Source organism: Stenotrophomonas sp. A3_2 (assembly GCF_036624925.1).
GTDB lineage: Bacteria > Pseudomonadota > Gammaproteobacteria > Xanthomonadales > Xanthomonadaceae > Stenotrophomonas > Stenotrophomonas hibiscicola.
In genome coordinates this window covers 1-45,897 of record NZ_JAZKVY010000204.1, presented here as the reverse complement: position 1 = coordinate 45,897, position 45,897 = coordinate 1, and the positions used below count along the sequence as shown (strand labels likewise).

Genomic DNA, 45,897 nt, shown 5'->3' with positions numbered 1-45,897 from the left:
CCCCTGCGCGGGCCCCCCCCCCCGAACGCGCTTCTCGCCCCGCCCCCCCCCCCCCCCCCCCCCACCCCGCCATCCCACGGAATGCCGCTGTTGCTTTGGCTTTGGCTGTTGCTGTTGCTGTTGCCCTGGCTTCGGCGGGTGCAGGGCGCAGCCCTGCCGAATCCCATTACACTCCAGAGAGATTTCCCTGCTGGAGAGAGCAATGAAGCGAGTAGCACTGGGCGTGCTGGCCCTGTCAGTGTCGAGCGCACTGATGGCGGCCACCCCGAAATTCGACGGCGCGCGGATCTCGGCCGACGTCAAGGAACTGGCCTCCGACGCCTACGAAGGCCGCTCCCCGGCCACCGCCGGCGAAGAAAAGACCATCGCCTTCCTCAGCAAGCAGTTCGCCGATGCCGGCCTGCAGCCGGGCGGTGACCTCAAGGATGGCAAGCGCCTGTGGACCCAGGCCGTTCCGCTGCGCAAGGGCGACATCGTCGGCGCACCGCAGCTGGCGCTGCACCAGGGCGGCAAGACCGTTGCGCTGGAGCAGGGCAAGCAGATCGCCGTGCGCGCCGCCATGAACGGCGCCAGCAACGTCGATATCAGCAAGGCGCCGCTGGTGTTCCTCGGCTACGGCGTGAAGGCCCCGGAGCGCAACTGGGACGACTTCAAGGGCGTGGACCTGAAGGGCAAGATCGCCGTCGTGCTGATCAACGATCCGGACTTCGAGATCGGCCAGGGCGACTTCGACGGCAAGGGCATGACCTACTACGGCCGTTGGACCTACAAGTACGAAGAAGGTGCCCGCCAGGGCGCGCTGGGCGTGCTGATCGTGCACGAGACCGCACCGGCGTCGTACGGCTGGGCCACCGTGGCCGGCTCCAACACCAACACTATGTTCGATGTGGTGCGCGACAACCCGGCGGAAAGCCACCCGCTGCTGGAAGGCTGGATCCAGCGCGACCTTGCCGTGGAGCTGTTCCGCTCGGCCGGGCAGGACTTCGAAGCGCTGAAGAAGAAGGCGCAGCAGCGCGACTTCACCCCGGTGCCGCTGACCGGCGCCAGTCTGGACGCGAAGTACGCGGTGAAGACCGAAGTGATCACCTCGCACAACGTGGCCGCACGCCTGGAAGGCAGCCGCCACCCGGACGAGACCATCGTCTACAGCGCGCACTGGGACCACATCGGCGTGGGTGAGCCGGACGCGCGTGGCGACCGCATCTTCAACGGTGCGCTGGACAACGCCAGCGGTACTGCCTCGCTGATCGAGCTGGCCCGTGGTTTCGCCAAGGCCAAGCGCCCGGAGAGGTCAGTGCTGTTCCTGGCAGTCACCGCCGAGGAAAAGGGCCTGCTGGGTTCGGAGTACTACGCCACCCATCCGCTGTACCCGCTGGAAAAGACCGTGGCGGTGATCAATATGGATGGCATGGCGCCGTTCGGTCCGTCGCGCGATTTCGGCATCTACGGCGCCGCGCGCTTCGAGCTGCTGGACCAGCTGAAGGACGTGGCCAAGGGCTGGGATATCCGCTACACGCCGGACCCGAAGCCGGAAGCGGGCCTGTTCTTCCGCTCCGATCACTTCCCGTTCGCCAAGCGTGGCGTGCCGGCACTGTCGTGGTCGGCCGGCCAGGACTGGGTGGACGGTGGCGTGGCTGCGGGCAAGAAGGCCTCGGAAGACTACACCGCCAAGCGCTACCACCAGCAGGGCGACGAATGGCAGCCGGACTGGGTGTTCGCCGGTGCCGCCCGCGACCTGGAAGTGCTGTACACGCTGGGCAACCAGCTGGCCAACTCCCGTGCCTGGCCGAACTGGAGCAAGGACGAGTCGTTCCGCGCCGTACGCGACGCCAGCGCCGACCAGCGCCAATAAGAAGCACCGGTGGTGCCGGCCGCTGGCCGGCATTGCTGCGAGGCTTGCGGCGATGACGGGGTGCCGGCCAGCGGCCGGCACTGCCAGAGCCGCTTCCATCCCCGCTTTCCCGCCCTTCGTCGCAGCCCGCTTGCTTGCCCGGCGGGCCGCCCTATGCTCGGCTCACCCCCTTCCTCCAAGGCGCCGCCGTGTTCGCCAGCCTTTCTCTCCTGTTACGTCATCTGCTGGCCTGGGCTGCGGCGCTGTTCGTCGCAGGCATGGTCTGGAGCGGCATCTTCAGTGGCATGAACGATGGCCCGGGCTGGATTTTCGGCCTGCTGGCGATGTTCCTGATCATTTCCGCGCTGGGCAGTGCCATCACCCATATCCGCCGAGTCTGGCTGGTGGCCGGTCGCCTGGATGCCACCACCTTGTCCGGGCGCCAGCGCCGCCAGATCGAACTGCCGATGGACGCCGGCCACGCGTTCTCGGTAGTGGAAGCGGCGATCGCCGAACTTCCCCGCGTGGAGGATGTGGAAAGCTCGGCCGGCAGCCTGCAGGTGCGCGCCTATGTTCGCCGCGTGGATCTCTGGAATGGGCGTCAGCCCTCGCGCTGGAACCTGCCGGCGCGGCTGGCGATCAAGCGCAACAGCGTGCTGGCCACGGTCACGCCGGGGCAGGGCACCAGCACCGTCACCCTACTGTTTGAACCGGATGCGGGCTGGTGGGCCGACCTGCTGGCGCTGGACGAGGGCAGCAACTTCGAGAACGCCGAAGCGGTCACCCGTGCGATCAGCCGCCGCGTGGCCGACCAGCGTCGCGATGAGCAGGCCGCCGCCGAACAGACCCAGGTGGAAAAGGAACTGTCGGTGGCGCGCTTGAATCTGCTGCACGCGCAGGTGGAACCGCACTTCCTGTACAACACGCTGGCCAACGCGCAGGTGCTGACCCGCACCGACCCGGCGCGTGCCGAACAGATGCTCGGCCACCTGATCCAGTACCTGCGCAGCTCGTTGCCGCAGGTGGACGAATCGGTGTCCACGCTGGGCGTGGAGCTGGAGCGCACCCGCGCCTACCTGGAGATTCTGCGTATCCGCATGGGCGCGCGGCTGGCGGTGGAAGTGCAGGTACCCAACGAACTGCATGGCGTGCACCTGCCGGCGATGGCGTTGCAGACACTGGTGGAAAACGCGATCAAGCACGGCCTGGAACCCAAGCCCGGCGGTGGCACGATCTGGATCCTCGCGCGTGGTTTCGATGACCACGTGACCGTGACCGTCGCCGACGACGGGCTCGGCTTCGGGCAGGGCACCAGCGGTACCGGCATCGGCCTGAAGAACCTGCGCGAGCGCCTGCGCCTGACCTGCGGTGAGCAGGCCGGTGTGGCGATCGTGGCCAATTTCCCCAGCGGCGTGGCCGCGACCATGACCCTGCCGCAGTCGCACAAGGAGCGCAGCCATGCCGCTTGAGGCACTGATCGCTGAAGACGAAGAACTGCTGCGGCAGTCGCTGGTGGAGCAACTTCGCCGGCTGTGGCCGGACCTGAAGCTGGTGGCCGAGTGCGAGGACGGCGCCAGCGCGCTGGAGCAGCTGGCCGAGAAGCAGCCGGACATCGCTTTCCTCGATATCCGCATGCCCGGTATCAGCGGCATCGAGGTCGCGCGCTCGCTGTCCGAGCTGAGTCCGCGCACCCAGGTGGTGTTCGTTACTGCCTACGACCAGTACGCCATCGATGCATTCGAGCAGGGCGCGATGGATTACCTGCTCAAGCCGGTAAGCGACGAGCGCCTGCTTGCCACCCGCGAACGCATCCTGTCGCGGCTGCCATCGACGCGGCAGGACGATGCCGTGCTGGAGCGCCTGCTGCAGCGGTTGGGCCCATCGCAGGGCACTGCAGAGCGACCGCCGCTGGCCTGGATCACCGCCAGCAACGGCCGCGAGACGCAGCTGATCATGCTGGAGGAGGTGGCCTACTTCCGCGCCGACAACAAGTACACCACCGTGGTCACTGCCGCCGGCGAGAGCCTGCTGCGCACGCCGTTGCGCGAACTGCTGGAAGTGCTCGACCCGCAGCATTTCCGCCAGATCCACCGCTCGACCATCGTCAACATGAAGGCCGTGGCGGCGGTCAGCCGCGACGATACCGGGCGGGGCGTGCTGCGCCTGCGTGGCCGAACGGAAACGCTGGTGGTCAGCCAACCGTTCATGAGCCTGTTCCGCGGCATGTAGCCGCAGCCGCATCCCCCCTGCACCGAGGAATGAACATGTCCCGTCTGCTGATTGCGTGCGTTGCCGTGCTGGCACTGGCCGGCTGCGAAAAATCCCGCAACACCTCGATCACCCGCACCCATGCCAACGGCGTGGACACGCTGTACAGCAAGAGTACGGTGGTCGACGGCGAGGCGCGCTTTCAGTGCATTGCCAGCAGCAGTGGCCACTGCCATTACCTGGTGCTGGACCCAGCATGCAGCACCGATGCCGCGTGCACCACGCCGCCGCTGCGCCGGTTTGCGGTTGCGGCAGGCAAGACCGAGGCCATGCGTGGCCTGCCCGACGGCTTCCGCCAGTGCGTCAGCCAGGACCCGATAGAACACTGCCACCGCGAGTGATCACGGTGGCAGTGTGGATCCCCCCGCTTCGCTGAAGGGTCAGTAGGCAGGCTGCAGCGTCAGCTCGTGATGGTGTTCGGTTTCGCCGACGTGGTTCAGGCGTCCGACCAGCTCCGAGTGCTGCTTCATCCGCCCGATCTCGGTCATGATGCGGATGTCCTCGTGGCGCAGTTCGCGCTTGGTGGTGACCGCCTGCTTGTAGTCCAGCACTTCCGGGTAGTGCTCGGCCAGGTCCAGTGCCTCGGCCACGTGCTCCACGCTGTCGGCCTTGGAACTGATGCGGGCGCGGCTGTTGAAGGCCTTCATCCAGCGCTCGAAGCCGGCCTGCTGATCGAACATGTTGGCCATGAACCAGATCACGAACAGGATCGAGACCCATGAGCCGAACACGATCACCACGCGGGTGAAGGTGATATGGAAGTCATCGCGCCACAGGTAGTTGGCGATCAGGCCCAGGATCAGCAGAGAGGCTGCCTGCCAGCCGATGATCGATGCGATCAGCCACTGGCACTTGGCCTGGGCCAGCACCGCCACTTCATCGCGGATCTGCTGCTCGCTGAGGTTGCGCCAGTGCGCCACCTGTTTGTCGAACGGGCTGCTGTAGAGCTCGTTGTCGCGAAGCAGAATTCCCAAACCCTTGAACAAGGCAATCATGGCTGGCTCCTTGTGGAACGTGCGTCGATCAGCATTGGACGGTGTGGCGGGTCCAGTTCTAGCACTTCCAGCGGGCGGTGCAACGGGGGCAATGCCAAGCGGCGCAAGGGTTTGCCCGGCGGGAGTGAAAATTGATGCATTGCATCATCGCGGTCACAGCCTGCGACAGGATGTCGCAGGGTGAAACGTGCTGCGGCCGCACATGAAACGGTCGCTGAGCGTGGAGGCTCGCCGCCTGCGCCGTGATCGCCGAGAATCGGGGCCGACCGCGCAAGATGCGACCGTTCTTCCGACTTTCCTGGGCCCGTGATGCCGGCTTTGCTGCAGCGACTCTACCGCCCCGTCACCGCGCCGATCCGGCGCTGGGTACTGGACGCCTTCCCGCGCGGCCAGAGTGGCATCGACTACGACCATCCGCAGGGCGACCCGGGCTGGTTCGGCCCGGACAGCGTCACCTGGCGGCTGCACGCCGAATTTCCCTCGATGCTCGCCGGTGGCCTGTGCGCGCTGATGCTGCAGACACTGCACCCACGCGCGCTGGCCGGGGTCTACGACCACTCCAATTTCCGCCAGGACCTGGTGGGACGCCTGCGCCGCACCACCGCCTTCGTTGCCGGCACCAGCTACGCGCCCACTGGCGAAGTGGAGGCGCTGGTGGCCAAGGTGCGCCGTATTCATGCACGGATCCGCGGCCAGACCGCGCAGGGCGAGCCCTACGCCGCCGACGATCCGCAGTTGCTGACCTGGGTGCACGTGACCGAAGCCTTCGGGTTCCTGCAGGGTTTCCGCCGCTATGGGCGCGAGGTGCCGGGGAACATCGCCGACCGCTACTACGATGAGTACCGCCGTGTGGCCGAGGCGCTGGGTGCAGTGGATGTGCCGTGCAGCGAAGCCGAGGTGGCGGCGTACTTCTGCGCGCGGCAACCGGAGCTGCGTGTGGACGAGCGCTCGCGTGAAGTGCTGGAGGTGCTGTCCGGCGTGCGCCTGCCGGTACCGGTGCCGGGGCTGTCGCGCGAGGTGTTCCTGGGTGCAGGCGTGGCGCTGCTGCCGGACTGGGCCGAGGGCATGCTCGAGCGCAGTGGACGCCAGCGTGCGCAGGCGGCAGCTTCAGCGAAGTTGATGCAGGGCATGGCGCCGCTGTTCCGCCGCGCGCTGCCCGATGGCCTGGCCAGCCGCGCCTGCGCGCGCATGGGCGTGCCGGTGGAGATCCTGCGCGAGTGGCCTGCGGTTGCCTGGTAGGTGCCAACCTTGGTTGGCATGCCTTTCACGCGGTGCCGCGGGAGCGCCAACCAAGGTTGGCATCTACCCGAGCGGATTCCGCATTAGATCCACGCCATGCGTGGATGGGCCTTACCCCGCCGACTTCAACCCACGCAACAACACGTCCAGCGCCGCCGTCGCCTGACGCAGTCGCGCATCACCATCCTCTCCTTCGGCGATCCAGAACGCGGCCTCGGCCAGGCTGCCGTAGATCAGCGACGCCAGCGCCTGCGCGTCCACCGGTGCTACCACGCTCTGCGTGATCAGCTGTTCGATCAACCGCTGCATCGAGTGCACGCAGTGGCGCTGCGATTCCGGTGAGGCGCCACCGAGCACCGCACGTGCATCGCGCAGCACGATGCGCTGGATCTCCGGCTCCAGCGCCATCTCCAGATAGGCGCGGCATCGCTGCACGAAGCCCTCCCAGGCATCGTCGGCGCTGTCACTGATCGCCTGCAGGCGCTGGTCGGTCTCGGCATCCAGCTGGGCGACCACCGCCGCCAGCAGGCCCTTCTTGTCGCCGAAGTGGTGATACAGCGCACCGCGGGTGAGCCCGGCCTGGGCAGTCAGGTCATCCATCGAGGTGGCGGCATAGCCATGCGCGCTGAAGACGCGACGGGCGGTGGCCAGCAGGGTGGCGCGGGTTTCTTCCATCTCGGCGCGGGTGCGACGGACCATGCGGAACTCCTTAGATACACAATGCATGATTGTTTACATACGAAGCGTATGAATGTAGCCTCTTATTCATACGCTCTGTATGTATTGTCGTGGCGCCGGGTGCGCCAGGCAAGCCGCTGCCCTGGAGATCCTGATGGCCACCCCCTACCGCGACCTGTTCGCTGCCCCTGGCACCGCCGCCCTCGCCCTGGCCGGCCTGCTGGCCCGCCTGCCGCTGCCGATGACCGGCATCGGCATCATCACCCTGCTGTCGCAGCTGCGCGGCAGCTATGCACTGGCTGGTGCGGTGTCGGCCACCTTCGTGCTGACCTACGCGCTGCTGTCACCGCAGGTGTCGCGCTGGGTTGACCGGCGCGGGCAGGGCAGGGTGCTGCCATGGGCTACTGCGGCCAGTGCGGCGGGGCTGCTGTTGCTGGTCGCGTGCACGCTGTTGGCTGCGCCGGACTGGACGCTGTTCATTGCGGCGATGCTGGCCGGTTGCATGCCCAGCGTGTCGGCGATGGTGCGCGCGCGCTGGACCGCGATCCATCGCGGACGCGCGCAGCTGCAGACCGCGTATTCGCTGGAGACTGTGTTCGACGAGGTGACCTTCATCGCCGGGCCACCGTTGTCGGTGGGATTGTCGGTTGCGGTGTGGCCGCAGGCGGGCGTGCTGGCGGCAGCGTTGCTGCTGGTGATTGGAGTGGCCGCACTGGTAATGCAGCGTGGCACCGAGCCGCCGCTGCAGCATCGCGAAGGTGCCGCACCCTCGCGTTCGTTGCTGCGGCAGCCGGAGATCCGCTTGCTGGCGTTGCTGATGCTGGCGATGGGCGTGATTGTGGGCACCGTCGACATCACCAGCGTGGCGTTCGCCGAAGAGCGGGGCCAGCCGCTTGCCGCCAGTGCAGTGCTGTCGGCCTATGCGCTGGGCAGCTGCACAGCGGGCCTGCTGTTCGGTGCACTGAAGCTGCAGGCGCCGTTGCCGCGCCTGTTGCTGGCCGGCGCAGCGGCCACCGCACTGACCACGTTGCCGTTGCTGTGGGTGGGCAACCTGCCTGCACTGGCCTTTGCCGTGCTGCTGGCCGGGGTGTTCTTCGCGCCGACGATGATCGTGGCGATGTCGCTGGTCGAACAGCACGTGCCCGAATCGCGCCTGACCGAGGGCATGACCTGGTTGCTGGCCGGTTTGAACATCGGCGTGGCACTGGGCGCGGCGCTGTCCGGCCAGAGCGTCGATGCGGGGGGCGTGCGCAGCGGCTTTGTCGTTGCGCTGTTGGCAGGCGGTGGCGTGCTGCTGTTCGCCCTGCTCGCGCAACGTGCACTGCGCCCGTCTGCTGCATCCACATCCCCTGAAGGAATCATCCCGTGAGCGGTTCATCGCCTGCGCACGCCGCGCCTGTGCCCCGCCATCCGTGGTGGGCAGTTTCCGCCGTCGGCCTCGCCACCTTCTCGGTGGTCACCACCGAAATGCTGCCGGTGGGCCTGCTGACCCCTATCGCCGAAGATCTCGGTGCGTCCACTGGTACCGCCGGTCTGATGATCTCGCTGCCGGCCCTGCTGGCGGCCCTGTTCGCACCGCTGGTGGTGATCGCAGCCGGTGGCATCGATCGTCGCCGCATCCTGTGCGCGCTGCTGGGGCTGCTGCTGGTCGCCAACCTTGCATCGGCGCTGGCACCGGGCATCGGCTGGCTGTTGGCCGCGCGCGTGCTGGTGGGGTTCTGCATGGGCGGCATCTGGGCCATCGCCGGTGGGCTGGCAGCGCGCCTGGTGCCTGCGCAGCGCATGGGCCTGGCCACCTCGATCATCTTTGGTGGCGTGGCCGCGGCATCGGTGCTGGGCGTGCCGCTGGGCGCGCTGATCGGGGATGCATTGGGCTGGCGCAGCGCGTTCGTGGCGCTGGCGTTGTTCAGTGCGGCGGTGATGCTGCTGCATCTGCGGGTCGTTCCTGCGTTGCCTGTCAGTACATCGGTGCGGCTGCGGCAGTTCGTGCAGCAGCTTGGCCAGCGCGACCTGCGGCGTGGCCTGTGGCTGACCGTGCTGCTGGTGTCCGGGCACTTCATCGCCTTCACCTATGTGCGGCCGCTGCTGACGTGCCTCTCCAGCATGGATGCGTCGTGGATCGGTGCACTGCTGTTTGCCTACGGCCTGGCTGGCATCGCCGGCAACTTCATCGCCGGGCCGCTGGCAGCACGCCATCCACGTGGCACGGTGCTGGCGATCGCATCGGGCCTGATGCTGACGCCGCTGTTGTTCCTGTGGGTGGGAAACACACCGTCCGCTGGCATCGCGGTGCTGCTGCTGTGGGGCCTGGCCTATGGCGGTGTATCGGTGGGCCTGATGAGCTGGATGATGAAAGCGGTGCCGCAGGCCGTGGAGATCGCCACCGCGCTGTATGTGGGTGTATTCAACATCGGCATCGCGCTCGGGGCGTGGGGCGGTGGACTGCTGCTGGATGGCATCGGGCTGCACGCCACGCTGTGGGCTGCGGCGGTGTTGGCGGGGAGTGCTTTGCTGATGGTTGCCACCACCGGCAGGTAGATCCGCGCCATGCCAACCAAGGTTGGCACCCACCGGAGCGGGGCATGTGCCAACCAAGGTTGGCAGCTACCCGCAAGTGAAACGGGCGCCTTGCGGCGCCCGTTCCGGTTACATCACCACACCTTGACCCGCTTGTCCGGGGCCAGGTACAGCTTCTGGCCTTCCTTCACGTCGAACGCCGGGTACCACGCGTCGATGTTGCGCACGGTGAGTGCGCGGAACTGGCCCGGTGCATGCACATCGGTCAGCAGCGAGTTGCGCAGCGCCTGCTCGCGGCTCTTGCTGCGCCAGGCCTGGGCAAAGCCGAGGAAGAAGCGCTGGTCCGGGGTGAAGCCTTCCAGGGTCTGGCCCGGCTTGCCCTGCAGCGACAGCTGGTAGGCGTCGTAGGCGGTACCCAGGCCGGCCACGTCGGCGATGTTCTCGCCCAGGGTCAGCTTGCCATTCACATGCACGCCCGGGAACGGCTCGTAGCTGCTGAACTGCGCGGCCAGCGCATCGCCGGCGGCGTTGAACTGCTTCAGGTCCTCGGCGGTCCACCAGTTGTGCAGCTTGCCGGTTTCATCGAACAGTGCGCCCGCGTTGTCGAAACCGTGGCTGATCTCGTGGCCGATCACGGCGCCGATCGCACCATAGTTCACGGCGTCGTCGGCGGCGCCGTCGAAGAACGGCGGCTGCAGGATCGCGGCCGGGAACACCAGGCGGTTTTCCAGCGGCACATTCATCGCGTTGATGGTCTGCGGCAGCATCGCCCACTCGCCGTGGTCGACCGGCTTGCCCAGCTTGGCGATGTTGCGCTGGTACTCTAACAGCTCGGCGCGCTGTGCATTGCCCAGCGGGTCATCACGGCGGATCTCAAGGCCGGTGTAGTCGCGCCACTTTTCCGGATAGCCCATGCCCACGGTCAGGCCGGCCACCTTCGCCTTGGCGCTCGCCTTGGTCTGCGGCGACATCCACGCCAGCGCGTCGATGCGCTTGGCGAAGGCGGCAATGATGTTCTTGGCCATCTCGTCCGCGCGTTCCTTGGTCTTCGCGTCGAAGTGCTTTTCGACGTAACGCTTGCCGATCGCTTCGCCCACTGCGTGGTTGGCGTCGTCCACCGCGCGCTTCCAGCGATCGCTCTGCTGCGGCGTGCCGCTCAGCGCGGTGCCGTGGAAGGCGAAGCGGGCATCGGCGAATTTCTTCGGCAGGTAGGCGGCGGCACGGTCCAGCGCGTGGAAGGCCAGGTAGTCCTTCCACACCTCCAGTGGCTCGGTGGCGACCAGCCTGGACAGGCCGGCCACGGCCTTGGGCTGCCAGACGATGAAGTCCTGCTGCTTGCCCAGCGCGGCCGCGTCGAGGAAGGCGTTCCAGTCCATGCCGGGCGCCTTGGCATTGAAGTCGGCCTGGGTCCAGGGATTGGCACCCTTGGTCACATCATTGGTTTCTTCCTGGGTGGCATGTGCCTGCGCGATCTTCGTCTCCAGCGCGAGAATGCGTTGTGCCTTGCCGGCCGGATCGGCGACGCCGGCCAGCTGCAGCATCTGTGCGATGTAGGCCTGGTACTGCTTGCGCAGTTCGGCCATGCGGCCGCCGCCCAGGTAGAAATCGCGGTCGGGCATGCCCAGGCCGCCCTGCACCAGGTACGGCGCATTGCGGTCGGGCTGCAGCAGGTCCACCGACACCCACAGGCCGAACAGGCGGTCGGTGTAGAAGTTGGTCGCATTGAGCAGGTCGACGTCGGCGCGCACATCGCCGCCCAGGGCGCGTGCCAGGCCGGCCTTGTCGGTGATGGCATCGATCGCCTTCAGCTGCGGCTCCACGGGTGCAACGCCGCGTTGCTCGATGCCGGCCTCGTCCATGTAAGCGGCGTAGTAATCGCCGATCAGCTTGTCGTCACCGCTGGCCTGGGTGTTGCCGGCGGCCCCTTCGAGAATGGCGCGGGTGTCGGCCAGGGTCTTCTCGGCAATGACGTTGAAGCTGCCGAAGCGCGACCGGTCGGCCGGAATCTCGGTGTTCTTGACCCAGGTGCCGTTGGCGAAGCCAAAGAAGTCATCGCCGGCGGCAATGCTGCGGTCCATGCCGCTGGCATCGAAGCCGAAGCTGCCCAGCATCGGCTTGGCCGCAGCGGGGGTGGCATCGGCCGGCGCGGTGGCCGTGGCGGCCGGCTCGGCCGGGCGATCACAGGCGGCCAAGGACAGGCTGGCAACGATGGCCAGCGCCAGGGTGGGACGGCGCAGCTTGGACATGGACTTCTCTTGCGGCGGAAAACGCCAAGTCTAATCTGCGCCGGCCCGCCTGGCGGCCCTGTGCTGCGTCCTGTGCTGTGCAGGATCTGGCTGAACACGTGGAACCGACCTTCACGCCGTGAGCGACGTGGTGCATGCTGGACCCTGGAACCCTGCGCGGACACGGGGAGGTGGCCATGCGGGGGCGGGTCAGGCGTCAAGAATGGCGTCCACCGGCCGTTGAGGTCGGGGACGTGGAGGATTCGTTCGCGCATGAAGCCAGCCGACTGCACAAGGAACACCCGCCGATGCCCGCGCTGAAACGCGCGTTGGCCCGGCCGCTGCGCGCCATTACCTGGGGCGGAGTGCTGCTGGGCGTGCTGCTGGTCACCGGGCTGACCCTCATGCTGGTCAATGACTACCACCGCCGTCTGGAAGCGGCGCAGCGCCAGAGCCGCGCGCTGGCGGTGGGCAGCGAGCGCCTGCTGGCGCTGGAACTGCGCAACCTGGAGCGGGCCATGTCCGGCATCGCCGCCGACGCCGCCGAGCTGTTCCGCAGCGTGCCGGCGCAGGCGCCGGCCCTGCTGGATGCATCCATCGGCGGGGTGCTGGGCCGGCATGCCGAACTGCACAGCATCGCCGTGCTCGACCGCCATGGCCGACCGCTGACGGCCGGCGAGGGCGACCTGCAGCTGCCGCTGTGGACCGACCCGCAGCGTCGTGGCCAGGGCAGCGCGCTGTACATCGGCCCGCCGCAGCGGGCCAGCGATGGCGGTTGGGTGGTCCCGCTGGCGCTGCCGATGGCCGGCGAACGCTGGCTGCTGGCACGGCTGCGCTGCGGCGAACTGCAGCGCATCGTCGGTGGCCTCGACGTCGGCCCCAAGGGACTGGTCTCGATCAGCGATGCCGAAGGCTACATGCTGGCCCGCGTGCCTGATCCGCATGGCACGGTGGGCCACCGCTATGACCTGCCACGCCGTGACCTGCTCGGCAGGCAGGCAGTGGTCGAGCTGGGCAGCATGCCGGGCGTGGTGGATGGCGTACCGCGCATCCTCACCATCAGCACGCTCGAACGCAGTCCGCTGGCGGTGCAGGTGGGCCTGGCCGACGAAGACGTGCTGGCACCGTGGTGGCCCTACCTGCAGGCATCGGTGGCGATCGTACTGGCCTACATCGTGGTGCTGCTGGTGCTGCTGTATGCGGTGCGCCGAACCACCCGCAGCCAGCAGTCGATGGCCGAAGAGCTGAAGGCCGGCCACGCCGAGCTGCGCCTTGCGCACCAGGTCGGGCGTGTCTGCACCTGGTACGTGGACGAGGATGCCGCGCTGCTGCGCTGGTCACCCCTGGCGTGCGAGATCTTCGGCGTGCAGACCGATGCCCTGCCGGTGGCCGACTTCTTCGCACGCGTGCATCGCGACGACGCCGCACGCCTGCAGCAGGCCTTCGACCAGGCCTTCGCCGGCGGCGCGGTGCTCGACCAGGTATTCCGCCTGGTGCTGCCCGGAGGCGAGGTGCGCTGGGTCGGGGCACGTGGGCAGCGGGTGGAAGTGGCCGACAGCGAGCGGCGCATGATCGGTGCGCTGACCGACCTGAGCGAACGCTATCAGGCGCGCGAGCAGATGAGCGAAGTGGAACGCCGCTTCCGCCTGCTGTTCGACCGCAATCCGGCGCCGTTCTGGGTATTCGACCCGGACACGCTGCGCTTCATCGAGGTCAACGATGCCGCCGTGCGCCAGTACGGCTACAGCCGCGACGAGTTCCTGGCGATGAGCATCCTCGACATCCGCCCGCGCGAGGGCTGGGACGAGGTGCGTGGTGCCATCCAGCGCGCACAGGTGGGCGATCCTCCGGACGCGACCGTGCGCCTGCACCGGCGCAAGGACGGCAGCGTGTTCGAGGTGCGCGCACACCTGTCCAAACTCGATTTCGACGGACAGCCCGCGTGCCTGGTGCTGGCCGAGGATGTGAGCGAACGGTTGGCCTACGAGCGCGACCTGGCTTACCAGGCACGGCACAACCCGGCCACCGGCCTGCTCAATGTACGCGCGTTGACCGAACAGCTGGATGGGCAGGGCGAGGGCTATACCATCGCCTTCGTACAGCTGCGCGGCCTGCAGCTGGTGGCCGATACGCTGGGCCGCGAGATCGGCGATGCGGTACTGCAGTCGATGGCGACCCGGCTCGGGGGCCTGGGCGCGCGCTATGGCACGCTGGCGTTCCAGCCGGCCGAAGATTTCGTCTTGGCCATTGGTGCCGGGCACGATCCCCAGCGCGTGCTGGACGACCTGCTGCAGATCGTCTCGGCGCCGATGCGCGGCAAGGACTCGCTGCACCAGTTCGAGCCGCGCATCGGCGTGGCCGTGCACATTGCCGGTGACGGGCACACGGCCGAGCAGGTGATCGGTATGGCCGCGCAGGCCGCGCATGCGGCGCGCGCCGAGGGCAACGTGGTGGTCTGGTTCGATGCGGCGGTGACCACGCGGCTGGCCGATCGGTTGCGCCTGGCCGGGCGCATCCATGCCGCTATCGACAACGAGTTCCAGCTGTACTTCCAGCCGATCCGGCATGCCGGTGATGGCAGCCCGGCCGCGCTGGAGGCCCTGCTGCGCTGGCCGCAGGCCGATGGCAGCTTCATCCCGCCCAACGAGTTCATCCAGCTGTGCGAGGACACCGGGTTGATCCTGGCGCTGGGCCGCTGGGTGATCCGCGCCGCGGCGAAGGCGCAGCGCCGTCTGGTCGACGCCGGGTGGGGCGAGCTGCCGATCGCGGTCAACGTGTCTGCGGTGCAGTTCTTCAACAGCGACCTGGTGGCCGAGTTCACCCGCGCCCAGCAGGAATTCGGCCTGGCCCGCGGTGCGCTGCACGTGGAGCTGACCGAGAGCAGCCTGATGCGCAAGCCGGCGCAGGCGATGCAGACCATGCAGCGCCTGCATGAGCAGGGCATCAGCGTGTCGCTGGATGATTTCGGCACCGGCTATTCCAGCATGTCCTACCTGCAGCACCTGCCGCTGGACATCCTGAAGATCGACCGCAGCTTCGTGGCGGACGTGGAAACCAATCCACGCAACGCCTCGATCTGTCGCGCGCTGCTGTCGCTGGGCCACAGCATGGGCCTGACCATCATTGCCGAAGGCGTGGAGACGCCGGGACAGCTGGACTGGCTGGCGGCACATGGCTGCGATCAGGTGCAGGGCTACCTGCTGGGGCGGCCGGCACCGCTGGAGCGGATCATCGATGCGCTGGATGAAGTCCCCGCCTGATCGGGTTTCGTATTTGCCGGCCAGCGGCCGGCCCTACCAGACCGAAACATGACGGGAGTGCCGGCCGCTGGCCGGCAAACGCCAGGCTCGGCTACACCCCGGTTTCCACCAAGTGGTCGATGAAGCTGCGCACCTTCGGTGCCAGGTGGCTGCGGCTGGTGTAGACCGCGAAGATGCCGATCGGCGCGGCCTCCCATTCGGGCAGCACGCGCACCAGCCGGCCATCGGCCAACGCGTCTTCCAGCAGGAAATCCGGCTGCAGGATCACGCCCATGCCGGCAATCGCCGCTTCGCGCAGCACGTCGCCGTTGTTGGCGTGCAGCAGGCTGTTCACCGCGACCTTTACTTCGCCTGCGGGCCCCTGCAACGGCCAGTGGTCGCCAGCGGCCCAGTAGCTGTAGCCCAGGCACGCGTGCGCCTGCAGGTCCTGCGGGGTCTGGGGGGCGCCGCGTGCGGCCAGGTAGGCCGGCGCGGCGCACAGGCTCACCCGCGATTCGCCCAGGCGGCGGGCGATCAGGGTGGGGCCCGGCTCGCGGGTGATGCGGATGGCCACGTCGTAGCCTTCCTCGACCATGTCCACCAGGCGGTCGGACAGGGCCAGGTCCAGTTCCACCTGCGGGAAGCGTTCGCGGTAGCTGGCCAGCAACGGACCGAGGCGGGCAATGCCCCAGCTGACCGGCGCGTTGATGCGCAGCGTGCCGGAGGGCTCCAGCGCCTGCGCGCCGATGCTGGCCTCCAGCGCGTCGAACTCGGCCAGCAGGCGCACGCATTGGGCGTAGTAGGCGGCGCCGGTGCTGGTGGGGCTGACCCGCCGCGTGGTGCGATGGAGCAGGCGGGTGGACAAGCGCTTTTCCAGCGCGGCGACCTGGCGGGTAACGCCGGCGGTGGACATGTCCAGGGCCTGGGCGGCGGCGCTGAAGCCGTTGCGCTCGACCACCGCCACGAACACGCGCATCGCCTCGAGGGTGTCCATTGTTGCGCCTTCTGAAATAAATACGGTCAATCGATCGTATTTATCGGCCCGTGAAGGCGCAATAACCTGAGCCCACTCCCTTCAAGGTGCTTTCCGATGCACGCCACGACCGCTCCTGTTTCGCCGCTGGCCCCGTATGGCGCCGCCCTGCTGCGCCTGGCCCTGGGCGTGCTGTTCCTGGTCCATGCGCTGACCAAGCTGCTGGTATTCACCCCGGCCGGCACGGCAGCGTTCTTCGAGTCGCTGGGCCTGCCCGGCGTGCTCGGCTACCTCACCATCGGCGTCGAGCTGGTGATCACTGTCGCGCTGCTGCTGGGCATCTATGCGCGCTGGGTGGGCCTGGTCGGCGTGCCGCTGCTGCTGGGCACCATCGTCACCGTGCACGGCGCCAACGGCTTCGGTTTCGTCAATGCCGGCGGCGGCTGGGAATACCCGGCGTTCTGGGCGCTGGCGCTGGTGGTGCTGTTCCTGGTCGGCGATGGCAAGTGGACCCTGCGTTCGCGCTGATCGCCGCCTGATCCTGCAACTGGAGAATTCCATGTCCCGCCTGCCTTCGCTGTACATCTCCCATGGTTCGCCGATGACTGCCCTGCATCCGGGCCAGGTTGGTGTGCGCCTGGCCGAGCTGGCGCGCGACCTGCCCACGCCGCGCGCCATCGTGATGGCCTCGGCGCACTGGCTGGGCCGGCAGCCGCTGGTCGGGGCGCATCCGCAGCCGCCAACCATCCACGATTTCGGCGGCTTCCCGCGCGCGCTGTTCGAACTGCAGTACCCGGCGCCGGGTGACCCGGCACTGGCCGAAGAAGTGGCCGGCCGCATCGCCGCCGCAGGACTGCCAGTGGCCATCGACCCGCAGCGTGGCCTCGACCACGGCGCGTGGGTACCGCTGCGGCTGTTGCGCCCGCAGGCCGACATCCCGGTGGTGCCGGTGTCGATCCAGCCGCTGCTCGGCCCCGAGCATCAGTTCGCGCTGGGCCGCGCGCTGGCACCACTGCGCGAACAAGGCGTGCTGCTGGTCGGCTCGGGCAGCATCACCCACAACCTGCACGACTGGGGCGACTACCAGGACGGCAAGGAAGCGCCATACGTGCGGCCCTTCATCGAGTGGGTGGAGCAGCGGCTGGCCGCTGATGACCGCCAGGCCCTGCTGGATTACCGCCGGCAGGCGCCATTCGCCGAACGTGCGCACCCGACCGACGAGCACCTGCTGCCGCTGTTCTTTGCGATGGGCGCGGCCGGCGAGGGTGGTTTCGGCGCACGCCGCATCGACGCCGGCATCGACGCCGGTTTCCTGGCCATGGACCTGTACCGCTTCGATGGGGCGGCATGAGCCGGGGCTGACGCGCGGCGGCTCCCGTCGTCGCGGTCATGGCCGCATGTGGTAGTTTTTTCCGGGTTTCCGGCGCTGGCCTTCGAGCCTCCCCGCGCGCCGCTTCCTGGAAGAAGCATGCATACCATTGAAGTCGTCCTGGCGATGCTGGTGGCCGTTGTCGCCAGCGGCTACCTGGTTCGCGTCCTGCCGTTCTCGTTGCCGCTGCCGCTGGTGCAGATCGGCCTGGGCGCGGTCATTGCCGGGGTATTCAACCGCGGCCACGCACTGGAGCCGGAAGTGTTCTTCCTGCTGTTCCTGCCGCCGCTGCTGTTCCTGGATGGCTGGCGCATTCCCAAGCAGGGCCTGTTCCGCGACAAGGGCGCGATCCTCGAACTGGCGTTCGGCCTGGTGGTGTTCACCGTCATCGGCGCAGGCTTCCTGATCCACTGGCTGATTCCGGTGATGCCGCTGGCGGTGTGCTTCGCGCTGGCGGCGATCGTGTCGCCGACCGATCCTGTGGCAGTGGGTGCGATCGCCTCCAAGGCGCCGATTCCCAAGCGCCTGATGCACATCCTGGAAGGCGAGTCGCTGCTCAACGATGCATCGGGCCTGGTCTGCTTCCGCTTCGCGGTGGCTGCGGTGATGACCGGCACGTTCTCGCTGGCCACGGCCTCGCTGACGTTCGTGTGGGTGGCCGTGGCCGGCCTTGCGGTGGGCGTGGCGGTCACCCTTGGTGTGTCGACCTTCCAGCGCTGGCTGTGGCGCCGCTTCGGCGAGGAGCCGGGCGCGGCGATGCTGGTCAACCTGCTCATTCCGTTCGCGGCCTACCTGCTGGCCGAAGAGATCCACGCCTCCGGCATCCTCGCCGCGGTCGCCGCCGGTATCGCGATGAGCTACGTCGAGCTGACCGGCCGCGTCTCCGGCAGCATGCGCGTGCAGCGTGCCGGGGTCTGGAACATGCTGCAGTTCAGCTTCAACGGCATCATGTTCGTGCTGCTGGGCGAGCAGCTGCCCGGTATTGTCGAACGTGCCACCACCACCATGAACGAGACCGGCCACCAGAGCGCGTGGTGGCTGCTGGTGTACGTAGTGGTGATCAACCTGGCGCTGGTCGTGCTGCGCCTGCTGTGGGTGTGGCTGTCGCTGCGCTGGAACCTGCTGCGCGCGCGTCGCCGCGGACTGGAGCGGGGCGAAGCGCCGAACTGGCGCATCGTGGTGGCGACCTCGGTGGCCGGCGTGCGTGGTGCGATCACCCTGGCCGGCGTGTTGACCCTGCCGCTGTTCCTGCCTGATGGCAGTGCGTTCCCGGCACGTGACCTGGTGATCTTCCTGGCCGCCTCGGTGATCCTGTTCTCGCTGCTCGGCGCCAGCATCGCGCTGCCGCAGCTGCTGAAGGGCCTGCAGCTGCCGGCCGATTCGGGTGAACGCAAGGAAGAGGACCTGGCGCGCCGCCTGTCGTCGAAGGCGGCGCTGGCCGGGGTCGAGCGCATGCGCCAGCAGCTGGTGATGAACCAGAACACCGAGAACGTGCAGCTGTACAACGATGCCGCCTCGCGGGTGAGCCTGCTGTACCAGCGGCACCTGGAGAAGGACAACGACGGGCCCGACGTAGACCCGGAGAAGGTGCGGCGCATGGAGCTGGGCTACCGCCAGCTGCGCAGCGCCGGCCTCAACGCCGAGCGCGAGGAACTGTTCCGGCTGACCCGGCGCGGGGTGATCTCCGATGAGATCTCGCGGCGCCTGATCCGCAACCTGGACCTGCTGGAATCGCGCAAGCGCGAATGATGCCTGGGACCGGGCGTTGCTGACGCTGACGCGGATTCCGCCCTGGCATGTAGAGCCGAGCCCATGCTCGGCTACGCTTGCTTCAGGCGTCATGAACCCGGAACGAAAAGCAGCCGAGCACAGGCTCGGCTCTACATGCCGGTGCCGGTTATTCCGGTTTCTGGTCCAGGAAATACACCTCGACCTTGCCCTTGACCTTGATCGTCATCGGGTTGCCGCGGCGGTCACGGGCCTTGCCGGCCTGCACGCGGATCCAGCCTTCGCTGACCGAGTATTCCTCGACGTTGTCGCGCTCGATGTCGTTGAAACGCACGCCAACGCCGCGCTCCAGCGCCTGCGCATCATGGAAGGGGCTGGCCGGGTTGATCGCCAGGTGGTCGGGAGGGGTATCGCTCATCGCTTCATTCACAGTGACGGCCACCAAGGCCGGCTTCAGCGGCACAGGATAAACCGTAGAATGCTGACCTGCCCCAGAGGACGTTCCGCCATGCCCGACAACAGCGACTATTTCGACTTCGAGGAAGACATCCACGACTTCGACGAGGAGGGTTTCGAGGCGCGGGTCTGGAACCTGCTGGTGCTGATCAACCCGGGTGACGAAGAGTTGGCCCTGCAGCAGTTCAACCGCTGGCGCGAGCACCTGGCCGAGAACGGTCAGCCGCTGGAAGCGGACAGCGACTGGCTGCCGGCGCTGTTCACCGCCATCGCCTGGCAGTCCGGTTTCGATGTGGAGCGTGAGGACCTGGAGTCGCTGCAGTCGGCGGTGAACGAGCTTTCGGCGCGCTTCAACCTGCAGCTGGACTGGGGTGGCGACCTGGACGACGAGGACTTTGCCGAAGGCCTGGACGGCGTGCAGCTGATGGCCACCGCCTTCGACCGCCTGCGCGAGCACAACTACACGCTGTGGAGCGTGGATGCCGGCAGTGATGGCTTTACCGGGGTGATGGCGCTGACCCGCGACGATGACGCGATGCTTGCGCTGTGCTCGCTGCTGAACGTGGAAATCCGGCTGGGCAGCGACCCGTTCTGATCGGGCCTGTAGAGCCGAGCCCACGCTCGGCTGCATTTCGCGTAGAGCAGCCGAGCATCGGCTCGGCACTACAGGAGGCACACGGCAGCCGAGCCTACGGCCGGTACTGCGCCCGGGCGTTGGCAATCACCGCCTTGACCAGCTCGCGGTCGGTGTGCCGTGAGATCGCCCGGGCGCCGAGCGCGATGGCCTGTGCGCGCAGCCCGGCAGTGACATCGTAGTGGGCGCCGCTGGCCTTGTTCTGGAAGGCGCGCGGTGGAATGCCGAGCTGCGCGGCCATTGCGTGCAGCTCGGCCAGGGTGTCGGCCATCAGGTGCGCCCAGCGCTGTCCGCGCCAGGGATGCACTGCGTCATCGACGTAGACCGTCACCGCCGCGGCCGGTTCAGGCCTGCGGCTTGCTGTCGCTGTCAGCGGCCGGGGCGGCCTCGGCAGCGGCTTCTTCGGCCGCGTCGCCCTCGACGGCTTCGCCTTCTTCGCCTTCAGCAGCGTCGACGCCTTCGAACTCGGACACCAGCTTGTCCAGGTATTCGTCGGCGGTCTGCTCGGATTCGGCCGCCAGGGTGTCCAGCAGCTTCTGCAGCAGTTCGGAGTACTCCAGGTTGACCTTGCGGCCTTCCTTCTCCTGCACGTTGGCCAGGTGCTTGAGCATGGCCAGCATCGGCACCGGGTTCTCGGCGTTGCCCATGGTCTGGCCGCCGATGGCCAGCAGCCACTCACGGCCCTGCAGGCCGATGGCCGCCACCACCTGGCCGTCTTCGTTGGTCAGCACGGCATGGTTCTGCACCTGCTGCTGCGCGTTCAGGCGGAGGAACGGGCGCTTGCCCTGCTGCTTCTTGCGCTTGTCGCGCTTGGCCTTGGAGTTCTGGGACATGGGGGTGAGATCACCTGGAAACGGAAAGACCGCCATTGTAGCGGGTGCGGCGTGGTGCGCTCGCCCGGCATGGCCCTGTGGATTTGGACCAAGGCGCGCACCCACAGCTTATTCCGCTTGCCCCTGCGCGGCCTGCACGTCCGGGTCGGCGGTGGGCGCCGACAGCCCCACCTGGGGGCCGGCACCCGCCAGCGCTGCCTCCTCGGCGGCCTTGGTCATCACCACGATGCTGATGCGGCGGTTGATCGGGTTCTGCGGGTCGGCCTTGTCGAACAGCACCGATGAAGACAGGCCGACCACGCGGGTGATCTTGCTGTCCTCCAGGCCGCCGTCCACCAGTGCACGGCGTGCAGCGTTGGCGCGGTCGGCGCTCAGTTCCCAGTTGCCGTAGCCGCGTGCGGCCGAATAGGCGGTGATGTCGGTGTGGCCGGTCAGGCTGATCCGGTTCGGTACGTGGTTCAGGTAGTTGGCCAGCTCGTGCAGGATCTGTTGCGTGTACGGCTTCAGCGTAGCGCTGCCGAGGTCGAACATCGGCCGGTTCTGCTTGTCCACGATCTGGATGCGCAGGCCTTCCGGAGTCAGGTCCAGCAGCAGCTGGTCCTTGAAGGGTTCCAGTGCCTGGCTCCGGCTGATCGCTTCCTGCAGCTCCTTCATCAGTGCTTCCAGCTGCTGCTTGTCGCGCTGCTGTTGGTCCACCGGTTGCGGCACTGCTTCCTTCTGGTTCTGGAAGGGATCGTTGCTGCTGCCCCGCGAGATGTCGGTGGCGCCGCCCAGCTTGATCATCGATGTGCTGGCGCCGCCCGGGCCGGCCATGCCGGGTGCCGGCGTGGCACTCTGCCCGCTCAGCGGGCTCGGGTTGCGGAAGTACTCGGAAATGGCCGCACGGTCGTTCTTGTTGGTGGTGGCCATCAGCCACAGCACCAGGAAGAAGGCCATCATCGCGGTCACGAAGTCGGCATAGGCCACCTTCCACGACCCTCCGTGGTGAGCGGCGTGGCCGGCCTTCCTGACCCGGCGGACGATGACGGTGGGCTTGTTCTCGGCCATGGCTTACTTGACCGTCTTCAGGTGCTGCTCGAAATCGGAGAAGGCCGGGCGCACGTTCGACGGTAGCGTCTTGCGGGCGAATTCCAGCGCGATCTTCGGGTTGTAACCGCGCAGGCAGGCCAGCAGGGCAGTCTTGACCGATTCGTAGATGCGGCTGTCCTGTTCGGCGCGGGCTTCCATCGCCGCCGCCATCGGGCCGACGAAGCCGTAGCCCAGCAGGATGCCGAGGAAGGTGCCGACCAGCGCACCGGCCACGTGGCCACCGACCTCGACGATGTCTCCGCCGATCGAACCCATGGTGATGACGATGCCCAGCACCGCAGCCACGATGCCGAAACCGGGCAGTCCGTCGGCGACCTTGGTCAGCACCTGCGACGGTGCCATGGCCTCGGCGTGGTGCTTCTCCAGTTCCAGCTCCAGCAGCGGTTCCAGCTCGTGCGGCTCGATGTTGCTGCCGATCATCAGGCGCAGGCAGTCGGTGATGAAGTCGATCAGGTGGTGGTCGGCCTGCACCTTGGGGTAGTTGGCGAACAGGGCGCTCTCGGCCGGGCGTTCGACATGGTCTTCCAGTGCCATGAAGCCTTCGCGGCGCGCCTTGTTGAGCAGTTCATAGAGCAGGCTGAGGACATCGATGTAATCCTGCTGCTTGTAGCGCGGGCCCTTGAACACGCCGACCATGGCCTGCAGGGTCTGCTTGACCGTCTTGGCCGGGGTACCGACCAGGAACGCGCCGAGCGCGGCGCCGCCGATGATGACCAGCTCGTAGGGCTGCCAGAGGGCACCCAGGCGGCCGTGGGCACCGAGGTAGCCCCCGATCACGCTGATGATGACGACCAGGAATCCGACGATGATGAGCATGGGGCGACGCAGGGAGAGGGGATATCTCCTTGTCGGCCCGTCGCCCGGGTTTCTGAAGAGGGAATTCTGTGAAATCGGTCAGCGGGGTGCTTCAGCCGGCCACACCGGCTTCGGCGCCGCCACGCTGCAGCGGATCGGGCCAGGGCTCGCCATTGCCGACGAAGGAAAGTGAGACGGAGTTCAGGCAGTGGCGCTCGTAGGTGGGCGGCGGACCGTCCGGGAACACGTGGCCCAGATGGCTGCCGCAGCGCGCGCAGGTGATCTCGGTGCGGACCATGCCGTGGCTGGTATCGCGGATCTCGCGCACGTGCGCCGGGTCGAACGGGGCGAAGAAGCTGGGCCAGCCGGTGCCGGAATCGAACTTGGTGCTGGAGCGGAACAGCGGCAGCGCGCACAGCCGGCAGCAGTAGACGCCCTCGCGCTTGTTGTCGAGGAACACGCCGCAGAACGGCGCTTCGGTGCCGTGCTGCAACAGCACGCGGCGTTCCTCGCTGCTGAGGCCGGCGACCAGCGCCTCGGTCTGGGTGGCAGTGGGGGGCGTCAGATCGAAGGCGGTCATGGCGGCGCTCCGTGGGTCGATGGCCTGGGGATGCCGGAAAACCTGGGGGTGCCGGCGCGCGCTTGCAAGTGTGATGGCCGTTCATGGGTGGCACACGGGTGCGGGAGCAAGGTGGGTGTCATAGACGCCGGAGCGTGCCATGAAGCCGACCCTTCCCCTGCTGTTGATCGCCCTGTTGCCGGCACTGGCGCTGGCCCAGGTGCCCACCCCCGACCCCACGGCCACCCGCAGCGCGACCACCGTGGCGCCGCAGCCGGTGGCGCCACCGCCACAGGCGGCCCGGCCGCAGCCGCAGTTGCTGCCTACGCCGCAACCGGCGCAGCCGATCAAGTCCACCGGTCCGGCCCAGATCACGCCGCCGCCAGCACCGAGGCCGGCCGACAAGGTCTACGACCGCAACGGCCGCATCGTGCCCGGCGTGCGCCCGGCCGGCCCGAACCGCGTGTTCGACTCGCGTACAGGCCGTTATTACGACAGCGTGCCTGCCGGTGATGGCCAGCAGATCAAGCGCTGACCTATGGGCCAAGCAAGGTTGGCAGCTCCTGCGCGTCGTGCGGGCTGAACGCACGAAAACAGCCTCTTGGCGATCACTGCTTTTTCGCCTGCGATTAACCGTTCCGGGGCCACCGTGGCCCTGCGCCGGCATCCCGCCGCCGCATGTCCTTCGTCCACTGGATCGCGACCATGAAAAACCAGCAGAACCGTCATCCCGGCAAGGAACCGCAGGGCCGCAACCCGCAGCAGCAACAGCAGCAACAGCAGATGGAGCCGCAGCAGCACAAGGGCGGCAGGCAGCAGGAACAGCGCCCGCATAAGCATCCGCAGCAGCGCTGACTGTCGCCATGATCGGGGTCAGAGCCCGCTGTACGGGATCTGGCCCCACCCTGCAGCAGCCTCAGTCCGGAATCGGCAGGCTCAGTGTTTCCTTCACTTCTTCCATCACGATGTAGCTCTTCGACTCACGTACATGCGGCAGTGTCAGCAGCGTGCTGCCGAGCAGCTTGCGGTAGGAGGCCATCTCGCTGATCCGCGCCTTCAGCAGGTAATCGAAGTCGCCCGATACAAGATGGCATTCCAGTACGTTGGGCAGCTTCAGCGCGGCGCGCCGGAACTCCTCGAAGATGTCGCCGGATTTGTACGCCAGGCTGATCTCCACGAACACCAGCAGGCTCGCTTTAACTGCGGCCGGGTCGAGGTGGGCGTGGTAGCCGGTGATCACCCCTTCGCGCTCCAGCCGGCGCACGCGCTCGGTGCACGGGGTGGTCGACAGGCCCACCCGCTCGCCCAGTTCGGTGAAGGAGATGCGGCCCTCGGCCTGCAGGATGCGCAGGATCTTGCGGTCGATCTTGTCCAGTTCGCGGATCCGGGTGGCCATGACCGTCAACCTTCGGGAGTAAATTGAAGTGGAACATCCTGCCGGTTGATTTCAAAACAGGCAAATCAACTGGGAATGGCTGTCTATACTTCCCCAATTATGGTCCCTGTGCGCTCCAGTGCAGGGAATGATCGGGTTGGAGAAGTCCCATGCGAGTCCTAGTTCTCGGCAGCGGCGTGATCGGTACCACCAGTGCCTGGTATCTGCGACAGGCCGGGTTTGAAGTCACGGTCATCGACCGCCAACCCGGCCCGGCGCTGGAAACCAGCTTCGCCAATGCCGGCCAGCTGTCATTCGGCTACACCTCGCCGTGGGCGGCCCCGGGCGTGCCGAAGAAGGCTATCGGCTGGCTGTTCGAGAAGCACGCGCCGCTGGCGATCCGCCCGGGCATGGACCTGGCCCAGTACCGCTGGCTGTGGCAGATGCTGCGCAACTGCACCCACGAGCGTTATGCGATCAACAAGGCGCGCATGGTGCGCATGTCCGAGTACAGCCGCGACTGCCTGAACGAGCTGCGCGCGCAGATCGGCATCGAATTCGAAGGCCGCGACCTTGGCACCACCCAGCTGTTCCGCACCCAGCAGCAGCTGGATGCTTCGGCGCAGGACATCGAGATCCTGGCCCAGTACGGCGTGCCGTACGAGGTGCTGGACCGCGCCGGCATCATCCAGGCCGAACCGGCCCTGGCCCATGTCGATGGCCTGGTCGGCGCGCTGCGCCTGCCGCGTGACCAGACCGGCGACTGCCAGTTGTTCACCCGCCGGCTGTCGCAGTTGTGCATGGATGCCGGCGTTGAATTCCGCTTCGACCAGGACATCACCGGCCTGGAGTTCGATGGCGACCGCATCACCGGCGTGCGCATCGACGGCAAGCTGGAAACCGCCGACCGCTTCGTGGTCGCGCTTGGCAGCTACTCGCCAGCGCTGGTCGCACCGCTGGGGATGCGCCTGCCGGTGTACCCGCTGAAGGGCTATTCGCTGACCCTGCCGATCACCGACCCGGCGATGGCACCGACCTCGACCATCCTCGATGAGAGCTACAAGGTGGCGGTGACCCGCTTCGACGACCGCATCCGTGTCGGTGGCATGGCCGAAGTGGCCGGCTTCGACCTGTCGCTGTCGCAGCGCCGCCGCGAGACCCTGGAACTGGTGGTCAGGGATCTCTATCCGAAGGGCGGCGACCTGTCGCGCGCGCAGTTCTGGACCGGCCTGCGCCCGGCTACGCCGGACGGTACGCCGGTGATCGGCGCCACGCCGTTCCGCAACCTGTACCTCAACACCGGACACGGCACGCTGGGCTGGACCATGGCCTGCGGCTCGGGCCGCTACCTGGCCGACCTGATGAGCGCGCGACAGCCGCAGATCAGCACCGAAGGCCTGGATATTTTCCGCTACGGCCAGTACGGTCACGCGCCGCAACACGAGAACCGCACATGCGTCCTGCCCGCGCGCTGATCGATCTGGGCGCCCTGCGCAGCAATTACCGCCTCGCCCGTGAACTGGGCGGTGGCAAGGCGCTGGCGATCATCAAGGCCGATGCCTATGGGCATGGCGCGGTGCGCTGTGCGCAGGCGCTGGAAGGCGAGGCCGATGGCTTCGGCGTGGCCACCATCGAAGAGGCATTGGAGCTGCGCCAGGCCGGCATCCGTGCGCCGATCCTGCTGCTGGAAGGCATCTTCGAGCCGAGCGACATGACGCTGGTGGCCGAGCATGACTTCTGGTTCGCCGTCGGTTCACCGTGGCAAGTGGAGGCACTGGCGGCGTTCGACAGCCCGCGCCCGTTGACGGTGTGGCTGAAGCTGGACAGCGGCATGCACCGCCTCGGCCTGGACGTGGACAGCTTCCGCGCGGCGCACGCGCGCCTGTCGGCGCTGCCGCACGTCAAACGCGTCGTGCTGATGACCCACCTGGCGCGTGCCGACGAGCTGGACAGCGAACGCACCCACGAACAGGCGGCGACCTTCGCCCGCGCCATTGATGGACTGGCAGGCGAGACCAGCGTGTGCAACTCGCCTGCGCTGCTGGGCTGGCCGGATGTGCGCAGTGATTGGGTGCGCCCGGGCCTGATGCTGTACGGCGCCAACCCGCTGCCGGACAACACCGTGTTGACCGAGCGGCTGCGCCCGGTGATGACGATGCAGTCGAAGGTGATCGCCGAGCGCTGGATCGAAGCCGGTGAACCGGTGGGGTATGGCGCGCGTTTCGTGGCCAAGGCGCGCACCCGCGTGGGTGTGGTTGCACTCGGCTATGCCGACGGTTATCCGCAGTTCGCTCCAAACGGCACTCCGGTGCTGATCGACGGCCAGCCCGGTGCGCTGATCGGGCGCGTGTCGATGGACATGCTGACGGTGGACCTGACCGCGCATGCGCAGGCCGGCATCGGCAGCGTGGTGGAACTGTGGGGTTCTGCGCCGACCCTGTCGGAGCTGGCGCCGCGCTGTGGCGTGAGCGCCTACCAGCTGCCGTGCGCGGTCAAGCGCGTGGCGAAGGTGTACGTGTAGCGCCGAGCCCGCGCTCGGCACCGGTAGCGGCCGACCTCGATCGGCGCCGTGAATGCGTGTCGACCAAGGTCGACACCTGCCGGGGGACCTAACGCGCGGCGGTCGCCTGACTGGCCAGCTGGCGCTTCACCCAGTCATCGATCAGACGCTTCTCGTAGCGCAGTGGATCGCTGTCGCTCTTCAGTCCCACGTTGTGCAGGTAGCCGGTATCGCTGAGGCGCGCATCGCCCTCGCTGACAATACGGCCGCTGGCATCCTTCAGCGTGTACTGCAGGGTGATCCGTGGCGGGTAGATGTCGCGCATGATCCGGATGTCGCGGCCACGCGGGCCGTGCCAAGGCTCGTAGTCACCGGCACGCTTGATGTCGACGAGGGTCACATCGAGGGTCTGCCCAGGCTGCAGCGGCTTGGCTGCGGTGGTCTGCAGGTAGCGGGCCAGCTGCTGCACCCAGTCACCGCGTTCGGCCTCGAAGCGGTTGCTGCTCTGGCGTATTTCGGTGAACTTGGCCGGATCTTCCCATTTCACGCTGACCGGTCCATCGGCCTGCAACGCACGCGGCGCGTCTGCATCGGTCACGGTGCGTGGCGCAGCATTGGCGCCACCGGCCGCCAGGGCGCCTGCCAGCAGGGCAATCGCGAGTGAGCGTTTCATGACGGTCTCCTGCGTCCCCGCGCTGGGGGGGTGTTGATCACGGATCGAGTGTGAGCCTGCTGCCGGACGACCGCAATGGCCGATTGCGTCGCGGGCAAGAGCGGTTGCCGCCAATTCATCGACGTCAACCATGACTGACGGCGCTTGACGCTGTGAATACGCCCTTTGGAAGATGCTGTGCTCCCAACCTGGCCTGCAAAGACCCCCTTGTCCACACTGCCGCCCCTCGTGGAGCGCCCACCGATGCTGGTGTCGGCGCCAGAACCCGACCTGCATCGTGGCGTGCTTGAGCGCATCAACGCCGGCTTCTGCGTGATCCAGGTGCTGTTCGAGGGTGATCGTGCGGTCGACTATTGTTTCATCGAAGTCAACGACGCGTTCGAGCGCCACACTGGGCTGAAGGATGCGCGTGGCAAGTGCATGACTGCGCTGGAACCCAACCACGAGCAGGACTGGTTCCGTATCTATGGCGAAGTCGCACGCAGCGGCCGCCCCGCTCAGTTCGAGATGGAAGCCCGTGCGCTGGGCCGCTCGTTCGCGGTCGACGCGGTGCGGGTGGGGCGGCCGGGAGAAGACAAGGTCGGCATCCTGTTCTTCGACATCACCGCGCGCAAGCAGATGGAAGTGGAGCTGGGCGAAAGCGAAGCCCGTTTCAGCGCGCTGGCAGACGGCCTGCCGATGCCGGTGTGGGTGCTCGATGAGCGCGGCCATGCGCGTTTCGTCAACAGTGCCTTCAGCGAGTTCTTCGGTGGTGATGAAACGCGTGTGCCGGAAGATGTCTGGCGCGGTCTCGTGCATCCGGATGACGCGTCCGTGTTCGAATACGAACTGCAGGAAGCGCTGAAGGCGCAGCGTTCGATGCACGCGCTGGTGCGTGCCCGGCGCGCGGATGGCCAGTGGCGCTGGCTGGAGATGAACGCCCGCCCGCGTTTTTCGCGGATGGGCCGCTTCATCGGCCTGGCCGGCAGCAGTCCGGATGTCACCGAACGACGCGAAATTGAACTGGCCCGCGAGGAGCTGCTGCAGTCCGAGCGTGCCGCGCGCAGTGCCGCCGAGAACATGGCGCGGCTGAAGGACGAGTTCCTGGCCACGCTGTCGCATGAACTGCGTACGCCGCTGACCACCATCCTGGGCTGGAGCGAACTGCTGCTGCAGCGCGTAGACAACACCAGTCCGCTGTACAAGGGCCTGAACGTGATCGCCAACAGCGCCGGTGCGCAGAAGCGGCTGATCTCGGACATGCTCGACCTGAGCAGCATGCTGCTGGGCAAGGTGCAGCTGGAGGTGGAGATACTGGACCTGCGCGACCTGCTGAGCGAAGCCATCGGCGCGCAGGAGCTGGTCGCCGAAGGCAAGGCGCTGGAAGTGAGCCTGCTGCTGCCGGAACAGCCGTGCCTGGTGCTGGGCGATGCCACCCGCCTGCAGCAGGTGTTGTGGAACCTGCTGTCCAATGCGATCAAGTTCACCCCGGCCGAAGGCCGCGTCGACCTGCAGCTGCAGGCCGATGGCAATCACTGGGTGATCACCGTGCGCGACACCGGCGACGGCATCGCGCCCGAATTCCTCAACCATCTGTTCAGCCGCTTCCGGCAGGCTGATGGCACCACCACGCGCCGTCATGGCGGTCTCGGCCTGGGCCTGGCGATCGTGCAGCAGCTGGTCGAACTGCATGGCGGCACGGTCACTGCCGCCAGCGAAGGGCATGGCCACGGCGCCACCTTCACCGTGCGCCTGCCCCAGCACCTGCCGGATGCAGAGCGCCGACCGCTGCGCGAAGTGATCAGTGGGCCGATCCTGGAGCCGGTGGTCGTCGAACCCTATCCGCTGCGCGGCATGCACGTGCTGGCGGTGGAGGATCAGCCGGAAGTGCTGGAATACCTGCGCCGCATGCTGGAAGAGCAGGGCGCCACCGTATCGGCGGCCAGCTCGGCCGGCGAAGCGCTGGCACTGCTGGCCGACACCGGCCACCTGCAGTACCACGTGCTGCTGACCGACATCGGCATGCCGGGCATGGATGGCTATGGGCTGGTGCGCACCTTGCGCGAGGACATGGGCGTGGACGCGGCGACCTTGCCTGCGGTGGCGGTGACTGCACTGGCGCGTGCCGACGACCGCCGCCGCGCGCTGGCGTCGGGCTTCCAAGAGCATGTGGCCAAGCCGTACTCGGTAGCGCAGCTGGTGGCTGCCGTGCGCAAGGTGCAGGTGCCACGCGCGGACAGTGCGCTGCACTGAACATTCACGGCCGATCGGCGACCCTGCAGTCAGGAGGTCGCCGATGTCCCGTATAGCTCCACGTATCCACACCGATCCGGCGCAGATCGCGCGCCTGGAAGCCCTGCTGCCGCAGCTGGATGGCGAAACGCAGGTGGAACTGATTCTGCACGATGGCCGCCGCCTGCTCGGCACGGTGGCCGTGAGGCCAACTGTGCAGCAATACCGCAACGCCGCGGGTGATGAAGGCAGCAACGGCCAGTTGCGCCTGGATGACTACGACACGCCGGTGCAGCAGCACCATGTGTGGCTGGATGAGATCGCCAGTGTCAACCGCCTGCCACCCAAGGCGCCTTGATCCGATGTAGAGCCGAGCCCACGCTCGGCTCTGCCGCCGCCCGAGCGTGGGCTCGGGCGCTACAGATGTGTCAGTGCTCGAACAGGGTCGGCGTCGCCTCGAACCGGCGTGCGTACGCCCGCTCCTCTGCAACCCTCGCCACCTCGTCATCAGCCAGGTCCGGCGCGCCGTACACCGCATAGGCCACGCTGCCGTCGGCGCCATGGCCGACCTGGTGCAGCCGGTAGCGTGAGTGGCCGCCGCCGGTGTCCTGGGGGTAATGCACGGGCGGATGGCTGCCTTCCAGGTCCATTTCACTGTTGTCGACCACGCCACCGACGAACAAGGCTCGCATGCAGGTTCTCCTGGGTTTCCGGGGGAGCCTCTACCCTGAACGTTTCAATGTTGCTGGCAGATCAAAGCCCCGTTCGGGTTTCGCAAAGCGGCTGCCGGGGCCGGCCCGGTCAAGCCGGTACAATGGACGGCCCTCACGCTTGAAGTACCCGCGCCGATGGCCTCCAGCGACGACGCCCCCCTGCAGACCCTGTTCCTGCCGTTTTCACAAGGTGCCCTGCGCTGGCCGGAAGGTCCGGTGGCCTTCCTGCGGGCCCGCGACGGCTGGCCGCTGCGCGAAGCGGCCGGCAACCGCGAGGTGCACTGTGAACAGAGCTTCGCCCCGTTCGCGCAGCCGCTGCAGCAGGCAGCCGGCTGGACCGTCAGCGGCCAGCTGGATGATGTGGCCGGCAAGGGCCGCTACCCGTTGGTGCTGGTGCTGCCGCCGCGCCAGCGCGAAGAGGCTCGTGCGTTGTTTGCGCGCGCGCTGGCGCTGGTCGCCGACGGTGGCCGCATCGTCGCCTGCCAGTCCAACAACGAAGGCGCGCGCTCCGGCGAAGGCGACCTCAAGCAGTTGGCCGGCCTCGGCGGCAGCCTGACCAAGAACCACTGCCGCGTGTACTGGACCGCCCCGATGCAGGGCCAGCACGATGCCGACCTGGCCAAGCGCTGGTCGGCACTGGACGCGGTGCGCCCGATCGTCGGTGGCCGTTTCCTCAGCCGCCCGGGCGTGTTCGCCTGGGATCGCATCGATCCGGCGTCGGCGCTGCTGGCCGAGCACCTGCCGGCCGACCTGGCCGGGCGTGCCGCCGACCTCGGCGCCGGCTACGGCTACCTGTCGCGCGAACTCCTGGAACGCTGCCCGAAGATCACCGCGCTGGACCTGTACGAGGCCGAGCAGCGCGCACTGGCGCTGGCCGAGCTCAATCTGGCGCCGCCGCCGCGCCCGCTGCCGCTGCGCTTCCTGTGGCAGGACGTCACCGCCGGCATCGAGCCGGGCTACGACGTCATCATCAGCAACCCGCCGTTCCACACGCCGTCGCGCGCTGACCGCCCGGACATCGGCCAGCGCTTCATCGCCGTGGCTGCGCAGGCATTGCGCCCGGGCGGGCGCCTGTACGTGGTGGCCAACCGCCACCTGCCTTACGAGCACACCCTCAACGACAGCTTCGGCGCGGTGCGCGTGGTCGCCGAACGCGACGGTTTCAAGCTGGTGGAAGCAGTGAAGGGGAAGGGCAAGTGAAGCTGGTCAAGCACATCGCCAACCTGGGCTATGGCAGCCGCAAGCAGGTGCAGTGGATGTTCCGCGAAGGCCGCATCACCGACGCCGACGGCGAGGTACTGTACGCCGACGACCAGGTGCCGCACGAGGTGATCCGGGTTGATGGCGAGCCGCTGGACCCGCCGCCGGGGCTGTCGATCGCGCTGCACAAGCCGGCCGGCTACACCTGTTCGACCAAGGACACCGGGCGCCTGATCTACGACCTGTTGCCGCCGCGCTTCCGCGACCGCGATCCGGTGCTGTCCACGGTGGGCCGCCTCGACCGCGAGACCAGCGGCCTGCTGCTGCTGACCGACGATGGCAGCCTGCTGCACCGGATCATCTCGCCGAAGTCGAAGCTGCCGAAAGTCTATGAGGTCGAATTGAGCGAGGACCTGCGCGGCGACGAGGTGGCGCTGTTCGCCAGCGGCACGCTGATGCTGGAGTCCGAGAAGACGCCCCTGCTGCCGGCTGAACTGGAAGTGCTGGATGCGCGTCGCGCGCGCCTGGTGCTGCACGAAGGCCGCTACCATCAGGTACGCCGCATGTTCGCCGCCACCGGCAACCACGTGCAGGCCCTGCACCGCAGTCGTGTTGGCGGGCTGGACCTGCAGGGGCTGGACGAAGGGCAATGGCGGCAGCTCACTTCCACCGACCTGGATACGCTGTTCGCTCCATGACCACCATCGCTGCGCTGCCGTTCCTCCCCGACGCCGTCATCTTCGACATGGACGGCCTGATGATCGACAGCGAGCGGGTCTCGCTGGCCTGCTGGAGCGAGGCCGCCGACGAATTCGCACTGGGCCTGGACGAGGCAGTGTTCCTGCGCATGGTCGGCCTCGGCGACCGGGATTCGCACGCGCTGCTGCGTGCGCAGGGTATCGAGGACAGCGTGATCGAGGCGGTCGCTGCACGCTGCCACGAACTGTACGAAGGACGCACACAGACCGGCCTGCCGTTGCGTCCGGGCATCCTGGAACTGCTGGAGCTGCTGAAGGCGCACGCGGTACCGCGCGCGGTGGCCACCACCACGCGGCAGCCGCGTGCCAACCGCAAGCTGGCGGCGGCCGGACTGCTGCCGTATTTCGACGCGGTGATCACCAGTGGCGACGTGGCGCGGCCGAAACCGGCGCCGGACATCTACCTGCTGGCCGCACAGCGACTGGGCCAGGTGCCTGGGCGCTGCCTGGCGCTGGAAGACTCACCCGCTGGCACGCGCGCGGCATTGGCCGCTGGCATGACCGTGATCCAGGTACCGGACCTGGTGCATCCTGACGAAGAGCTGCGCGCGCTTGGCCATCGCATTGTCGGTTCGCTGGTGGACGCGCACGCGTTGCTGGTGCCGTTGTTGCCGAAATAAGCGGTAGGTGCCGACCGTTGGCCGGCACTGAGCCGAGCATGGCTCGGCTCTACATCTATTGGTGGGTGCCGACCGTTGGTCGGCACACCTGCCCCCATCACACCCGCCCGAACACCAGCGCGGCGTTGGTGCCACCGAAGCCGAAGCTGTTGGACATCACCGTGTCCAGCGTCTGCGCGCGGCTTTCGCGCAGGATCGGGAAGCTCTCCACCTTCGGGTCCAGTTCGCCGATGTTGGCCGAACCGGCAACGAAGCCATCGCGCATCATCAGCAGGCAGTAGATCGCCTCGTGCACGCTGGCCGCACCCAGCGAATGGCCGGACAGCGCCTTGGTCGAGGACAGCGGCGGCACCGCATCGCCGAACACTTCGCGGATGGCGTTGAGCTCGGTGACGTCGCCCAGCGGCGTGGAGGTGCCGTGGGTGTTGAGGTAATCCAGCGGGCGATCGACGCCCTGCAGTGCCATCTTCATGCAGCGCACCGCGCCTTCACCGGACGGGGCGACCATGTCGGCACCGTCGGAGGTCACGCCATAGCCGATCAGTTCGGCATGGATGCGCGCGCCGCGCGCAACGGCGTGGTCGTAGTCCTCCAGCACCAGCATGCCACCACCGCCGGCGATGACGAAGCCGTCGCGGTCCTTGTCGTACGGGCGCGAGGCGCTGGCCGGGGTCTCGTTGAAGCTGGTCGACAGCGCGCCCATCGCATCGAACATCACGCTCATCGACCAGTGCAGGTCTTCGCCGCCACCGGCGAACATGATGTCCTGCGCGCCATGGCGGATCATGTCCGCGGCGGCGCCGATGCAGTGCGCCGAGGTCGCGCAGGCGGCCGACAACGAATAGCTGACGCCCTTGATCTGGTAGGCGGTGGCCAGGCAGGCCGAGACCGTCGAGCACATCGTGCGCGGCACCATGTACGGGCCGACCTTGCGCACACCACGTTCGCGCAGCAGGTCGACCGCGCCGATCTGCCATTCGCTGGAGCCGCCACCGGAACCGGCGATCAGGCCGGTGCGCAGGCTGCTGACCTGCTCGGCGCTGAGCCCGGCATCGGCGATGGCATCGCGCATGGCCAGGTAGGCGAAGGCCGCCGCGTCGCTCATGAAGCGCTTCTGCTTGCGGTCGATCAGCGCCTCCAGATCGAGGTCGACACGACCGCCGACCTGGCTGCGCAGGCCCGCTTCGGCGTGGTCGGCCAGGGCGGTGATGCCCGAGCGCCCTTCGCGCAGCGCGGCCGAAACGGTATCCAGATCATTGCCGAGGCAGGAGGTGATGCCCATGCCGGTGATGACGACGCGACGCATCAGAAGCTCCCGGTTTCGGTGAACAGGCCGACGCGCAGGTCGCGGGCGCTGTAGATTTCGCGATCATCCACGTACATGCGGGCATCGGACTGGGCCATCACCAGCTTGCGGTTGATGACCCGGCTGATGTCGATCTCGTAGCGTACGAGCTTGGCGTCCGGCAGTACCTGGCCGGTGAACTTCACCTCGCCACAGCCCAGCGCGCGGCCCTTGCCGGGGGCGCCCAGCCAGGTCAGGAAGAAGCCGGTCAGCTGCCACATGGCATCCAGGCCCAGGCAGCCTGGCATCACCGGGTCGCCGATGAAGTGGCAGCCGAAGAACCACAGGTCCGGGCGGATATCCAGCTCGGCGCGTACCATGCCCTTGCCGTGCGGTCCGCCGTCCTCGTGGATGTCGGTGATGCGGTCGAACATCAGCATCGGATCGTTGGGCAAACGGCCGGCGGCGGTGCCGAACAGTTCACCGCGTGCGCTGGCCAGCAGCTGTTCGCGGTTGAACGCGTGGAGACGGGTCATGAAGCACAATCCTGGAAGCGGGGAAACAGGGAAACAAGCGTTCGAGGATGCCCGTGGAAACTGCGCCGATCAAACATTTCAACCGTACGCAACCGTAGTGTTTTCAATGGAATACGCGCATCCTGTTGATGTGCAACGACCATACTTCGGCGTGTGGCCCGTTCGGCACGCCCCCGCCCTTTCCGCCTGACATGACCCGACTGCGCAAGATCATCCACGTCGACATGGACGCGTTCTACGCGTCGGTGGAGCAGCGCGACGATCCGTCACTGCGCGGCAAGCCGGTGGTTGTGGCATGGCGCGGCGCGCGCTCGGTGGTGTGTGCGGCGTCCTACGAGGCACGCGTGTTCGGCGTGCGTTCGGCGATGCCGGCGCTGCGCGCCGAACGCCTGTGTCCGGACGCGATCTTCGTGCCGCCTGACTTTGCACGTTACAAGGCGGTGTCACGCCAGGTGCGCGAGATCTTCCTGCGCCACACCGACCTGGTCGAGCCGTTGTCGCTGGACGAGGCCTACCTGGACGTGACCGAGCCGAAGAGCGGCATCGAACTGGCCACCGACATCGCCCGCACCATCCGTGCGCAGATCCGTGAGGAGACGAACCTGACCGCTTCAGCCGGGATCGCGCCGAACAAGTTCCTGGCCAAGATCGCTTCGGACTGGCGCAAGCCCGATGGCCAGTTCGTGATTCCACCGCAGCGGGTGGACGCGTTCCTGCAGCCGTTGCCGGTGAACCGGGTGCCCGGCGTCGGCAAGGTGATGGAAGGAAAACTTGCCGCGCGCGGCATCGCCACCTGCGGCGATCTGCGGCAATGGGCATTGACCGATCTGGAAGAGGCGTTCGGCAGTTTCGGCCGCAGCCTGTACAACCGCGCACGCGGCGTCGACGAGCGGCCGGTGGAACCGGACCAGCAGGTACAGTCGATCTCCTCGGAGGACACCTTTGCCGAGGACCTGCTGCTGGAAGACCTGGGCGAGGCGATCGTGCAACTGGCGGAGAAGACTTGGAAGGCCACGCGCAAGACCGAGCGCGTCGGCCACACCGTGGTGCTGAAGCTGAAGACCGCGCAGTTCCGCATCCTCACCCGCAGCTTCACCCCGGAGCGCCCGCCGGAATCGATGGAAGAACTGCGCGACATCGCGCTGGCCCTGCGCGCCCGCGTCGACCTGCCGGCGGAGACCCGTTACCGCTTGGTCGGCGTCGGCCTGGGTGGCTTCCGCGAAAAGGAGGCCGTGGTGCAGGGGGAATTGTTCGAGCACTGATCATTGCCGTGGCCCCCAACCGGCGGCCCCCACCAACCACACCCCGTTCCATCAACACCACGAAACCGGCGAATGCGGGGGGGGGCCGGGGGCGGGGGCGTGCGCCGCTTGTATGCGGCGACCGAGCTTACTTGCACGTACTGGCAGCGTCCCCCGCAACCGCCCCCACCTCGCCATCCCACGGATAGCCAGCTGTTGCTGTTGCTTCGGCTGTTGCCGTTGCATTGAGCAGGTGCAGGGCGCAGCCCTGCAAAAGAACTCCCTACCTCATGGCCACTGCATCTCGCCCTTGGCCACCTTCGCGCTCAGCTCCAGCGATGCGACGCCATCCAGCTTCGGGTAGCGCGACTGCATTGCCTGCACCAGCGCCGCACTGTCCTTCGCCTTTGCCGCTTCGATATCGAACGTGCGGATGTAGTCCGCAGTGAAGCGCAGTGCACTGGCATCCAGCGCCGCACCTGGCGCGTAATGCCCCGGCACCACCACCTTCGGCTTCAGCGCCTGCAGCTGCTGCAGGGTCTGCAGCCAGTCGGCATGTGACTTCGGCGTCTGCGTGTCGGCCATCCACACGTGCTCGCCCGCCACCACCGGAATGCCACCGACGATCGCGCGCAGCGACGGCACCCACAGCACGGTGCGGTCCGGGGTCGGTCCGTCCAGGCCGATCAGCGGCAGGCGCTGGCCTTCCAGTTGCAGGGCATCGCCCTCCAGCACCTGCGGCAGCACGATGCGCGCGGGCACGTCGGCAGCCATCTTCGGGCCCCAGTAGGCCAGCTTGCCGGCCTGTGTCTGCTGGATGTGGGCAACGGTCTGCGCGGTAGCGACGATGCGCGCCTGCGGGAACGCATCCTGCAGCGTGGCCAGGCCGAAGTAGTAGTCCGGATCGCCGTGGCTGATATAGATCGTGGTCAACTGCTTGCCGCTGGCGCGGATCAGCTCGACCAGTTTGCGCGCGTCGCTGGCACCGAACTGCGCATTGACCAGGATCGCGTCGTGGCGGCCTTCGATCAGCACCGAGGACACCGAGAACATTGCCTGCGGGCCGGGATGGAAGGTCTGCAGGTGCAGTTGGGATTTCGTCGCGGTGGTCGGCGCCGCGGTGGCCGGTGCGGCCAGCAGCGGCGCACTGGTGAAAGTGGCGGCCAGGGCGAGGGGAAGCAGCAGGGCAGCGGTACGCATGGGAATTCCTTGTCTAGAGCCGGGCCAATGCCCGGCTGCATGTTCGCGTAGAGCCGAGCGCGGGCTATGCCGGGCGTCCTTGCCCGGCCCCCTACGGGCCGTCGCAAGCGATGTTGGCAACGGCTCCTGCCGTTGCCTTCGGCTCTACAGGGAGGTAGCGCCGGGCCATGCCCGGCGGACGGCATGATCAATACGCTGCCGTGATGATCTGCTTCGGGTACTTGTGCGCTTCCAGCTCGGCGACGAACGCGGCGCCGTAGTCGGCATAACTGATGCGGCTGTGCCCGCTGGCGTCGGCCAGGAACGCCTTGGGCTGCACGCGGTAATGGCCACGCTCTTCGCCCGGGCCGATTTCGGCGGCCGGCGAGAAGAAGGTCCAGTCCAGGTCGTCCACCACCTGCAGTCGATTGAAGGCTTCTCGATGGGCCAGCGCGTATGGCTTGTAGGCCTCCGGGAAGGTGGGGGTATCGACCAGCTGCACGCCGGGTGCGACTTCCAGGCTGCCGGCACCGCCGACCACCACCAGGCGCGGTACACCGGCCTTGCGCGCGGCCGCGGCCAGCTGTGCGGCCACCTCGCCGACGCGGCCGATGTCATCGCCCGGGCGTGGGCCGTAGGCGCTGGCCAGCACGTCGTGGCCGGCGATGGCGGCGACCAGCGCGTCCTGGTCATCCAGCGAGGCGACCACCGGATGGGCGCCGGCCAGTTCGGCCGGAAGATCCTGCGCGCTGCGCACGATGACAGTGAGTTCGTGGCCGTTCGCCAGCGCGTGGCTGGCGATCTGGCGGCCGATGTTGCCGGTGGAACCGACGAGGGCGATCTTCATGGCAGGACTCCGTGGGGCGGTGTGGGGGGGACGCGGCCACTGTAGGCCGCTGCAGTCGCTCGAAAAACAGCGTATAACGCGCTTGTTTGTTGCATGGATCGAGCATATGGATCGATTGACCGCCATGACCGTGTTCGTCGAGGTGGCCGAGCGCGGCAGCCTGACCGCAGCGGCAGAGGTGCTGGACATGTCACGGGCGATGGTCAGCCGTTACCTGGCCGAGGTCGAGGGTTGGCTGGGCGCGCGCCTGCTGCACCGGACCACACGGCGGGTCAGCCTGACCGGCCCCGGCGAAGCGGCGCTGGCGCGCTTCCGGCAGATGCTGGCGATAAGTGAGGAACTGCAGGGCGAGCTGGCCAGCGATGATCCCGAACCGCACGGCACGCTGCGGGTGACCGCCAGCGTGTCGTTCGGGCAGAGCCACCTGGCACGAGCGGTGGCCGGTTTCGTCGCGCGCCATCCTGCCGCGCGCATCGAACTGCTGTTGGTCGACCGCACCGTGAACCTGGTGGAGGAACGGGTGGACCTGGCCGTGCGCATCGCGCGCCAGATCGATCCCAGCCTGATCGCACGGCGGCTGGCGACCTGCCGCTCGGTGCTGTGCGCGACGCCGTCCTACCTGGAGGCGCGCGGTACGCCAACCGCTCCCGAACACCTGGCCGCGCACAACTGCCTGACCCACCACTACGTCGGCAAGAGCCTGTGGCAGCTGCACCGCGATGGCCGTTCGCTGTCGGTGGCTGTGGGCGGCAACATCAGTGCCAACGAGGCATCGCTGCTGCTGGAGGCGGTGCGGGCCGGTGCCGGTATCGCCATGCTGCCGACCTACCAGGTGGCGCCGATGCTGCGCAGTGGCGAACTGGTCGAACTGCTGCCCGAATTCAGTCTGGACGAGCTCGGCATTCATGCCGTGTACGCATCACGGCGACAGCAGCCCGCTATCATGCGGCGATTCCTGGACTTCCTGGGCGAGTGCTTCGCCGGCCCGGCCTTCCAGGATCTGGATTGGCGCCCGCCGGGCACGGAGGACACATGAACCATGGACAGGCCTTGATCGACCACAACCGTGCTGCCTGGGACCGCCAGGCCAGTGAAGCGCGCGAATGGTCGCGCCCGGTGGAAAGCTCAACGATTGCTGCCGCGCGCGCAGGCCGCTGGCAGGTGCACCTGACGCCGCGCGCGTTGCCGCTGGACTGGATGGGCGACGTGCGCGGCCGTCGCATCCTGTGCCTGGCCTCGGGTGGTGGCCAACAGGCACCGGTGCTTGCTGCCGCTGGCGCCGATGTCACCGTGTTCGACCTCTCCGACGGGCAGCTTGAACAGGACCGCGCGGTCGCCGCGCGCGATGGCCTGCAGCTGCGCACCGTGCAGGGTGACATGCGCGACCTGCACGTGTTTGCCAATGACAGTTTCGATGTGGTGTTCCACCCGATCTCGAACCTCTACGTCCCTGACGTGCGCCCGGTATGGACTGAATGCCGCCGCGTGCTGGCGCGCGATGGCATGCTGATGGCCAGTTTCTACAATCCGGTGCTGTTCGTGGGTGCGCGCGATCCGCAGCTGGATGCACAGGGCCTGATCCGTCCGCAGTACGCCATTCCCTATTCGGACCTGGAAGACCTGCCGCAAGCCGAACGCGAGGCGAAGCTGGCCCGTGGCGACGCATTGACCTTTGGCCACAGCCTGACCGAGCTGATTGGTGGCCAGCTGGATGCCGGCTTCGTCATCGATCGCTTCATGGAAGACTGGCAGCCGCGGCCGCGCTTCCTGATCGACCGTTATCTTCCCACCTTCCTGGCCACCCGAGCGCGCCGGATCGGTTGAGGCGGATCGGCGTGGAAACCAGCGGCGTACAATGGGGGGCCCACGTCGTGCAGGTGCCGTTCCTTGTCGTATCCCTATCCACTGGTCGTGTTCGACCTTGATGGCACGCTGGTCGACAGCGCAGCTGATATCGCCGAAGCGCTGAACCGCACGCTGGAGGACATCGGCATGGCACGCGTGCCGGAAGCCACCGTGCTCGGCTGGATCGGCGACGGTGTGCGCCGCCTGGTCGAACAGGCCGTGCATGCGGCAGGCCGCGAGGTCGACCTGGCCGAAGTGATGCCGGTGTTCATGGTGCACTACCGTGAATGCCTGCTGCGCAGCCCGCGCCTGTTCGATGGCGTGGCCGACGCACTGGCGCAGCTGCGCGCGCGCGACGTGCCACTGGCGATCTGCACCAACAAGCCCGAAGCACTGGTGCCGCCGCTGCTGCAGCACCTGGGCATTGGTGATGCGTTCGCGCTGATACTGGGCGGTGATTCGCTGCCGCAGCGCAAGCCCAGTGGCGAACCGCTGCGGCACATCGCCGCGCATTTCGCGCTGCCGGTGGAGGCGTGTCTGATGGTGGGAGATTCGTTGACCGACTACCGCGCCGCCGAAGATGCGGGCATGCCGATCGCGCTGGTGCGCTACGGCTATCCGCGCGGCCTGGACCTGGGCAGCGCGCACGCGGTGGCAGTGATCGACGACCTGCGTGAGTTGCCGGGGTTGGCCGCGGGCGTTCGGGCGTAGAGCCGAGCCCACGCTCGGCTGCTTCATTGCGTGAGCCGAGCATGGGCTCGGCTCTACAGTAGATCGACGCCATGCGTCGATGGCATCAGGAGGCGCCGGGCGATGCCCGGCGCGCGCCTTCATTTCGGCTGGTAACGCACGCTCAGCTGGTACTCGCGGCCGGGCTGGTTGAACCACGCCACGGTCTCGTAGCGGCGATCGAACACATTGGCGGCACGCGCCAGCAGCGTCCACGACGGCGTCAGCGCGTACTCGGCGCGCAGGTCCAGCGTACCGTAACCCGCCACCTTCACCGCGTTGGCGGCATCGTCATAGCGCTTGCCCGCTCCCTGAACCGTCAGGCCTGCGCGGAAGGCCCCGAAACGTCGATCGAGGTCCAGGCGTGCGGTCTGCTGTGCACGACGCGGCAGCCAGTTGTCGAACTGGGTGCTGCCGCCGGTGCGGTTGCGTGGGTCGGTGTAGCTCAGCTGGGCGTTGATGTCGAAGCCGGCCAGCAGCACGCCACCGGTCAGTTCGGCACCGCGGATGCGCGCCTTCTCCACCTGCTGCATCCTGAAGGTCGCCGCATCGTAGGTAATCAGATCATCGATGCGGGTTTCATATACGTCCAGGCCCCAGTGCCAGCCCTGTCCCTGCTGCGAAACGCCCAGGTTGGCGCTCTTGGACTTCTCCGGGTTCAACGTCGGCACGCCGCTCCACGGGTCGTACAGATCGCTGAAGGTCGGCGCCTTGAACGCGGTGCCATAGCTGGCGTTGAGGCGCAGGCCGTGGCCCAGTTCCATCGCCCAGCCGGCGCTGCCGGTGGCGTGGTTGCCGAACTGCTGGTTGTCGTCGTTGCGTGCGCTGACCTGCAGCTGGTGGCGGCCGAAGCGGCCCTGGTACTGCACGAACACGCCGGTGTTGCGACGGCTGTCGACGAGGTACCCGGCGCTGCTGCCATCCAGGTTGTCTTCGCTCCAGTCCACGCCGGTGCTCAGCAGCTGGCCTTCGGCCATGCCGAAGTCGCCCTGCAGCGAGGCGCTGTCACGATGGGTCTGGGCGCTGCCACGGGCATCGAAGTCGCCGAAGTTGTCCGACTCGTTGTCACTGCGGCCGACATTGGCGGTGAACGCCAGGCGTTCGGACGGGGTGTAGCGCAGCTTGCCGGACAGCACCTGCTGGCGGGTTTCCGAATAGTTGTAGTAGCCGTCGTAATGGTTCTTTCCGTCGGCACGCAATGCACTGCCTTCCACGTTCCATTGGTCGTTGAAGGTGTAGCCACCGCGCAGGCTCTTGGACAGGTTGCGGTAGCCGTCGCGGTCATGCTCGTCGGCAAAGCAGCCCGCGGTGAACACCGAGGAGGAGCCGCGGCAGGCATCGATGCCATCGGAATGCTGGTAGGCGATGTCAGTGCCGAACCAGCCGCGTTCGGTGCCGCCGCCAATGCCGCCACTGGCCTCGCGCAGTCCATTGCTGCCGCCACCGAGCTGGAAATGCGGGGCGAAGTCACCCTGGCTGCGGCGGGTGAAGATCTGGATCACGCCACCGATGGCGTCCGCGCCGTACAGGCTGGACTGCGGGCCACGCACGATCTCCACGCGCTCGATCTGTGCCAGCGGCAGGTCCTGGTACATCGCCAGGCCGAGGTCGGCGCTGTTGATGCGCACGCCATCGACCAGCACCACGGTGTGGCCGGAGTTGGTGCCGCGCAGGAACAGCGAGCTCTGCTTGCCCAAGCCGCCGGCATTGGTCAGGTTGATGCCGGCGCGGCCGCGCAGCAGTTCCTGCAGCGAGGTGGCCTGGCTGGATTCGATCTGCGCGCGGTCGATCACCTGGGCCGGCGCGATGCTGTCCTGCAGGGCGATCGGGGTGCGGGTCGCAGTGACCAGGATCTGGTCGAGCGCGGTGGTGTCATTGGCGGCCTGGGCCAGCGCGGGCAGGGCGGCCAGCACGGCCAGGGACAATATTCGGGACTGCAGCTTCATGGGGGACTCCAGGTGCCACGCACGCCCGCGTGGCGAAGGGGAGGAGCCGCGAAGGCAGGCACGCGCCGATGCCGCAGCGCACGCCACGGTCATCCAGCGCCATGCCCACCGCATCGCGACCTGAGGCTTCCGGGCCGGTCTCCGGGCTTGCCGCCGGGCGGCGCGAGGCCGCCGTCCAGGCGCCTTCCCATGCCTGAGGCACAGTGGCAGTGTTGCCCGGAACTGACGTGCTTACCGTTGCGGGGGCAGCGCCGGCCTGGCGTGGAATCACGCGTCACCGGCTTCCCGTTTCAACCTGCCGGCCGTGGCCGCAGGTCACCTGGAAGTGCGCGCAGTCTACGGCATCGCAGGCAGTCCCGTTGCGTCGCGCCTGCTCGACTGCCTTTGCTGTGCCCTTAGAATGGTCCCTCGATCCCGTGGTGCCGTTGCCGATGTCCGCCCGTTTTCCGCTGTCCCCGCGTTGCCTGTACGGAACGCACGCATGATCCTCGACCTGGTCCGCCATGCCGGCAACGGTCGCGATGAGTTCCTCGATGGCCGCAGCGACCCACCGCAGCTGGCCCGCCTGCCGCAGGAATTGGTCGACGCCTACGCCGCGCAGCCCTGGGAGCGGGTGATCAGTTCGCCGCGGCTGCGCGCGCTGCACACGGCAATGGCGCTGGCCACGCCGCGCGGGCTGGACGTGGAAGCGGACGAGGAATGGGAAGAACTGGATTTCGGCGATTGGGACGGGCAGTCGCTGTTCGACCTGCCGGAGGATGCACTGGCTGCCTTCCATGCTGACCCGCATGCGTTCCCGCCGCCGAACGGCGAAAGCTGGGGCCACTTCGAGCGGCGCATCGCGCGCGCGCTGGATCGCCTGCTCGATGATGACGATCCGGTGCCGACGCTGGTGGTCAGCCATGGCGGCCCGCTGCGCATGGTGCTGTCGAAGGTCTGCGGCCTGCCGATGTCGCTGTGCTGGGCGCTGCGCATCGACCATGGCACGCGCCTGCGTGTGTGGCTGGAGCGCGGTGAGGTCGGGCTGGTGGGCGAATTGCTGGAACTGCAGCAGCCCTGAGCTGCTCTTGTAGAGCCGAGCCATGCTCGGCTGCACTTCGATCAGAAAGGCCAGCCGAGCGTGGGCTCGGCTCTACAGGAGGGCGCGGCTCAATCCTCGTCCGCGCGCTCGGTCACGCTGTCTTCCGCCTCATCGTCGGCATCGAAGCGCTGCTCATGCACCGGGCCCGACGCCGGACCGGCCGCCTTCAGCGGATGCGCGGCGATGCGCGCTTCATAGTCCTGTACCAGCGCATCGCGCTGCGGCTCGCTCAGTTCCTGCCAGTGGCAGTCCAGCACCGCACCCTCCAGCGAGTACAGCAGGTTCAGGCTGGGCTTGAAGCCGGCACGCTTGACCTTGACGAAGGCACCGACCGCTCCGATCGCGACCAGGTCGTCGCGGCTGCGCAGGCCGACCTGGCGCAGCCAGGCCGCGCTCTTGGGGCCGATGTTGCGCAGCTTGGGTGCGTTCATCCCAGCGCCTCGACGAACACGCGGGCAATGGCTTCCAGGCCGGCCTGGTCGTCGGCATCGAAGCGGCCCACCTTCGGGCTGTCGATGTCGAACACGCCGATCAGTTCATCGCCGCGCAGCAGCGGCACCACCAGCTCCGAACGCGAGGCCGAATCACAGGCGATGTGGCCGGGGAAGGCGTCGACATCCTCCACGCGCTGGGTGACCCGCTGGCTGGCGGCGGCACCGCACACGCCCTTGTCCAGCGGGATGCGCACGCAGGCCGGCAGGCCCTGGAACGGGCCGACCACCAGTTCCTTGCCATCGTACAGGTAGAAACCCACCCAGTTCAGGTCGGGCAGGGCGTGGTAGACCAGTGCGGAGAGGTTGGCCGCGTTGGCGATGCGGTCGGACTCGGCGTAGACCAGGCCACGGGCCTGTTCCAGCAGCTGGGCGTATTGTTCCGGCTTGCTGCCGGTGAGCGAGGCATTGGCGAACATGCCCGCAGTCTAGCAAGCGCGACGGGCCGGCGATAATGCACGCTCTGTTGCCCTGTTGGAGCCAATCGATGCCGTTGCCTGCCACGCTGCCGCCCGCCCTGTTCGTTACCGGCACCGACACCGAAATCGGCAAGACCGCGGCCAGCACTGCGCTGCTGCATGCGCTGCGCCGGCGCGGCCTGCGTGCGGTCGGCATGAAGCCGGTGGCCAGTGGCAGCGAAGACCTGGGGCAGGGCCTGCGCAACGAGGACGCGCTGGCACTGCAGGCGGCCAGCTGGCCGGTGCCGGACTATGCCGACCTGAACCCGTATGCGCTGCGGCAGCCGCTGGCACCGGAGCTGGCGGCGGCCGAGGACGGCGTGCAGGTGGAACTGGCGCCGATCGTGGCCGCGTTCGCGCGACTGCGCGCGCAGGCCGATATCGTGGTGGTGGAGGGGGTTGGCGGTTGGCTGGCGCCGGTTTCGGCCACGCTGGACCAGCTCGACCTGGTGCGTGCGCTGCAGCTGCCGGTGCTGCTGGTGGTGGGCATGCGGCTTGGCTGCGTCAACCATGCGCGGTTGACTGCGCAATCACTGCAGGCCAGCGGCGTGGACCGCCTGGGCTGGATCGGCAACCACATTGATCCTGCGATGCAGCGCCAGGACGAGAACATCGCCACGCTGCAGCAGCGCCTGCCGATGCCGTGCTGGGGACGGCTGCCGCATCTGCCTGGGGCGGATGGTGAAGCGTTGAGCGCGCATCTGTTCGACGACCTGGGGTAGTGCCGGCCGCTGGCCGGCAACCTCGATGAATCACGTCCATGCAGTTGCCGGCCAGCGGC

48 protein-coding genes and 1 riboswitch are annotated in these 45,897 nt (G+C 67.6%); of the genes, 28 read left to right on the top strand and 20 right to left on the bottom strand.

The window, feature by feature from the left end; genetic code table 11:
• Positions 1–202 precede the first annotated feature (202 nt).
• From R5H29_RS06950 to R5H29_RS06935, 4 genes are all read left to right on the top strand, one after another.
• The gene (locus R5H29_RS06950) at positions 203–1,852 is read left to right on the top strand and encodes a M28 family metallopeptidase (protein ID WP_332328958.1); all 1,650 of its coding nucleotides are present in this window, start codon (positions 203–205) and stop codon (positions 1,850–1,852) included.
• A gap of 188 nt (positions 1,853–2,040) precedes the next feature.
• The gene (locus R5H29_RS06945) at positions 2,041–3,300 is read left to right on the top strand and encodes a sensor histidine kinase (protein WP_021204365.1); all 1,260 of its coding nucleotides are present in this window, start codon (positions 2,041–2,043) and stop codon (positions 3,298–3,300) included.
• The gene (locus R5H29_RS06940; protein WP_021204366.1) at positions 3,290–4,060 is read left to right on the top strand and encodes a LytTR family DNA-binding domain-containing protein; all 771 of its coding nucleotides are present in this window, start codon (positions 3,290–3,292) and stop codon (positions 4,058–4,060) included. The genes R5H29_RS06945 and R5H29_RS06940 overlap by 11 nt, the downstream gene beginning before the upstream one ends.
• A gap of 35 nt (positions 4,061–4,095) precedes the next feature.
• On the top strand, positions 4,096–4,440 hold the full coding sequence (locus R5H29_RS06935) for a hypothetical protein (protein ID WP_031270794.1): 345 nt from the start codon (positions 4,096–4,098) through the stop codon (positions 4,438–4,440).
• A 39-nt stretch (positions 4,441–4,479) separates the two neighbouring features.
• Here R5H29_RS06935 and R5H29_RS06930 read toward each other — a convergent pair whose 3' ends face one another.
• Entirely contained in the window at positions 4,480–5,094 is a 615-nt protein-coding gene (locus tag R5H29_RS06930; RefSeq protein WP_021204368.1) for a hypothetical protein, read from the bottom strand.
• Between the two features lie 309 nt (positions 5,095–5,403).
• Here R5H29_RS06930 and R5H29_RS06925 point away from each other — a divergent pair, with 309 nt between their 5' ends.
• Positions 5,404–6,333 carry an oxygenase MpaB family protein gene (locus R5H29_RS06925; RefSeq protein ID WP_332328957.1) on the top strand — a complete coding sequence of 310 codons (930 nt, stop codon included), beginning with the start codon at positions 5,404–5,406 and terminating at the stop codon, positions 6,331–6,333.
• A 111-nt stretch (positions 6,334–6,444) separates the two neighbouring features.
• Here the strand turns inward: R5H29_RS06925 and R5H29_RS06920 are convergent, their stop codons facing one another.
• Positions 6,445–7,032 carry a TetR/AcrR family transcriptional regulator gene (locus tag R5H29_RS06920; protein ID WP_155028895.1) on the bottom strand — a complete coding sequence of 196 codons (588 nt, stop codon included), beginning with the start codon at positions 7,030–7,032 and terminating at the stop codon, positions 6,445–6,447.
• A gap of 133 nt (positions 7,033–7,165) precedes the next feature.
• Here R5H29_RS06920 and R5H29_RS06915 point away from each other — a divergent pair, with 133 nt between their 5' ends.
• Positions 7,166–8,380 carry an MFS transporter gene (locus tag R5H29_RS06915; protein WP_332328956.1) on the top strand — a complete coding sequence of 405 codons (1,215 nt, stop codon included), beginning with the start codon at positions 7,166–7,168 and terminating at the stop codon, positions 8,378–8,380.
• Entirely contained in the window at positions 8,377–9,549 is a 1,173-nt protein-coding gene (locus tag R5H29_RS06910; protein ID WP_111102070.1) for an MFS transporter, read from the top strand. The genes R5H29_RS06915 and R5H29_RS06910 overlap by 4 nt, the downstream gene beginning before the upstream one ends.
• A 113-nt stretch (positions 9,550–9,662) precedes the next feature.
• On the opposite strand, the gene R5H29_RS06905 is transcribed toward R5H29_RS06910, so the two are convergent.
• A complete protein-coding gene (locus R5H29_RS06905; protein ID WP_332328955.1) occupies positions 9,663–11,774 on the bottom strand; it encodes a M13 family metallopeptidase in 2,112 nt (703 codons plus the stop codon).
• 176 nt (positions 11,775–11,950) lie between these two features.
• On the opposite strand from R5H29_RS06905, the gene R5H29_RS06900 reads away from it, so the two are divergent.
• The gene (locus tag R5H29_RS06900; RefSeq protein ID WP_332328960.1) at positions 11,951–15,013 is read left to right on the top strand and encodes an EAL domain-containing protein; all 3,063 of its coding nucleotides are present in this window, start codon (positions 11,951–11,953) and stop codon (positions 15,011–15,013) included.
• 91 nt (positions 15,014–15,104) lie between these two features.
• Here R5H29_RS06900 and R5H29_RS06895 read toward each other — a convergent pair whose 3' ends face one another.
• A complete protein-coding gene (locus R5H29_RS06895) occupies positions 15,105–15,986 on the bottom strand; it encodes a LysR family transcriptional regulator (RefSeq protein WP_021204372.1) in 882 nt (293 codons plus the stop codon).
• A 96-nt stretch (positions 15,987–16,082) separates the two neighbouring features.
• Here R5H29_RS06895 and R5H29_RS06890 point away from each other — a divergent pair, with 96 nt between their 5' ends.
• From R5H29_RS06890 to R5H29_RS06880, 3 genes are all read left to right on the top strand, one after another.
• Positions 16,083–16,493, top strand: coding sequence for a DoxX family protein (locus R5H29_RS06890; RefSeq protein WP_332328954.1), 411 nt, complete (start codon positions 16,083–16,085; stop codon positions 16,491–16,493).
• 31 nt (positions 16,494–16,524) lie between these two features.
• Positions 16,525–17,316 (top strand): dioxygenase, encoded by a 792-nt coding sequence (locus R5H29_RS06885; protein ID WP_155028898.1) that lies wholly within the window; start codon positions 16,525–16,527, stop codon positions 17,314–17,316.
• Between the two features lie 117 nt (positions 17,317–17,433).
• Positions 17,434–19,083 carry a Na+/H+ antiporter gene (locus R5H29_RS06880; RefSeq protein ID WP_019660908.1) on the top strand — a complete coding sequence of 550 codons (1,650 nt, stop codon included), beginning with the start codon at positions 17,434–17,436 and terminating at the stop codon, positions 19,081–19,083.
• A gap of 148 nt (positions 19,084–19,231) precedes the next feature.
• Here the strand turns inward: R5H29_RS06880 and R5H29_RS06875 are convergent, their stop codons facing one another.
• Positions 19,232–19,480, bottom strand: coding sequence for a DUF3297 family protein (locus R5H29_RS06875; RefSeq protein WP_026347120.1), 249 nt, complete (start codon positions 19,478–19,480; stop codon positions 19,232–19,234).
• Between the two features lie 90 nt (positions 19,481–19,570).
• Here R5H29_RS06875 and R5H29_RS06870 point away from each other — a divergent pair, with 90 nt between their 5' ends.
• On the top strand, positions 19,571–20,113 hold the full coding sequence (locus R5H29_RS06870) for a hypothetical protein (RefSeq protein ID WP_332328953.1): 543 nt from the start codon (positions 19,571–19,573) through the stop codon (positions 20,111–20,113).
• A 94-nt stretch (positions 20,114–20,207) separates the two neighbouring features.
• Here R5H29_RS06870 and R5H29_RS06865 read toward each other — a convergent pair whose 3' ends face one another.
• From R5H29_RS06865 to msrB, 5 genes are all read right to left on the bottom strand, one after another.
• The gene (locus R5H29_RS06865) at positions 20,208–20,483 is read right to left on the bottom strand and encodes a DUF4031 domain-containing protein (protein ID WP_019660911.1); all 276 of its coding nucleotides are present in this window, start codon (positions 20,481–20,483) and stop codon (positions 20,208–20,210) included.
• Positions 20,484–20,496: 13 nt separating this feature from the next.
• Positions 20,497–20,985: a hypothetical protein gene (locus tag R5H29_RS06860; RefSeq protein ID WP_019660912.1), complete on the bottom strand. Its 489-nt coding sequence runs from the start codon at positions 20,983–20,985 to the stop codon at positions 20,497–20,499.
• Positions 20,986–21,093: 108 nt separating this feature from the next.
• Positions 21,094–22,032, bottom strand: a complete 939-nt coding sequence (gene motB, locus R5H29_RS06855; protein WP_019660913.1) for a flagellar motor protein MotB — start codon at positions 22,030–22,032, stop codon at positions 21,094–21,096.
• Between the two features lie 3 nt (positions 22,033–22,035).
• The gene (gene motA / locus R5H29_RS06850; RefSeq protein ID WP_014645799.1) at positions 22,036–22,890 is read right to left on the bottom strand and encodes a flagellar motor stator protein MotA; all 855 of its coding nucleotides are present in this window, start codon (positions 22,888–22,890) and stop codon (positions 22,036–22,038) included.
• A 91-nt stretch (positions 22,891–22,981) separates the two neighbouring features.
• On the bottom strand, positions 22,982–23,449 hold the full coding sequence (gene msrB, locus R5H29_RS06845) for a peptide-methionine (R)-S-oxide reductase MsrB (RefSeq protein ID WP_021204375.1): 468 nt from the start codon (positions 23,447–23,449) through the stop codon (positions 22,982–22,984).
• Positions 23,450–23,588: 139 nt separating this feature from the next.
• Here msrB and R5H29_RS06840 point away from each other — a divergent pair, with 139 nt between their 5' ends.
• Together R5H29_RS06840 and R5H29_RS06835 are read left to right on the top strand one after the other, a co-directional pair.
• Positions 23,589–23,963 carry a hypothetical protein gene (locus R5H29_RS06840; RefSeq protein ID WP_021204376.1) on the top strand — a complete coding sequence of 125 codons (375 nt, stop codon included), beginning with the start codon at positions 23,589–23,591 and terminating at the stop codon, positions 23,961–23,963.
• A gap of 143 nt (positions 23,964–24,106) precedes the next feature.
• Positions 24,107–24,283, top strand: coding sequence for a hypothetical protein (locus R5H29_RS06835; RefSeq protein WP_058980698.1), 177 nt, complete (start codon positions 24,107–24,109; stop codon positions 24,281–24,283).
• Between the two features lie 61 nt (positions 24,284–24,344).
• On the opposite strand, the gene R5H29_RS06830 is transcribed toward R5H29_RS06835, so the two are convergent.
• Positions 24,345–24,824, bottom strand: coding sequence for a winged helix-turn-helix transcriptional regulator (locus R5H29_RS06830; protein ID WP_019660918.1), 480 nt, complete (start codon positions 24,822–24,824; stop codon positions 24,345–24,347).
• Between the two features lie 149 nt (positions 24,825–24,973).
• Between R5H29_RS06830 and R5H29_RS06825 the strand changes: the two genes are divergently transcribed.
• Positions 24,974–26,278: a D-amino acid dehydrogenase gene (locus R5H29_RS06825; protein WP_058980697.1), complete on the top strand. Its 1,305-nt coding sequence runs from the start codon at positions 24,974–24,976 to the stop codon at positions 26,276–26,278.
• Entirely contained in the window at positions 26,257–27,324 is a 1,068-nt protein-coding gene (gene alr / locus R5H29_RS06820) for an alanine racemase (protein ID WP_332328952.1), read from the top strand. The genes R5H29_RS06825 and alr overlap by 22 nt, the downstream gene beginning before the upstream one ends.
• An 88-nt stretch (positions 27,325–27,412) precedes the next feature.
• Here the strand turns inward: alr and R5H29_RS06815 are convergent, their stop codons facing one another.
• On the bottom strand, positions 27,413–27,976 hold the full coding sequence (locus R5H29_RS06815; RefSeq protein ID WP_019660921.1) for a DUF3016 domain-containing protein: 564 nt from the start codon (positions 27,974–27,976) through the stop codon (positions 27,413–27,415).
• A 243-nt stretch (positions 27,977–28,219) separates the two neighbouring features.
• On the opposite strand from R5H29_RS06815, the gene R5H29_RS06810 reads away from it, so the two are divergent.
• Both R5H29_RS06810 and R5H29_RS06805 read left to right on the top strand, forming a co-directional pair.
• A complete protein-coding gene (locus tag R5H29_RS06810) occupies positions 28,220–30,208 on the top strand; it encodes an ATP-binding protein (RefSeq protein WP_332328959.1) in 1,989 nt (662 codons plus the stop codon).
• Between the two features lie 43 nt (positions 30,209–30,251).
• A complete protein-coding gene (locus R5H29_RS06805; RefSeq protein WP_332328951.1) occupies positions 30,252–30,545 on the top strand; it encodes a DUF3247 family protein in 294 nt (97 codons plus the stop codon).
• Between the two features lie 70 nt (positions 30,546–30,615).
• Here R5H29_RS06805 and R5H29_RS06800 read toward each other — a convergent pair whose 3' ends face one another.
• Complete coding sequence (locus R5H29_RS06800) at positions 30,616–30,879, bottom strand: hypothetical protein (RefSeq protein ID WP_332328950.1); 264 nt, start codon at positions 30,877–30,879, stop codon at positions 30,616–30,618.
• Between the two features lie 156 nt (positions 30,880–31,035).
• Here R5H29_RS06800 and R5H29_RS06795 point away from each other — a divergent pair, with 156 nt between their 5' ends.
• The 3 genes from R5H29_RS06795 to R5H29_RS06785 are packed head-to-tail and all read left to right on the top strand — an operon-like array spanning position 31,036 to position 33,478.
• A complete protein-coding gene (locus R5H29_RS06795) occupies positions 31,036–32,100 on the top strand; it encodes a class I SAM-dependent methyltransferase (protein WP_308305306.1) in 1,065 nt (354 codons plus the stop codon).
• Positions 32,097–32,798: a pseudouridine synthase gene (locus R5H29_RS06790; protein WP_180877010.1), complete on the top strand. Its 702-nt coding sequence runs from the start codon at positions 32,097–32,099 to the stop codon at positions 32,796–32,798. Before R5H29_RS06795 ends, R5H29_RS06790 begins: the two co-directional genes overlap by 4 nt.
• Positions 32,795–33,478, top strand: a complete 684-nt coding sequence (locus tag R5H29_RS06785) for an HAD family phosphatase (RefSeq protein ID WP_180877013.1) — start codon at positions 32,795–32,797, stop codon at positions 33,476–33,478. Before R5H29_RS06790 ends, R5H29_RS06785 begins: the two co-directional genes overlap by 4 nt.
• Before the next feature lie 97 nt (positions 33,479–33,575).
• Here the strand turns inward: R5H29_RS06785 and fabB are convergent, their stop codons facing one another.
• Together fabB and fabA are read right to left on the bottom strand one after the other, a co-directional pair.
• On the bottom strand, positions 33,576–34,784 hold the full coding sequence (gene fabB, locus R5H29_RS06780) for a beta-ketoacyl-ACP synthase I (protein ID WP_019660927.1): 1,209 nt from the start codon (positions 34,782–34,784) through the stop codon (positions 33,576–33,578).
• Positions 34,784–35,299: a 3-hydroxyacyl-[acyl-carrier-protein] dehydratase FabA gene (gene fabA, locus R5H29_RS06775; RefSeq protein WP_014035851.1), complete on the bottom strand. Its 516-nt coding sequence runs from the start codon at positions 35,297–35,299 to the stop codon at positions 34,784–34,786. Before fabA ends, fabB begins: the two co-directional genes overlap by 1 nt.
• Here fabA and R5H29_RS06770 point away from each other — a divergent pair.
• Both R5H29_RS06770 and dinB read left to right on the top strand, forming a co-directional pair.
• A complete protein-coding gene (locus R5H29_RS06770) occupies positions 35,298–35,489 on the top strand; it encodes a hypothetical protein (protein WP_140223365.1) in 192 nt (63 codons plus the stop codon). The genes fabA and R5H29_RS06770 overlap by 2 nt on opposite strands.
• 1 nt (position 35,490) lies before the next feature.
• Positions 35,491–36,561: a DNA polymerase IV gene (gene dinB / locus R5H29_RS06765; protein ID WP_332328949.1), complete on the top strand. Its 1,071-nt coding sequence runs from the start codon at positions 35,491–35,493 to the stop codon at positions 36,559–36,561.
• 267 nt (positions 36,562–36,828) lie between these two features.
• Here dinB and R5H29_RS06760 read toward each other — a convergent pair whose 3' ends face one another.
• Positions 36,829–37,740: an MBL fold metallo-hydrolase gene (locus tag R5H29_RS06760; RefSeq protein WP_111097721.1), complete on the bottom strand. Its 912-nt coding sequence runs from the start codon at positions 37,738–37,740 to the stop codon at positions 36,829–36,831.
• A 187-nt stretch (positions 37,741–37,927) separates the two neighbouring features.
• Positions 37,928–38,566: an NAD(P)H-binding protein gene (locus R5H29_RS06755; protein WP_332328948.1), complete on the bottom strand. Its 639-nt coding sequence runs from the start codon at positions 38,564–38,566 to the stop codon at positions 37,928–37,930.
• Positions 38,567–38,672: 106 nt separating this feature from the next.
• On the opposite strand from R5H29_RS06755, the gene R5H29_RS06750 reads away from it, so the two are divergent.
• The 3 genes from R5H29_RS06750 to gph all read left to right on the top strand — a co-directional run bounded on the left by R5H29_RS06750 (position 38,673) and on the right by gph (position 41,122).
• The gene (locus tag R5H29_RS06750) at positions 38,673–39,602 is read left to right on the top strand and encodes a LysR family transcriptional regulator (RefSeq protein ID WP_019660931.1); all 930 of its coding nucleotides are present in this window, start codon (positions 38,673–38,675) and stop codon (positions 39,600–39,602) included.
• Complete coding sequence (locus tag R5H29_RS06745) at positions 39,599–40,390, top strand: class I SAM-dependent methyltransferase (RefSeq protein ID WP_019660932.1); 792 nt, start codon at positions 39,599–39,601, stop codon at positions 40,388–40,390. Before R5H29_RS06750 ends, R5H29_RS06745 begins: the two co-directional genes overlap by 4 nt.
• 63 nt (positions 40,391–40,453) lie before the next feature.
• Positions 40,454–41,122 (top strand): phosphoglycolate phosphatase, encoded by a 669-nt coding sequence (gene gph / locus R5H29_RS06740; protein ID WP_019660933.1) that lies wholly within the window; start codon positions 40,454–40,456, stop codon positions 41,120–41,122.
• A gap of 119 nt (positions 41,123–41,241) precedes the next feature.
• Here the strand turns inward: gph and btuB are convergent, their stop codons facing one another.
• A complete protein-coding gene (btuB, locus tag R5H29_RS06735) occupies positions 41,242–43,086 on the bottom strand; it encodes a TonB-dependent vitamin B12 receptor (protein ID WP_332328947.1) in 1,845 nt (614 codons plus the stop codon).
• Between the two features lie 114 nt (positions 43,087–43,200).
• Positions 43,201–43,424: riboswitch (cobalamin riboswitch) on the bottom strand.
• 143 nt (positions 43,425–43,567) lie between these two features.
• Between btuB and R5H29_RS06730 the strand changes: the two genes are divergently transcribed.
• Positions 43,568–44,146, top strand: a complete 579-nt coding sequence (locus tag R5H29_RS06730; protein ID WP_019660935.1) for a histidine phosphatase family protein — start codon at positions 43,568–43,570, stop codon at positions 44,144–44,146.
• Between the two features lie 89 nt (positions 44,147–44,235).
• On the opposite strand, the gene R5H29_RS06725 is transcribed toward R5H29_RS06730, so the two are convergent.
• Both R5H29_RS06725 and R5H29_RS06720 read right to left on the bottom strand, forming a co-directional pair.
• Positions 44,236–44,598 carry a TfoX/Sxy family protein gene (locus R5H29_RS06725; RefSeq protein ID WP_332328946.1) on the bottom strand — a complete coding sequence of 121 codons (363 nt, stop codon included), beginning with the start codon at positions 44,596–44,598 and terminating at the stop codon, positions 44,236–44,238.
• Positions 44,595–45,077 carry a GAF domain-containing protein gene (locus R5H29_RS06720; protein WP_005407940.1) on the bottom strand — a complete coding sequence of 161 codons (483 nt, stop codon included), beginning with the start codon at positions 45,075–45,077 and terminating at the stop codon, positions 44,595–44,597. The genes R5H29_RS06725 and R5H29_RS06720 overlap by 4 nt, the downstream gene beginning before the upstream one ends.
• A gap of 68 nt (positions 45,078–45,145) precedes the next feature.
• On the opposite strand from R5H29_RS06720, the gene bioD reads away from it, so the two are divergent.
• The gene (gene bioD, locus R5H29_RS06715) at positions 45,146–45,838 is read left to right on the top strand and encodes a dethiobiotin synthase (protein ID WP_111097716.1); all 693 of its coding nucleotides are present in this window, start codon (positions 45,146–45,148) and stop codon (positions 45,836–45,838) included.
• Positions 45,839–45,897 lie beyond the last annotated feature (59 nt).

Excerpts from the sequence above, each read along its gene's own strand:
- R5H29_RS06950 (WP_332328958.1), top strand. The coding sequence starts at position 203 with ATGAAGCGAGTAGCACTGGGCGTGCTGGCCCTGTCAGTGTCGAGCGCA.
- R5H29_RS06940 (WP_021204366.1), top strand. The coding sequence starts at position 3,290 with ATGCCGCTTGAGGCACTGATCGCTGAAGACGAAGAACTGCTGCGGCAG.
- R5H29_RS06935 (WP_031270794.1), top strand. The coding sequence starts at position 4,096 with ATGTCCCGTCTGCTGATTGCGTGCGTTGCCGTGCTGGCACTGGCCGGC.
- R5H29_RS06930 (WP_021204368.1), bottom strand. The coding sequence starts at position 5,094 with ATGATTGCCTTGTTCAAGGGTTTGGGAATTCTGCTTCGCGACAACGAG.
- R5H29_RS06925 (WP_332328957.1), top strand. The coding sequence starts at position 5,404 with ATGCCGGCTTTGCTGCAGCGACTCTACCGCCCCGTCACCGCGCCGATC.
- R5H29_RS06920 (WP_155028895.1), bottom strand. The coding sequence starts at position 7,032 with ATGGTCCGTCGCACCCGCGCCGAGATGGAAGAAACCCGCGCCACCCTG.
- R5H29_RS06915 (WP_332328956.1), top strand. The coding sequence starts at position 7,166 with ATGGCCACCCCCTACCGCGACCTGTTCGCTGCCCCTGGCACCGCCGCC.
- R5H29_RS06905 (WP_332328955.1), bottom strand. The coding sequence starts at position 11,774 with ATGTCCAAGCTGCGCCGTCCCACCCTGGCGCTGGCCATCGTTGCCAGC.
- R5H29_RS06900 (WP_332328960.1), top strand. The coding sequence starts at position 11,951 with ATGCGGGGGCGGGTCAGGCGTCAAGAATGGCGTCCACCGGCCGTTGAG.
- R5H29_RS06895 (WP_021204372.1), bottom strand. The coding sequence starts at position 15,986 with ATGGACACCCTCGAGGCGATGCGCGTGTTCGTGGCGGTGGTCGAGCGC.
- R5H29_RS06890 (WP_332328954.1), top strand. The coding sequence starts at position 16,083 with ATGCACGCCACGACCGCTCCTGTTTCGCCGCTGGCCCCGTATGGCGCC.
- R5H29_RS06885 (WP_155028898.1), top strand. The coding sequence starts at position 16,525 with ATGTCCCGCCTGCCTTCGCTGTACATCTCCCATGGTTCGCCGATGACT.
- R5H29_RS06880 (WP_019660908.1), top strand. The coding sequence starts at position 17,434 with ATGCATACCATTGAAGTCGTCCTGGCGATGCTGGTGGCCGTTGTCGCC.
- R5H29_RS06875 (WP_026347120.1), bottom strand. The coding sequence starts at position 19,480 with ATGAGCGATACCCCTCCCGACCACCTGGCGATCAACCCGGCCAGCCCC.
- R5H29_RS06870 (WP_332328953.1), top strand. The coding sequence starts at position 19,571 with ATGCCCGACAACAGCGACTATTTCGACTTCGAGGAAGACATCCACGAC.
- R5H29_RS06860 (WP_019660912.1), bottom strand. The coding sequence starts at position 20,985 with ATGTCCCAGAACTCCAAGGCCAAGCGCGACAAGCGCAAGAAGCAGCAG.
- motB (WP_019660913.1), bottom strand. The coding sequence starts at position 22,032 with ATGGCCGAGAACAAGCCCACCGTCATCGTCCGCCGGGTCAGGAAGGCC.
- motA (WP_014645799.1), bottom strand. The coding sequence starts at position 22,890 with ATGCTCATCATCGTCGGATTCCTGGTCGTCATCATCAGCGTGATCGGG.
- msrB (WP_021204375.1), bottom strand. The coding sequence starts at position 23,449 with ATGACCGCCTTCGATCTGACGCCCCCCACTGCCACCCAGACCGAGGCG.
- R5H29_RS06840 (WP_021204376.1), top strand. The coding sequence starts at position 23,589 with ATGAAGCCGACCCTTCCCCTGCTGTTGATCGCCCTGTTGCCGGCACTG.
- R5H29_RS06835 (WP_058980698.1), top strand. The coding sequence starts at position 24,107 with ATGTCCTTCGTCCACTGGATCGCGACCATGAAAAACCAGCAGAACCGT.
- R5H29_RS06830 (WP_019660918.1), bottom strand. The coding sequence starts at position 24,824 with ATGGCCACCCGGATCCGCGAACTGGACAAGATCGACCGCAAGATCCTG.
- R5H29_RS06825 (WP_058980697.1), top strand. The coding sequence starts at position 24,974 with ATGCGAGTCCTAGTTCTCGGCAGCGGCGTGATCGGTACCACCAGTGCC.
- alr (WP_332328952.1), top strand. The coding sequence starts at position 26,257 with ATGCGTCCTGCCCGCGCGCTGATCGATCTGGGCGCCCTGCGCAGCAAT.
- R5H29_RS06815 (WP_019660921.1), bottom strand. The coding sequence starts at position 27,976 with ATGAAACGCTCACTCGCGATTGCCCTGCTGGCAGGCGCCCTGGCGGCC.
- R5H29_RS06810 (WP_332328959.1), top strand. The coding sequence starts at position 28,220 with ATGCTGGTGTCGGCGCCAGAACCCGACCTGCATCGTGGCGTGCTTGAG.
- R5H29_RS06805 (WP_332328951.1), top strand. The coding sequence starts at position 30,252 with ATGTCCCGTATAGCTCCACGTATCCACACCGATCCGGCGCAGATCGCG.
- R5H29_RS06800 (WP_332328950.1), bottom strand. The coding sequence starts at position 30,879 with ATGCGAGCCTTGTTCGTCGGTGGCGTGGTCGACAACAGTGAAATGGAC.
- R5H29_RS06795 (WP_308305306.1), top strand. The coding sequence starts at position 31,036 with ATGGCCTCCAGCGACGACGCCCCCCTGCAGACCCTGTTCCTGCCGTTT.
- R5H29_RS06785 (WP_180877013.1), top strand. The coding sequence starts at position 32,795 with ATGACCACCATCGCTGCGCTGCCGTTCCTCCCCGACGCCGTCATCTTC.
- fabB (WP_019660927.1), bottom strand. The coding sequence starts at position 34,784 with ATGCGTCGCGTCGTCATCACCGGCATGGGCATCACCTCCTGCCTCGGC.
- R5H29_RS06770 (WP_140223365.1), top strand. The coding sequence starts at position 35,298 with ATGAAGCACAATCCTGGAAGCGGGGAAACAGGGAAACAAGCGTTCGAG.
- fabA (WP_014035851.1), bottom strand. The coding sequence starts at position 35,299 with ATGACCCGTCTCCACGCGTTCAACCGCGAACAGCTGCTGGCCAGCGCA.
- dinB (WP_332328949.1), top strand. The coding sequence starts at position 35,491 with ATGACCCGACTGCGCAAGATCATCCACGTCGACATGGACGCGTTCTAC.
- R5H29_RS06760 (WP_111097721.1), bottom strand. The coding sequence starts at position 37,740 with ATGCGTACCGCTGCCCTGCTGCTTCCCCTCGCCCTGGCCGCCACTTTC.
- R5H29_RS06755 (WP_332328948.1), bottom strand. The coding sequence starts at position 38,566 with ATGAAGATCGCCCTCGTCGGTTCCACCGGCAACATCGGCCGCCAGATC.
- R5H29_RS06750 (WP_019660931.1), top strand. The coding sequence starts at position 38,673 with ATGGATCGATTGACCGCCATGACCGTGTTCGTCGAGGTGGCCGAGCGC.
- R5H29_RS06745 (WP_019660932.1), top strand. The coding sequence starts at position 39,599 with ATGAACCATGGACAGGCCTTGATCGACCACAACCGTGCTGCCTGGGAC.
- btuB (WP_332328947.1), bottom strand. The coding sequence starts at position 43,086 with ATGAAGCTGCAGTCCCGAATATTGTCCCTGGCCGTGCTGGCCGCCCTG.
- R5H29_RS06730 (WP_019660935.1), top strand. The coding sequence starts at position 43,568 with ATGATCCTCGACCTGGTCCGCCATGCCGGCAACGGTCGCGATGAGTTC.
- R5H29_RS06725 (WP_332328946.1), bottom strand. The coding sequence starts at position 44,598 with ATGAACGCACCCAAGCTGCGCAACATCGGCCCCAAGAGCGCGGCCTGG.
- R5H29_RS06720 (WP_005407940.1), bottom strand. The coding sequence starts at position 45,077 with ATGTTCGCCAATGCCTCGCTCACCGGCAGCAAGCCGGAACAATACGCC.
- bioD (WP_111097716.1), top strand. The coding sequence starts at position 45,146 with ATGCCGTTGCCTGCCACGCTGCCGCCCGCCCTGTTCGTTACCGGCACC.